The organism is Streptococcus sp. oral taxon 431, from assembly GCF_023110115.1.
Lineage (GTDB): Bacteria > Bacillota > Bacilli > Lactobacillales > Streptococcaceae > Streptococcus.
This window is the reverse complement of sequence record NZ_JALDVP010000005.1, coordinates 1-57,671: the sequence shown is the minus strand read 5'-3', so window position 1 is coordinate 57,671 and position 57,671 is coordinate 1. Positions and strand designations below refer to the sequence as shown.

48 protein-coding genes and 1 pseudogene (1 of these 49 running past the window's edge) are annotated in these 57,671 nt (G+C 40.2%); 28 read left to right on the top strand and 21 right to left on the bottom strand.

Annotated features, from left to right (window positions below; genetic code table 11):
- The 7 genes from M1F91_RS07050 to M1F91_RS07020 form a co-directional block, all read right to left on the bottom strand.
- On the bottom strand, nt 1-1,006 hold the 5' portion of the coding sequence (locus M1F91_RS07050) for a DNA cytosine methyltransferase (protein WP_247913186.1). It extends 227 nt beyond the left edge of the window; the window shows 1,006 of its 1,233 coding nt (coding positions 1-1,006); it begins with the start codon at nt 1,004-1,006; its stop codon lies off the left edge, out of view.
- Nucleotides 1,006-2,100: a hypothetical protein gene (locus tag M1F91_RS07045; protein WP_247913138.1), complete on the bottom strand. Its 1,095-nt coding sequence runs from the start codon at nt 2,098-2,100 to the stop codon at nt 1,006-1,008. Before M1F91_RS07045 ends, M1F91_RS07050 begins: the two co-directional genes overlap by 1 nt.
- Nucleotides 2,084-4,264, bottom strand: coding sequence for a sensor histidine kinase (locus M1F91_RS07040; RefSeq protein WP_247913137.1), 2,181 nt, complete (start codon nt 4,262-4,264; stop codon nt 2,084-2,086). The genes M1F91_RS07045 and M1F91_RS07040 overlap by 17 nt, the downstream gene beginning before the upstream one ends.
- A gap of 167 nt (nt 4,265-4,431) precedes the next feature.
- The gene (locus M1F91_RS07035; protein WP_247913136.1) at nt 4,432-7,083 is read right to left on the bottom strand and encodes a valine--tRNA ligase; all 2,652 of its coding nucleotides are present in this window, start codon (nt 7,081-7,083) and stop codon (nt 4,432-4,434) included.
- A gap of 41 nt (nt 7,084-7,124) precedes the next feature.
- Nucleotides 7,125-8,015 (bottom strand): hypothetical protein, encoded by an 891-nt coding sequence (locus M1F91_RS07030; protein ID WP_247913135.1) that lies wholly within the window; start codon nt 8,013-8,015, stop codon nt 7,125-7,127.
- Nucleotides 8,012-8,572 carry a GNAT family protein gene (locus M1F91_RS07025; protein WP_247913134.1) on the bottom strand — a complete coding sequence of 187 codons (561 nt, stop codon included), beginning with the start codon at nt 8,570-8,572 and terminating at the stop codon, nt 8,012-8,014. The genes M1F91_RS07030 and M1F91_RS07025 overlap by 4 nt, the downstream gene beginning before the upstream one ends.
- Nucleotides 8,573-8,931: 359 nt before the next feature.
- Nucleotides 8,932-9,327 (bottom strand): helix-hairpin-helix domain-containing protein, encoded by a 396-nt coding sequence (locus M1F91_RS07020; RefSeq protein ID WP_004250587.1) that lies wholly within the window; start codon nt 9,325-9,327, stop codon nt 8,932-8,934.
- Between the two features lie 213 nt (nt 9,328-9,540).
- Here M1F91_RS07020 and M1F91_RS07015 point away from each other — a divergent pair, with 213 nt between their 5' ends.
- The 5 genes from M1F91_RS07015 (at nt 9,541) to M1F91_RS06995 (ending at nt 15,743) form a co-directional block, all read left to right on the top strand.
- Complete coding sequence (locus M1F91_RS07015; protein ID WP_247913133.1) at nt 9,541-10,293, top strand: isoprenyl transferase; 753 nt, start codon at nt 9,541-9,543, stop codon at nt 10,291-10,293.
- 8 nt (nt 10,294-10,301) lie between these two features.
- A complete protein-coding gene (locus tag M1F91_RS07010; protein WP_247913132.1) occupies nt 10,302-11,105 on the top strand; it encodes a phosphatidate cytidylyltransferase in 804 nt (267 codons plus the stop codon).
- 21 nt (nt 11,106-11,126) lie between these two features.
- Nucleotides 11,127-12,383 carry an RIP metalloprotease RseP gene (rseP, locus tag M1F91_RS07005; protein WP_247913131.1) on the top strand — a complete coding sequence of 419 codons (1,257 nt, stop codon included), beginning with the start codon at nt 11,127-11,129 and terminating at the stop codon, nt 12,381-12,383.
- Nucleotides 12,384-12,399: 16 nt separating this feature from the next.
- Nucleotides 12,400-14,253: a proline--tRNA ligase gene (locus M1F91_RS07000; RefSeq protein ID WP_247913130.1), complete on the top strand. Its 1,854-nt coding sequence runs from the start codon at nt 12,400-12,402 to the stop codon at nt 14,251-14,253.
- 110 nt (nt 14,254-14,363) lie between these two features.
- Nucleotides 14,364-15,743 carry a glycoside hydrolase family 1 protein gene (locus tag M1F91_RS06995; RefSeq protein WP_247913129.1) on the top strand — a complete coding sequence of 460 codons (1,380 nt, stop codon included), beginning with the start codon at nt 14,364-14,366 and terminating at the stop codon, nt 15,741-15,743.
- 76 nt (nt 15,744-15,819) lie between these two features.
- On the opposite strand, the gene M1F91_RS06990 is transcribed toward M1F91_RS06995, so the two are convergent.
- From M1F91_RS06990 to M1F91_RS06955, 8 genes are all read right to left on the bottom strand, one after another.
- Nucleotides 15,820-16,494 carry a rhomboid family intramembrane serine protease gene (locus M1F91_RS06990; RefSeq protein WP_247913128.1) on the bottom strand — a complete coding sequence of 225 codons (675 nt, stop codon included), beginning with the start codon at nt 16,492-16,494 and terminating at the stop codon, nt 15,820-15,822.
- Nucleotides 16,478-17,017 (bottom strand): 5-formyltetrahydrofolate cyclo-ligase, encoded by a 540-nt coding sequence (locus M1F91_RS06985; RefSeq protein WP_247913127.1) that lies wholly within the window; start codon nt 17,015-17,017, stop codon nt 16,478-16,480. The genes M1F91_RS06990 and M1F91_RS06985 overlap by 17 nt, the downstream gene beginning before the upstream one ends.
- 3 nt (nt 17,018-17,020) lie before the next feature.
- A complete protein-coding gene (locus M1F91_RS06980) occupies nt 17,021-18,151 on the bottom strand; it encodes an N-acetyldiaminopimelate deacetylase (RefSeq protein WP_247913126.1) in 1,131 nt (376 codons plus the stop codon).
- A 61-nt stretch (nt 18,152-18,212) separates the two neighbouring features.
- Nucleotides 18,213-18,911 (bottom strand): 2,3,4,5-tetrahydropyridine-2,6-dicarboxylate N-acetyltransferase, encoded by a 699-nt coding sequence (gene dapD / locus M1F91_RS06975; protein WP_247913125.1) that lies wholly within the window; start codon nt 18,909-18,911, stop codon nt 18,213-18,215.
- Between the two features lie 63 nt (nt 18,912-18,974).
- Nucleotides 18,975-19,907: an EamA family transporter gene (locus M1F91_RS06970; RefSeq protein ID WP_247913124.1), complete on the bottom strand. Its 933-nt coding sequence runs from the start codon at nt 19,905-19,907 to the stop codon at nt 18,975-18,977.
- A gap of 8 nt (nt 19,908-19,915) precedes the next feature.
- Nucleotides 19,916-22,474, bottom strand: coding sequence for a penicillin-binding protein PBP1B (pbp1b, locus tag M1F91_RS06965; protein WP_247913123.1), 2,559 nt, complete (start codon nt 22,472-22,474; stop codon nt 19,916-19,918).
- Between the two features lie 126 nt (nt 22,475-22,600).
- Nucleotides 22,601-23,497: a UTP--glucose-1-phosphate uridylyltransferase GalU gene (gene galU / locus M1F91_RS06960; RefSeq protein WP_036758076.1), complete on the bottom strand. Its 897-nt coding sequence runs from the start codon at nt 23,495-23,497 to the stop codon at nt 22,601-22,603.
- A 21-nt stretch (nt 23,498-23,518) separates the two neighbouring features.
- Nucleotides 23,519-24,535: an NAD(P)H-dependent glycerol-3-phosphate dehydrogenase gene (locus M1F91_RS06955; RefSeq protein WP_247913122.1), complete on the bottom strand. Its 1,017-nt coding sequence runs from the start codon at nt 24,533-24,535 to the stop codon at nt 23,519-23,521.
- A 239-nt stretch (nt 24,536-24,774) separates the two neighbouring features.
- Here M1F91_RS06955 and leuS point away from each other — a divergent pair, with 239 nt between their 5' ends.
- The 9 genes from leuS to pepC all read left to right on the top strand — a co-directional run bounded on the left by leuS (nt 24,775) and on the right by pepC (nt 34,553).
- Nucleotides 24,775-27,276, top strand: coding sequence for a leucine--tRNA ligase (leuS, locus tag M1F91_RS06950; protein ID WP_247913121.1), 2,502 nt, complete (start codon nt 24,775-24,777; stop codon nt 27,274-27,276).
- A 110-nt stretch (nt 27,277-27,386) separates the two neighbouring features.
- Nucleotides 27,387-28,079 (top strand): GNAT family protein, encoded by a 693-nt coding sequence (locus M1F91_RS06945; protein WP_247913120.1) that lies wholly within the window; start codon nt 27,387-27,389, stop codon nt 28,077-28,079.
- 11 nt (nt 28,080-28,090) lie between these two features.
- Nucleotides 28,091-28,513, top strand: coding sequence for a GNAT family N-acetyltransferase (locus tag M1F91_RS06940; protein WP_247913119.1), 423 nt, complete (start codon nt 28,091-28,093; stop codon nt 28,511-28,513).
- A 275-nt stretch (nt 28,514-28,788) separates the two neighbouring features.
- Nucleotides 28,789-29,652, top strand: a complete 864-nt coding sequence (locus tag M1F91_RS06935; protein ID WP_006149271.1) for an ABC transporter ATP-binding protein — start codon at nt 28,789-28,791, stop codon at nt 29,650-29,652.
- Nucleotides 29,652-30,506 (top strand): ABC transporter permease, encoded by an 855-nt coding sequence (locus M1F91_RS06930; protein ID WP_247913118.1) that lies wholly within the window; start codon nt 29,652-29,654, stop codon nt 30,504-30,506. The genes M1F91_RS06935 and M1F91_RS06930 overlap by 1 nt, the downstream gene beginning before the upstream one ends.
- Before the next feature lie 165 nt (nt 30,507-30,671).
- Complete coding sequence (ruvB, locus tag M1F91_RS06925) at nt 30,672-31,670, top strand: Holliday junction branch migration DNA helicase RuvB (protein ID WP_006151318.1); 999 nt, start codon at nt 30,672-30,674, stop codon at nt 31,668-31,670.
- Nucleotides 31,651-32,223, top strand: a complete 573-nt coding sequence (locus M1F91_RS06920; protein WP_247913117.1) for a nucleotidyltransferase family protein — start codon at nt 31,651-31,653, stop codon at nt 32,221-32,223. Before ruvB ends, M1F91_RS06920 begins: the two co-directional genes overlap by 20 nt.
- Before the next feature lie 165 nt (nt 32,224-32,388).
- Entirely contained in the window at nt 32,389-33,111 is a 723-nt protein-coding gene (locus M1F91_RS06915) for a pseudouridine synthase (RefSeq protein WP_247913116.1), read from the top strand.
- A gap of 107 nt (nt 33,112-33,218) precedes the next feature.
- Nucleotides 33,219-34,553: an aminopeptidase C gene (gene pepC / locus M1F91_RS06910; RefSeq protein WP_247913115.1), complete on the top strand. Its 1,335-nt coding sequence runs from the start codon at nt 33,219-33,221 to the stop codon at nt 34,551-34,553.
- Between the two features lie 65 nt (nt 34,554-34,618).
- Here pepC and M1F91_RS06905 read toward each other — a convergent pair whose 3' ends face one another.
- The 3 genes from M1F91_RS06905 to M1F91_RS06895 are packed head-to-tail and all read right to left on the bottom strand — an operon-like array spanning nt 34,619 to nt 37,376.
- Nucleotides 34,619-35,530 (bottom strand): PTS system mannose/fructose/sorbose family transporter subunit IID, encoded by a 912-nt coding sequence (locus tag M1F91_RS06905; protein WP_006151300.1) that lies wholly within the window; start codon nt 35,528-35,530, stop codon nt 34,619-34,621.
- Between the two features lie 14 nt (nt 35,531-35,544).
- Nucleotides 35,545-36,357, bottom strand: a complete 813-nt coding sequence (locus M1F91_RS06900) for a PTS mannose/fructose/sorbose transporter subunit IIC (RefSeq protein WP_006151319.1) — start codon at nt 36,355-36,357, stop codon at nt 35,545-35,547.
- 29 nt (nt 36,358-36,386) lie between these two features.
- Nucleotides 36,387-37,376 carry a PTS sugar transporter subunit IIB gene (locus M1F91_RS06895; protein WP_247913114.1) on the bottom strand — a complete coding sequence of 330 codons (990 nt, stop codon included), beginning with the start codon at nt 37,374-37,376 and terminating at the stop codon, nt 36,387-36,389.
- A gap of 319 nt (nt 37,377-37,695) precedes the next feature.
- On the opposite strand from M1F91_RS06895, the gene M1F91_RS06890 reads away from it, so the two are divergent.
- The 5 genes from M1F91_RS06890 to M1F91_RS06870 all read left to right on the top strand — a co-directional run bounded on the left by M1F91_RS06890 (nt 37,696) and on the right by M1F91_RS06870 (nt 43,803).
- Nucleotides 37,696-38,973 (top strand): gamma-glutamylcysteine synthetase, encoded by a 1,278-nt coding sequence (locus M1F91_RS06890; RefSeq protein ID WP_247913113.1) that lies wholly within the window; start codon nt 37,696-37,698, stop codon nt 38,971-38,973.
- Between the two features lie 74 nt (nt 38,974-39,047).
- The gene (thrC, locus tag M1F91_RS06885; RefSeq protein ID WP_247913112.1) at nt 39,048-40,532 is read left to right on the top strand and encodes a threonine synthase; all 1,485 of its coding nucleotides are present in this window, start codon (nt 39,048-39,050) and stop codon (nt 40,530-40,532) included.
- A gap of 60 nt (nt 40,533-40,592) precedes the next feature.
- Nucleotides 40,593-41,873 carry an MATE family efflux transporter gene (locus tag M1F91_RS06880; RefSeq protein WP_247913111.1) on the top strand — a complete coding sequence of 427 codons (1,281 nt, stop codon included), beginning with the start codon at nt 40,593-40,595 and terminating at the stop codon, nt 41,871-41,873.
- Nucleotides 41,874-41,876: 3 nt separating this feature from the next.
- Nucleotides 41,877-42,491 (top strand): HAD family hydrolase, encoded by a 615-nt coding sequence (locus tag M1F91_RS06875; RefSeq protein WP_247913110.1) that lies wholly within the window; start codon nt 41,877-41,879, stop codon nt 42,489-42,491.
- Between the two features lie 166 nt (nt 42,492-42,657).
- Complete coding sequence (locus M1F91_RS06870) at nt 42,658-43,803, top strand: LysM domain-containing protein (protein ID WP_247913109.1); 1,146 nt, start codon at nt 42,658-42,660, stop codon at nt 43,801-43,803.
- Between the two features lie 209 nt (nt 43,804-44,012).
- On the opposite strand, the gene M1F91_RS06865 is transcribed toward M1F91_RS06870, so the two are convergent.
- On the bottom strand, nt 44,013-44,870 hold the full coding sequence (locus M1F91_RS06865; protein WP_247913108.1) for a DUF975 family protein: 858 nt from the start codon (nt 44,868-44,870) through the stop codon (nt 44,013-44,015).
- 115 nt (nt 44,871-44,985) lie between these two features.
- On the opposite strand from M1F91_RS06865, the gene tgt reads away from it, so the two are divergent.
- The 6 genes from tgt (at nt 44,986) to M1F91_RS06835 (ending at nt 54,905) form a co-directional block, all read left to right on the top strand.
- Nucleotides 44,986-46,128, top strand: coding sequence for a tRNA guanosine(34) transglycosylase Tgt (gene tgt, locus M1F91_RS06860; RefSeq protein WP_247913107.1), 1,143 nt, complete (start codon nt 44,986-44,988; stop codon nt 46,126-46,128).
- Nucleotides 46,129-46,262: 134 nt separating this feature from the next.
- Complete coding sequence (locus M1F91_RS06855) at nt 46,263-48,080, top strand: acyltransferase family protein (RefSeq protein WP_247913106.1); 1,818 nt, start codon at nt 46,263-46,265, stop codon at nt 48,078-48,080.
- A 118-nt stretch (nt 48,081-48,198) separates the two neighbouring features.
- Nucleotides 48,199-48,540: a metal-sulfur cluster assembly factor gene (locus tag M1F91_RS06850; protein WP_006155627.1), complete on the top strand. Its 342-nt coding sequence runs from the start codon at nt 48,199-48,201 to the stop codon at nt 48,538-48,540.
- Between the two features lie 179 nt (nt 48,541-48,719).
- On the top strand, nt 48,720-49,670 hold the full coding sequence (locus M1F91_RS06845) for a glycosyltransferase family 2 protein (RefSeq protein WP_006149289.1): 951 nt from the start codon (nt 48,720-48,722) through the stop codon (nt 49,668-49,670).
- Complete coding sequence (locus tag M1F91_RS06840) at nt 49,660-52,287, top strand: YfhO family protein (RefSeq protein WP_247913105.1); 2,628 nt, start codon at nt 49,660-49,662, stop codon at nt 52,285-52,287. The genes M1F91_RS06845 and M1F91_RS06840 overlap by 11 nt, the downstream gene beginning before the upstream one ends.
- Before the next feature lie 20 nt (nt 52,288-52,307).
- Nucleotides 52,308-54,905 carry a YfhO family protein gene (locus tag M1F91_RS06835; RefSeq protein WP_223333990.1) on the top strand — a complete coding sequence of 866 codons (2,598 nt, stop codon included), beginning with the start codon at nt 52,308-52,310 and terminating at the stop codon, nt 54,903-54,905.
- Nucleotides 54,906-55,014: 109 nt separating this feature from the next.
- On the opposite strand, the gene ilvD is transcribed toward M1F91_RS06835, so the two are convergent.
- Nucleotides 55,015-56,718 (bottom strand): dihydroxy-acid dehydratase, encoded by a 1,704-nt coding sequence (ilvD, locus tag M1F91_RS06830; RefSeq protein ID WP_247913104.1) that lies wholly within the window; start codon nt 56,716-56,718, stop codon nt 55,015-55,017.
- 217 nt (nt 56,719-56,935) lie between these two features.
- On the opposite strand from ilvD, the gene rpmF reads away from it, so the two are divergent.
- Nucleotides 56,936-57,118 (top strand): 50S ribosomal protein L32, encoded by a 183-nt coding sequence (gene rpmF / locus M1F91_RS06825; protein ID WP_000290417.1) that lies wholly within the window; start codon nt 56,936-56,938, stop codon nt 57,116-57,118.
- 15 nt (nt 57,119-57,133) lie between these two features.
- Nucleotides 57,134-57,283: a 50S ribosomal protein L33 gene (gene rpmG / locus M1F91_RS06820; RefSeq protein ID WP_001265622.1), complete on the top strand. Its 150-nt coding sequence runs from the start codon at nt 57,134-57,136 to the stop codon at nt 57,281-57,283.
- A gap of 77 nt (nt 57,284-57,360) precedes the next feature.
- On the opposite strand, the pseudogene M1F91_RS06815 reads toward rpmG, so the two are convergent.
- Nucleotides 57,361-57,534 (bottom strand): annotated as a pseudogene (locus M1F91_RS06815) (FanG protein).
- Between the two features lie 28 nt (nt 57,535-57,562).
- Here M1F91_RS06815 and M1F91_RS06810 point away from each other — a divergent pair.
- Nucleotides 57,563-57,671 (top strand): cadmium resistance transporter (locus M1F91_RS06810; protein WP_342664501.1); only part of this gene is annotated, 109 nt, incomplete at its 3' end.

Sequence of the window (57,671 nt, the reverse complement as noted above, 5' to 3'; positions counted from 1 at the left end):
AGCCGGTTCCATCTAAAGCTTTGAATCGATCTAAAAATGAATCTTTATTTGAATGATTTTGAAGAACGGAGGGTAATTCGGAATATTTGATATTTCGACCACTCTGTTTTGCTTCTTGAACAATCTTATAGATTTTTAGATCATTACTTGTTTGTGGTCTTGCCATGTGTAAAGTAAGTGGAATTTTCTCATCTAAATTTCTATAGTATTTTTTCTTTTCATATGACAAACGAATCGCTCGATAATTATATCCTTCCTCGCCCGCATTTATTGAAGGTAAATCATTAAATAAATTTTTCAAGTTCAATGGTTTCTCTTTTAATTTTTCCAACTCGTCAAAAAAATTTTTATCTAGTTTCACATCATTTCTTAATCCAAATATAAATAATCTTTCTCTATTTTGGGAAACACCGTATTCACTACTATTGATAACTTTATCACTAATAATATATCCAGCATTTCTAAATTCAGACTTTATTTTTGGTAACAAAAGTGATCCATCTACATCTTTAAATGATAGGAGACCTTTAACATTTTCAAAAATAAAAAATTTAGGAGAAAATTTGTTAAGAAAACTTAAATAATATTTATATAAGTAGATTCGATCATCTGAATTCTTTTTTTTCTCATTAATTGCTCTACCAATTGTAGAATATGCTTGACAGGGCGGGCCACCAATAATACCATCTACTCTATCAGTTTTTGCATCTATATGATACAATATTTCATCTATACTTTTCTCATTGATTTCAACATTTAAAACCGAATTAATTTGTTCTTTTGGAATTTTATTTAATAGTTCTTTTTTAGAAATTTTACCATTTAAATAGTTTTTATATAGACAAAGTTTATCAACTTTCTTCAAATAGTAATATGCTTCTCTAACCTTTAAAGTTTCACAAGCATCCTTATTTTTTTCAATATGACAGATAATATTAAAATTATCGTTTCTAAAGCCTTCTGTCAGACCTCCTGCCCCTGAAAATAAATCTATAATATTCATCATCATTTACTTTTCACAATCTTTTCAGCTATATTTAATGCAACTTTAGGAAAATCAAAATCAGGTTGCCCTTGCCTATTATAATACATAGAAAATTTTGATAATAATGATTTTACAAAATTATCCTGTAACTTTATTATTTTTCTATATTTTGCGTCATTTGATAGTACATCAAAGGATTCCGTCTTAATCTTGCGAAAGTTTACAAATCCTCCATCAAATATATCAAAATAGTTACTCAACCAGTATAGGTTCTCTAAATCATTATTTTTAACTAACTTCTCAATCTTTCCCCTAAGTGAATTTGAAATACTTGTAGATTCTGTTGAAATATATTCATTATAATTTTCAATTTCTACCAATATTATAAATTCATTTTTGGGTTTATTATCTTTTCTTAAAGCTAAATCACATGGAGGCGACAAGACTATATAGAACGTTCCACTTTCTAAATCAAGTAAAATAGTTCCCGTCTTTACTCCATCTAAAGCAATATTAGGGTCGATAAACATTTCAATTGCTTCATACTGTTCCGATTCAGATCCTAACAATTCATATAAATGTGAGATTGTATATCTTAGGACTAATTGTTTCATCTCTTCTTCATTTAGACTATTTCTTATATCTATCCAATGGTCTATGTTTTTATAATAATTCTCCCAAAATAATTTCTTTAAGCTAGACTCAATAATACCATGTTCCCCAATGACTGTAAACAATCCTGAATTAACCATAGAGGCCATGTCATTTAAGATTTCTTCATTTTCATAATTAGATTTTATATAAGTCTTTATAAAATTAGTGTCGCTAATAATGGGAGTCCCCGAAAGAATCGCACAAGGAATTTTATAATCCTCTTTTATTTTATCAATAATAATATCACCAGAATCTCCACCCTTTAATTTGATATCAATGAGAACAAAATCAAAAATGTTTTTATCTAGATATTTCAGAGCATCATCAGAGTTTTTGGCAACAGTCATTTCAAATGTGTTTTCTTGGTCTGAAGTTCGGTTCATCAATTTAACGGAAGATTCCATGGTATCAATCATGTAATCTTCATCTTCTATATACAAAAAGTTATATATTTTCGTCATCTTCTAAATTTTCCTTGTTATATGATAATCTAAAGTGAGCTCCCCCACTATGTTCTAAGGCAATTAATGATAATTTATTTCTTTCTGCCGCCTCTCCAGAAATAGCCAATCCTAAGCCAGAACCTTCATTCTTAGTTGTAAATTCAGGGTCAAAAATGGACTCTTCTTCTATTAATTCTTTTTTAATTCCTTTACCAGTGTCAAAATAATCTATTATTAACTCAGATTTGTTTTCTTGAACATCTATACTTATTATTTTTGGTGTAGTACAATCTTTCATCCAGTAGATACTATTGTCAATTAAGTTAGCGAATATAGTTGCAATATCTTGAGGCCACCCATAGAAATCAATTCCCGTACTTGGAAAAATTCTAATTTCTATTTTCTCTTTTTCCAAGACTGTCTCAAAGATTTTTATTGTATTTTTAATTGCATTTATTAAGGAGAAAACTTTAGGTTTATCCCTTTTTCTAGTCGCCAATGGATCTAACCTGTTAAATAAATCAACTAATACAGATGAATTTATGTTTACTCCTTTTGAAATTTCTATCATTTCATTCAATGATTCATCATCGCCATCAGCTAAATAGAGTTTAAGCCATTTCTCAAAATTTGGTATTTGAGTTCTAAAATAATGCAATGGTCTTCTTCCTTCGTGCATTACAACATTAATTATTTTTCCAAGAGTAGCTTGCCCTTGGTAAACAGCTATAGCTTTACTCAATTCATCTACAATTTTTTGTTTTTTCTTTTCTTCTTTTAAAACTAGATGATTTACTTTTTCAATAGATGATTTTTCTAGACCAAAATCTTGTAGAATATTTCTCAAATCATTTGAAAGTGAAGTGTAATCTGATACCGAACTCAATTGATTATTAACTGATTTACTTTTTATTTTAGAGTCTGTCTTTCTTCTATAGATAAAACGTCTTTGTTCCAATAATGATAAAACTTCTTGAGTTATAGATATTAAACCATAGTAACTATCAGTTTTTTTTAATCCATCACGAGCACTTTGTTCATGTAAATCTGAATTTTCTTCAGATTCTATTTGAACATATCCTATTGTTTGGTTACTACCAATTCTAAGGCTTGGAGTTTGTACTCTTCTCTTATTTAGTTCAAGCCAATCGTTTTCAGGATCTCCCAATGGTCTTATTCGAAAACCATTTCTGTAGACGCCAATACCATTAAAATCATTAAGTAATTGTCTAGTTTGAAGATTGGTTAAGTATTTACCAGTTTGTTCATCTTTTAAGCCACGACTTATTAAACTATCAATTGCTGTTTTATCTCGATCATAAACCCTGATATCTAATTTAATTTTCCCACATTTTGTAGGAGACAAAGATTCTATGATTGTTTCGGTTTCTGAACTTTTTCTTTGATTTTCGTAATATAAAATTGCTTTACCAGTTTCCTTAACTTCTCCATAGATTCTATAATCATAAATTTCCAAAAATGGAATAGGAGAGATTGAAACTTCAATATCTTCTTCAAAATTTTGTGTTTTAACTATAATATTAAATTGATCATCTTCATTCATATTTTGAAAAGGAGGAATTATTTTTTTTAACTCAAAAATTAGTTTATTAATTTCCTCGCGAGACCAATTTTTTTCATCCTTTTTATCGTTATCCTCTTGTTTATCTTTTTGAACTAATTGATGAGTTGTAGAAAGAATCGTTCCACTCTTTTTACTACAATTAGAAGTCTCAATTTCAATATTAATTTCATCTAAAAATTCATACTTAGCAAAATCGGACCAATCCACATACACCTCGGTCAACTCCCCTTTTCGGGTTACTGTAGAAAGAAACAAATCATCCCCCAATATATTAGCTGCGTATCTTCCTATTCCCTTTCTTCCCTGCAATACTCTACCATTTTGGCTTACTCGTTTTTTTACCTTACTAGTAGTTGACGGTACTAACCACTTAGTTTGAATATCTTCGACAGACATCCCTGTACCATCATCCTCAACAGTAATGGTAAGGCTCTTATCACTATCACGTCTAAATGTAACTGAAACTTTCGAAGCATCAGCGTCATAAGAATTTTTCACTAACTCCATTATTGCAGCAAACTTATCTTGAATCAAATCTTCTCCTATAGTAAAAAGATGTCGACTAGATGGACGAATTTTACCTGAAACCGTGCTCATTTTTTTACCTCCTATTAATAGTAGTGTGAAAAACAATATGTCAATTAAAAAACTTACAAGTCTAAAAATAAAATAAAGCTAAAGACTTAATTATTCTTAAATTTTCCTTTATTTCTTACATATCACCATTATACCAAAAAACACGGCATTCCGCCGTGTTTCTGTGTTTATTTCACCAATTTCTTCATCTCATCAATACGTGCTACGGTCGCGTCGTATTTCGCTTGGTAGTCGGCTTGTTTGTCGCGTTCTTTTTGAACGACTTCTGGTTTGGCATTGGCTACGAAGCGTTCGTTAGAGAGCTTCTTACCGACCATATCCAGTTCTTTTTGCCATTTAGCCAGTTCCTTGTCGAGACGAGCCAATTCTTCTTCGACATTGAGGAGGTCTGCTAGTGGCAAGTAGATTTCTGCTCCTGTGATGACGCTTGACATAGCGAGTTCAGGTGCAGGGATGTTTGATGCGATTTCCAGGTGTTCTGGATTTGTGAAGCGTTTGATGTAGTTGACATTGCTGTTAAAGAAGGCTTCCAAGTCGCTATCGCTTGTCTTAACAAGAATGGTGATTGGCTTGCTTGGTGCTACGTTTACTTCCGCACGCGCATTACGAACAGCACGGATCAAGTCTTTGAGGCTTTCGACACCTGTGTGAGCCGCAAGGTCTTCAAAGGCTGGGTTGACAGTTGGGTATTCTGCTGTAACGATAGAACCTTCTGAGATTTGTCCAAAGATTTCCTCTGTCACGAATGGCATGATTGGGTGGAGGAGACGAAGGATCTTGTCCAAGGTGTAAAGGAGAACAGAACGTGTGATGACTTTCTCTTCTTCGTTGTCGCTATAAAGGACTTCCTTGGTCAACTCAACGTACCAGTCCGCAAACTCGTCCCAGATGAAGTTGTAGAGGATGTGTCCAGCAACACCAAACTCAAATTTATCAAAGTTTTCAGTGACTTTTCCGATGGTTTCATTGAGGTTGTGGAGAATCCAGCGGTCAGTGACATTTCCAGCTTCCTTGTTAACAACTTTTTCCACATTGGCTGTTGCTTGGTCAAGGGTCAAGCCTTCATTGTTCATGAGAATGTAGCGAGAGATGTTCCAGATCTTGTTAATGAAGTTCCATGAAGCATCCATTTTCTCGTAAGAGAAGCGGACGTCTTGCCCTGGTGCAGAACCGTTTGAAAGGAACCAACGAAGGGCATCGGCACCGTATTTCTCGATAACATCCATTGGGTCAATCCCGTTACCAAGAGATTTCGACATCTTACGTCCTTGCTCGTCACGAATGAGACCGTGAATCAGGACGTTTTGGAATGGCTGACGGCCAGTGAATTCCAATGATTGGAAGATCATACGAGACACCCAGAAGAAGATGATGTCGTAACCTGTTACCAAGGTTGAAGTTGGGAAGTAACGTTTGAAGTCTTCTGAGTCGACATCAGGCCAGCCCATGGTTGAGAATGGCCAAAGGGCCGAACTGAACCAAGTATCCAAGACGTCTTCGTCCTGAGTCCAACCGTCACCTTCTGGAGCTTCTTCACCGACGTACATTTCACCATCGGCATTGTACCAAGCAGGGATTTGATGACCCCACCAGAGCTGACGAGAGATTACCCAGTCATGGACATTTTCCATCCATTGGAGGAAGGTATCGTTGAAACGAGGTGGGTAGAATTCTACCTTGTCGTCTGTGTCTTGGTTGGCGATGGCATTTTTCGCCAATTGGTCCATCTTGACGAACCATTGCGTAGACAAGCGTGGTTCAACCACTACACCTGTACGCTCTGAGTGACCAACACTGTGGACACGTTTTTCGATTTTAACGAGGGCACCGATTTCTTCCAACTTGGCAACGACTGCCTTACGAGCTTCAAAACGATCCATGCCTGCGAATTCGAAGGCCAAGTCATTCATAGTTCCGTCGTCGTTCATCACGTTGACTTGTGGCAAGTTATGACGTTGACCAACCAAGAAGTCGTTTGGATCGTGGGCAGGTGTGATTTTCACAACACCCGTACCAAACTCAGGATCTGCGTGCTCATCTCCAACGATTGGAATGAGTTTATTAGCGATTGGAAGGATGACGTTTTTACCAATCAAGTCCTTGTAGCGTGGGTCTTCTGGATTAACCGCAACCGCAACGTCTCCAAACATGGTCTCAGGACGAGTGGTCGCAACTTCAAGGGCGCGTGAGCCATCTTCTAGCATGTAGTTCATGTGGTAGAAGGCACCTTCAACATCCTTGTGGATCACCTCGATATCAGAAAGGGCTGTGCGAGCTGCGGGGTCCCAGTTGATGATAAACTCACCACGATAGATCCAGCCTTTCTTATAAAGGTCCACAAAGACCTTGCGAACGGCTTTTGACAAACCTTCATCAAGGGTGAAACGCTCACGAGAGTAGTCTACAGAGAGCCCCATCTTGCCCCATTGTTCCTTGATGGTAGTGGCATATTCGTCTTTCCATTCCCAGACTTTGTCCAGGAACTTCTCACGGCCGAGGTCATAACGACTAATCCCCTCACCACGCAAGCGCTCCTCAACCTTAGCCTGAGTGGCAATACCAGCGTGGTCCATCCCTGGAAGCCAAAGCGTATCAAAACCTTGCATACGTTTTTGACGGATGATGATATCTTGAAGAGTTGTATCCCAAGCGTGACCAAGGTGGAGTTTCCCAGTTACGTTTGGTGGTGGAATTACGATCGAATAAGGCTTAGCCTTTTGATCTCCTGAAGGCTTGAAAACATCCGCATCAAGCCATTTTTGGTAACGACCAGCCTCAACCTCGGCTGGATTGTATTTAGGTGAAAGTTCTTTAGACATGTGTGTGTCCTTTCTAGTTAATAAAAAATTTATAAAATCTATTATGTTTGCTTATCTTTTATCCCTTGTTGGGATAGAATTTTATTAATAAGTTCTTGAGCTTCTGATTTTTTTATTCCAACATTCAAAACAATTTCTTTATCGTTGCTAAATTTAATCTTTTCTTTCTCTTTCCAGGAGACATTATCTGAAAATGATACTCTACCTGAAACACCGGATAACTTGTCTGGATCAAATTTATCATTATTTTCTAGTAGATTAAATACTCTTTTATAATACTTAGAAACACTATCTTTTGAATTTATTATATAGTTAGAACTTATATCTTTATCTTTTTGATAAGTTATCTTTTTAATTTTTATATAATCTTTGGTTTGATGAGATATATAATTAGTATCCTCTTTAATAGAATAATCAGATAAGAGGCGAGGAAGTATATCTATTAATGTTTTTAATTCTATATAATAATCTGTATCAGAAGTACTATCTATAAAAGATTGAATAATCTCAATAGTATTTATCATTGGAGAGGATATACTCCCGTCTAAAAGTTTTGAAAAATAAGGTTCTAAACCATTAGATTCATAGATATCTTGTTCCCACATATTCTGTTTATAGAAATTAGCAAGAACAATACTTTTTAGTCTGAATGATTTATTTTTGGATATAATTTTCCTTTTCTCTTTTTCGTCTTCTATAATCTCCGAAGAAGGATTTAAATCAATTATTTCCAAATAATCATTTACACTCTCTAAATATGCAATCACATTTGCAATACATTTTTGTTTTCTTTTTAATTCTATCTCTTTTTTTTGACGGCTTCTGTCAAAAAAACCTCTGATTAACTCAACAATACCTGGACTTATTAATGCCACTAAAGCAATCCAGAATGTTACACTATCTTTATCAATATTTTTTAAGAATTCTGTCATTTCCACTCCCACTCACTCTTCAGCAAGCCATATCTCAAATCATCACAGCGGTTACCTTGAGCATCTTTGCGGTCTCGGATGCGAGCTTCGAGGGTGAAACCAAGCTTCTCAGCGACTCGTTGACTTTGGAAATTGTATCCAAAGCAAGACAATTCAATCTTGTGAAGCTCCAGTTCTGTAAAAGCCAGGTCAATCAAGGCACTCGCTGCTTCTGGTACATATCCTCGTCCCCAATAGTCTGGATGCAAGGTATAGCCAATCTCCAGTACATCGTCTTCGTGGCGATGGTTGAAATCAACTGAGCCAATAACCTTATCGGTTCCTTTGACCACAATTCCATAGCCAGCTGGGAGATTTTCCTTTTCATTACGATCGGGAAGGATATGTTCTAGGTAATAAATCTCATCTTCCAAGGTCTTGACGGGTGGAAAGCCTGCTGGGTAAGAAACCTCTGGCAGACTAGCGTAGGCATGAATATCCTCAGCATCCGCCACTGTTCGGACTCGTAAGATGAGACGCTCAGTTTCGATTCGTTCTGGCAGTTCAGCTCTTGTCATCCTTCTACCTCGCTTTCTACAAAAAAATCGCCCCTGTCATCAATCTGACAGGGACGAATGTGTTTATCCGCGGTACCACCCAATTTCGGGCAGAGCCCGCAACTTTAATCTTCTTGTTTCACTTTTATGACGTCGTTAGCTCGTCTTGGCGTACTTGAGTACAGCCTGCAAATCGCTGCCTAGTCCTAAAAGGAAACAAAAAGATAATTCTAATATTTCATTTTCATCCATTAGCAACCAGTTTTGACACATTTGTGGACTTCTCAGCTCCGCCACTTTCTGTAAAATGTGGTACTCAAAACACCTCTAATGGCTTTATTTTAACAAGTTTTTCACGGAAATGCAAGGAACAAGAAAGATTACTTGAACTTGATGCCGTTTTCTTTTAATTTCTTAATAGTAGCTGGACCGATTCCTTTTAAGGCAAGGAGTTCTTTTTCTGTCCAGTTTTTGAAGTCAGCAGCAGACTTGATCCCTTCATCGTAGAAAGTTTTAGCACGGTCAAGTGGAAGTCCGCCTAGGTCAGCTGCGAAATCTTCAACAGAAGTTGTAAGCTTGTGGGCTTGCTCTTTAGTTGCTTCTACAGCTTTTTCTACTTGCTTAGAGACAGCTTTTCCTGCCTCACTTGCTGCTTTTTCAGCATGCTTCACAACTTTTTTTGTTTCTTCGACAACCTTGTTTACAGCATTTGAAAGTGCACCTGAACGACGAAGGCTGTTTCTTAATTGTTTTTTACGTTGTAGTTTTTTTGACATGATAAGATCCTTTCAATAAAAAACCCCTGTGATTGAACAAGGATAAATCTTTATGTTTTATTGTATCAACTTTCTTTGGGAAATGCAAGGCTTGTTAGTTTAGAAAGATAGGAGTCCTATAGGGAATTCCGCCTTAGAATAAGAGAATATGATAGAAGAAAAGCGAAAAATATGGTATAATGAAACGATAGATTTTTGAATAGGAATACAATCATGTTTGGATTTTTAAAAAAAGATAAAGTAACAGAAACACCAGCAGTGGTGCCAGCACATATCGGAGTTATCATGGATGGCAATGGTCGTTGGGCTAAAAAACGGATGCAGCCACGTGTCTTTGGTCATAAGGCTGGGATGGATGCTCTGAGAACGGTAGCTATTGCTGCTAGTGATATGGGTGTCAAGGCTATGACTGTTTATGCCTTCTCGACTGAAAATTGGACACGTCCAGACCAGGAAGTCAAGTTTATCATGAACTTGCCTGTTGAATTTTATGATAAGTATGTCCCCGAATTGCACCAAAAGAACATGAAGATCCAAATGATTGGGGAAACTGATCGCTTGCCAAAACAAACTTTTGAATCTTTGAAAAAAGCGGAAGAGTTGACCAAGTTGAACACAGGTTTGATTCTTAACTTTGCCCTCAATTACGGTGGACGAGCTGAGATTACACAAGCGGTCAAGTTGATTGCACAGGATGTTTTGGATGCTAAGGTGAATCCAGGCGATATTACAGAAGAGTTGATTGGGGAATACCTCTTTACAGGGCATTTGCCTAAGGTCTTGCGTGATCCGGACTTAATCATTCGAACGAGTGGGGAGCTTCGCTTGAGCAATTTCTTGCCTTGGCAAGCAGCTTATAGTGAACTTTATTTCACAGATGTTTTGTGGCCTGACTTTGATGAGGAAGCTTTGAAAGAGGCTATTGCAGAGTATAATCGCCGCAATCGTCGATTTGGAGGAGTTTAGGAAAAGTTATGAAAAAGGATTTATTAAAGAGAACCATATTTGCCGCTCTGGCATTAGCAATCTTTATCCCGCTCTTGGTGATTGGTGGGCTTTGGTTACAGATTGCTATGGGACTTCTAGCCATGCTAGGGGTTCATGAGTTGCTTCAGATGAAAGGGTTAAACACCATGACCCCTGAGGGCTTGCTGACCTTATTAGCGACTTTTGCACTGACAATCCCCCTAGAAAACTACTTGACATTTTTACCTGTAGATGGGAATGTTGTCGCATATGGTGTTGTGATTTTTATCATGTTAGGTTGCACTGTTTTTAGCAAGAATTACACCATTGAAGATGCTGTATACCCGATTGCCATGAGTTTCTATGTTGGTTTTGGATTCAATGCTTTAGTGGATGCTCGAATCGCAGGTTTGGATAAAGCCCTCTTGGCCCTCTGTATCGTATGGGCAACTGATAGTGGTGCTTACTTGGTAGGAATGAATTTCGGTAAGAGAAGATTGGCTCCGAGAGTCTCTCCGAACAAATCAATCGAGGGAGCCTTTGGTGGAATTTTAGCTGCCATGCTTGTCACTCTTATCTTTATGTTAGTTGATAGTACGGTTGCCCTCCCTTATGGCATTTACAAAATGATGCTCTTTGCTATTTTCTTTAGTATTGCAGGGCAATTGGGTGACTTGATTGAGAGTGCCATGAAACGCCATTTTGGTATCAAGGATTCGGGGAAATTTATCCCAGGACATGGTGGGGTGCTGGATCGCTTTGACTCTATGTTGGCTGTTTTCCCTATTATGCACCTCTTTGGCTTATTTTAAGGAAAGGTGAACAGATATTAAATGTTAGGATTATTAACCTTTATCCTTGTTTTTGGAATTATCGTGGTGGTTCATGAGTTCGGCCATTTCTGCTTTGCTAAGAAGTCTGGAATTCTGGTTCGTGAATTTGCTATTGGTATGGGTCCGAAGATTTTTGCTCATATCGGGAAAGACGGGACTGCTTACACGATTCGTCTCCTACCGCTTGGTGGTTATGTCCGCATGGCAGGTTGGGGTGAGGATACCACAGAGATTAAGACAGGAACTCCTGTTAGTTTGACTTTAGCCGAAGATGGTAAGGTGAAGCGCATCAATCTTTCTGGTAAGAAGGTCGACCAAACGGCTCTTCCGATGCAGGTCACTCAGTTTGACTTTGAGGATAAACTCTTTATCACAGGTCTGGTTTTGGAAGAGGAAAAAACTTTCTCTGTAGACCATGATGCAACGATTGTAGAAGCTGATGGGACGGAAGTTCGTATCGCTCCGCTAGATGTTCAATATCAGAATGCGACTGTCTGGGGCAAGTTGATTACCAACTTTGCAGGTCCTATGAATAACTTTATTCTAGGAGTTATCGTCTTTTGGATTTTGATTTTCATGCAAGGTGGCGTTCGTGATACGCAAAGCAATAACTTTAGTATCATCCCTGATAGCGCGATTGCTAAGGCCGGTGTTGACAATACGGCTCAAATCACTAAAGTCGGTTCACACGAAATTAGTAACTGGCAAGATTTGATTCAGGCAGTTGAAGTAGAGACCAAAGATAAAACAGCGCCTGTATTGGATGTAACAGTCTCTGAAAATGGAACTGAAAAACAAGTCAGTGTGACCCCTGAGGAAAACCAAGGTCGCTATATTCTAGGTGTTCAACCGAGACTCAAATCAGATATCTGGTCTATGTTTGTAGGTGGATTTACTAGTGCGGCTGAGTCAGCCTTGCGCATTCTCAATGCCTTGAAGAGCTTGATTTTCCAGCCTGACTTGAATAAATTGGGTGGACCTGTTGCTATCTTTAAGGCAAGTAGTGATGCTGCTAAAAATGGTCTTGAGAATGTTTTGTTCTTCTTGGCTATGATTTCCATCAATATTGGGATTTTTAACTTGATTCCTATCCCGGCACTAGACGGCGGTAAAATCGTGCTCAACATCATCGAAGCTATTCGCCGCAAACCGCTGAAACAAGAAATTGAAACCTATGTTACTCTAGTTGGAGTTGTGATTATGGTGGTCTTGATGATTGCCGTGACTTGGAACGACATCATGCGTACCTTCTTTTAAGAATTAGAGGAAAAATATGAAACAAAGTAAAATGCTTATTCCAACGCTTCGCGAAATGCCAAGCGATGCTCAAGTTATCAGCCACGCCCTTATGTTGCGTGCTGGTTATGTTCGTCAAGTATCAGCAGGTGTCTATTCTTACCTGCCACTTGCTAACCGTGTAATCGAAAAAGCCAAGAACATCATGCGTCAAGAGTTTGACAAGATGGGTGCTGTTGAAATGTTGGCTCCAGCCCTTCTCAGTGCAGACCTTTGGCGTGAATCTGGCCGTTATGAAACCTACGGTGAGGACTTGTACAAATTGAAAAATCGTGAGAAGTCAGACTTTATCTTGGGTCCAACTCACGAAGAAACGTTCACAGCGATTGTCCGTGATTCTGTCAAGTCTTACAAGCAATTGCCTTTGAACTTGTACCAAATTCAGCCTAAGTATCGTGATGAAAAACGTCCACGTAATGGACTTCTTCGGACCCGTGAGTTCATCATGAAAGATGGCTATAGCTTCCACGCTAACTACGATAGCTTGGATGTAACCTATGATGAGTACAAGGCAGCTTACGAGCGTATCTTTACTCGTAGTGGCTTGGACTTCAAAGCTATCATCGGTGACGGTGGAGCCATGGGTGGTAAGGATAGCCAAGAATTTATGGCCATCACACCTGCTCGTACAGACCTTGACCGTTGGGTTGTTTTAGACAAGTCTGTCGCATCATTTGATGAGATTCCTGTAGATGTACAGAAAAAAATCAAGGCAGAATTGCTCAAATGGATGGTTTCTGGTGAAGATACCATTGCCTACTCAAGTGAGTCAAGCTATGCAGCTAACTTGGAAATGGCAACTAACGCCTACAAACCAAGCAACCGTGTTGTGACTGAAGATCAAGTAGCTCGTGTGGAAACACCAGGTGTCAAATCGATTGATGAAGTAGCTGCTTTCTTGAATGTATCAGAAGAGCAAACAATCAAGACCTTGGTTTATATCGCAGACGAGGAGCCAGTTGTTGCCCTACTCGTTGGCAATGACCAACTTAATGAAGTCAAATTGAAAAACTACCTTGGTGCAGACTTCTTAGAACCTGCAACCGAGGCGGAAGTGAAAGAATTATTGGGAGCGGACTTTGGTTCACTTGGGCCAGTCAATCTTCCAGAAAATGTTAAAATCATCGCTGACCGCAAGGTCCAAGATAGTCGCAATGCTGTTGTAGGTGCTAACGAAGATGGTTACCACTTAACTGGTGTCAACCCAGGTCGTGATTTCACTGCTGAGTATGTCGATATCCGTGAAGTTCGTGAGGGTGAAATCTCTCCAGATGGACAAGGTGTTCTCAATTTTGCGCGTGGTATCGAAATCGGTCACATCTTTAAACTAGGAACTCGCTACTCAGCAAGTATGGGAGCAGATGTCTTGGACGAAAACGGTCGTGCAGTTCCAATCATCATGGGCTGCTACGGTATCGGTGTCAGCCGTCTCCTTTCAGCAGTCATGGAACAACACGCTCGCCTCTTTGTAAATAAGACACCAAAAGGTGAATATCGTTACGCTTGGGGAATCAACTTCCCTAAAGAATTGGCGCCATTTGATGTGCACTTGATTCCAGTTAATGTCAAGGACGAAGACTCTCTTGCATTGACAAATCGTATCGAAGAAGCCTTGGTAAATAAAGGCTACGAAGTCTTGACGGATGACCGTAATGAACGTGTCGGTGTTAAATTTAGCGATAGCGACTTGATTGGTCTTCCAATCCGTATCACTGTTGGTAAGAAAGCAGCCGATGGCATCGTAGAAGTTAAGATCAAGGCGACGGGTGATACGATTGAAGTTCACGCTGATAACTTGCTTGAAACCCTTGAAATCCTAACAAATAAATAAAATCTATAATCAGAAGAAAAACAAGACAAAAATGTAACTAGTTTTTGCCTTGTTTTTTCTTTATAATGGGATAAAATAAACATAAAAAGAGTAAATAAAGAGGTAGAGCTATGCTAAAATTTCCAAAGGATTTTGTCTGGGGTTCCTCAACTTCTGGGCCACAGACAGAAGGGCGAGTGCCTAGTGACGGAAAGGGAGATAATCTCTGGGATTATTGGTTTCAAGTGGAACCAAATCGCTACTATAATGGCATTGGACCTGATAAGACATCGACCTTCTATGAGAACTGGGAAAAGGATATTGAACTTTTGCTAGAAACAGGGCATACAGCCTTTCGAACTTCTATCCAGTGGTCACGTATTTTCCCACAGGGCCGTGGAGAAGTCAATCCTCAAGGTGTGGCGTTCTACCGTCAGGTATTTGAAACCATCAAGGCTAAGGGCATTCGTTTGTTAGTCAATCTTTATCACTTTGACCTGCCTTTTGCCCTTCAAGAAGATGGGGATGGTTGGGAAAATAAGGCAACTATCCAGGCTTATGAAGACTATGCGCGTTTCTGTTTTGAAACTTATGGAGACTTGGTGGACCAATGGATTACCTTCAATGAGCCTATCGTTCCTGTAGAGTTTGGCTATTTCTATGATGCCCATTATCCTCATAAGGTAGATGCCAAAGCGGCGGTTCAGGTTGCCTATCATACCCAACTAGCCAGCACTCTTGCCGTTAAGGCCTGTCATGAAGTCTTACCAGGATCTAAGATTGGGATTGTCCTCAACTTGACACCAGCCTATCCACGTAGCCAACATCCTGCGGATGTCAAAGCTGCACGCATTGCTGATCTATTCCAGGCCCAATCTTTCCTAGATCCATCTGTCTTGGGAACTTATCCAGAAGAATTGGTGGAAATTTTAGCTGAGCATGACTTGTTACCAGAGTACACGTCCGAAGAGTTGGAAGTCATTCGTGAGAACACAGTTGACTTCCTAGGAGTGAACTACTATCAACCCTTGCGTGTCATGGCGCCACGTTTTGCTAAGCATCCTGATAGTCCGCTCTTGCCGGAGCATTTCTATGAGCCTTACGTCATGCCTGGTCGTAAGATCAATCCGCACCGTGGCTGGGAAATCTATGAACAAGGGATTTACCATATCGCTCAAAACATCAAGGAAAACTATGGCAATATCGAGTGGATGTTGACAGAGAATGGGATGGGCGTTGAAGGTGAAGATAAATTCCGCGAAAATGGAATGATTCAGGATGATTATCGTATTGACTTTGTCAAAGGTCACCTTCGTGAACTTCATCGTGCCATTGAAGACGGTGCCAACTGTAAAGGATACTTGATCTGGACATTTATCGATTGCTGGTCATGGCTCAACAGCTATAAAAATCGCTATGGTTTGGTCGAGCTTGACTTAGAAACACAAGAACGCCGCTTGAAAAAATCAGGCCACTGGTTCAAAGAACTCAGTGACAATAATGGATTTTAAGCTACTTTTCAAATAGATTCAAAAAACCATTGGAAATAAAGCTCTCTGAGAGAGTTTCCAATGGTTTTTCTTGTTCTTAGAATAGTACGATAAAAAGTAGTAGAGCTGATAAAGCAATAAAAGCTAGGGTTGCTAGACCACGTTGGCCTGGGCTGTAAATTTTTCGTTCTCCTCGGACTGGGAAGACGATAGCCAGTAATGCACCCCCGACAGCACCCCCGACATGCCCAGCAAGGCTGATACCAGGCATTAAAATACTACCCACTAGGTTGATGACTAAGAGGGAGAGGTAGGATTGACCAAGTTGTTGGAGATAGGGATTGCGTGAAGCATATCGGAGAACAACAATTGAGGCAAACATACCGTAGAGGGCAGTTGAAGCACCTGCAGTAATAGCATTGGGACTAAAAACTAGGACAAAGAGATTTCCCATCATACCTGATAGAAGGTAGATAAAGAAAAACTGTTTGGAGCCAAAGATTTGCTCCATCTGACGTCCCAAAAAGTAGAGGGATAGCATATTGACTAAAAAGTGCTGCAAGCCAATGTGAACAAAGGTTGCTGAGAATAAACGCCAGATTTGTTCAGGCATGGCCTTGATAGCAGGGGGATACACAGCTCCGAATTTATACAAGGTGGCTGCGCTGGTATAGTTGAAACCACTGGTTAGAAACATGAGTACAAAAACCAGGGTTGTCACGAGTAGAAAGAAGCTCGTGACAGGATACCGACGATCAAAAATTTCTTTCATAGATGAGTACCTCCTTAACCGGAATATCGTAGTGCTCAGGTTGAAAATTCTGAATCTGACATGGATAAATCGTACTAATAGTATGACCTGGGAAATGCTCCAAGTAGCGGTCGTAGTAGCCACCACCGTAACCAACCCTATATCTTGAAGGATTGAAAGCCAAACCAGGAACATGAATCAGGTCAATCTGAGAGGGTTCAAGGATTGTGAAGTCTCCTTGAGGTTCAAGAAGTCCAAAAGAATTTCTTTCGAGTTTCTCTGGTTCATATAGAACAAAGTCCATTTTCCCATGTGGATAGGTTTTGGGAATGAGGAGTGTCTTCCCATCTTTTTGAGCTTGTTCAATGAGTCTAGCTGTCTGAAATTCATGAGGAAAAGACAGATAAGTGGCGATGGTTTTTGCTTCCTTATAGAAAGGATGTTGAAGGAGTTGATCTGTGAGCCAATCGTCTATATTCTGCTTTTCTTCTTTAGATAGAGATTTGAGTTCATGCAAGACCTGCTTGCGTAGGGCTTTTTTCATTGTTTACTCCGCAGCTTTCTTTGCTAAAAAGCTTGATACAGCCTCGACACCGACAGCTAGAGCTTCTTCATTAGGACTCATCTGTGGATGATGAAGGGCATAGGGACTATCAATACCTAGCCAGAACATGACACCAGGAACCTTGGAGAGAAGATAACCAAAGTCTTCTCCTGTCATGGCAGGTTCGATATCGATGAGTTCAATTCCCTCTTTTTCATTAAAGAAGGTCATCAATTCTCGAGCTAATTCAGGGTTGTTTTCGACAGATAGGTAACCTCCCTGCTTGAGTTCAACTTCCACATCCATATCAAAAGCAGCTGCGACACCTTCAGCGATGGCTTTGACACGTTTTTGAACTAAGAGGCTCATACTATGTGTGAGAGCTCGAATGGTTCCATGCAAGAAAGCTGTATCAGCGATGACATTATTGGTTGTTCCAGCATGAAAGACACCGAAAGTTACGACAGCTCCCTCGATAGGATCGACATTACGGCTGACAACCGACTGAACTTGAGTGACAAAATAGCTAGCGGCAACCAGAGCGTCGTTTGCTTGATGTGGAAAGGCAGCGTGACCACCTTTACCCTTGAAATGAATCTTGACTTCGCAAGTTCCTGCAAAGAGTGTATGGGTATTGGTCGCAATCTGTCCAACTTTTAGGTCTGGACGAACATGAAGCCCATAAAATTGATCAGGCAACCAGTCGCCAAAGGCCCCATCTTCATACATGAGCATACCACCTGCTTCATTTTCCTCGGCAGGCTGGAAGAGAAAGAGGAGATTGTTTTTAGGTTGGTTTTCTAGAGCACGTTCGAGACTTCCTAGGGCAATGGTCATGTGAAAATCATGTCCACAAGCATGCATACGGTCTGGGTGCTGAGAGGCAAAGGCAAGACCTGTTTGTTCAACGATTGGGAGTCCGTCGATATCTGTCCGCCAACCGATGGTACGTTCTGGCTGACTTCCCTGTAAATACACTAAAATACCTGTTCGCCAAGTGCGAATTTGAACAAAATCCTTACCAGCTGTTAATTTCTCAATGACATTGAGCAAATAAGCTTGAGTCTTGAATTCTTCTAAACCAATCTCAGGAATTTGGTGAAGATCGCGTCGAGTGTGAATCAAATCTAACATATCTAATTTCCTTCTATTGATACGATAAAGAGGCTGGAAACATTTCCGCCTCTGTTACTAACTACAAGGTACGAAGCGCATCTTCTAGCGCTGTTTTTTGTTGGGTTTGGCTATCGATTTCTTTGATAACACGAGCTGGAACACCTGCCACCACAACATTTTCTGGGACATCTTGAGTGACGATGGCACCTGCTGCAACAACAGAACCGCTACCGATTTGAACACCTTCGATAACCACAGCGTTAGCACCGATGAGAACATTATCACCGACACGGACAGGCTCTGCACTAGCTGGTTCGATAACACCTGCAAGAACAGCTCCCGCACCCACGTGACTATTTTTACCGACAATAGCACGTCCACCTAGAATAGCACCCATGTCAATCATAGTACCATCACCGATTTCAGCACCAATATTGATCACAGCTCCCATCATGATAACAGCGTTGTCGCCAATCTCAACCTGGTCACGGATGATAGCCCCTGGTTCGATACGAGCGTTGATAGCACGTTTATCTAGCAAAGGAACTGCAGAATTACGAGCATCTTGCTCAACAACATAATCTTTATTTTCTGTTAGTCCTTCAAGAAGAGGTGCGATATCCTTCCAGTCTCCAAAAAGAACATTTCCAAGTTTGGTAACAGAAGCAGGGATAGCTCCGGCAAGTTGTCCTTCAAAGGTCACTTTTACACTTGTTTTTTTCTCAGCATTGGCGATAAATTGGATAATTTCTTGTGCATTCATTTTTGTAGCAGTCATAGATGTCTCCTCACTCTTTGTAATGCTTACTATTCTACCAAAAAAGGCTTCAAAATTGAAGCCTTAAGTGTTAAAAGAAGATTCTTTCAGTTTATCCTTTGATTCTTCGATGGATAAGAAGATCATGGGAATAATAATCAAAATCATAGCTAATAGCAGGTAGCCGTCCAAGACCAGACCTAGAAATAGAACGCTTAGAATAGCAGAGGATAGCGGTTCACTTGCACTAACCACTGACACCACCAATGGGGATACGAGCGAGACAGCCTTCATAGATAGGAAAAAGGCAAAAGCTGTTCCCAGAAAGGCAATGGTCAAACAAATCAAGATGCTCACCCAATCTAGCTGAAAGCTAATTCTATATACAGGATAGAGAAAATTACTAAAGAGTCCAGCCAGCATCATTCCCCAACCAACAGTAGGAACAAAACCATATTTTCGAGCAAATGGCTGGGGTAAGATGACATTAAACATGACGCCCAGCGCACTGAGCAGTCCGGTTAATAAAGCGATAGGAGTGATGGAAAGCTTAGAAAGATCGCCTTTGGTAGCCATCAAAAAGACCCCAAGCATAGCAGTTAAAACATAGAAGATTGCTTTTTTAGAAGCTTTTTTCTTGTAGATGATACGGTTGTATATGAGAATGAAGACAGGACTGATAAATTGTAGGATGGTTGCAGTTGTCGCATTAGAGTATTCTACACAGAGATAGAAGAAATACTGAACAGAGAAGATTCCTAAGATGACATAAGCCAGAAAAGGCAGGTAGTTTTTGCGGTTTCTCCAGATATCGAATAGCTGTGAGCGGAACTTAAAGCTAGACAAGATGAGCACGAAACCACCTGCAAGGCTTAGTCGCATGGAAGTAATCCAGCCGGATGATACTTGATAATGCGTAAAGAAGAATTCTCCTAAAATGCCACAAATACCCCATATTAATCCAGATAGGAGGGAGTAAATGGTTCCCTTAAAAATATTCTTTTGGTAGTGATTCATATAAAAGGTTAGCGTTGTAGTCTATTTGACGAAGAGTTGTTACTTCCGTTGGTAATATTATTGTTATTATTACCGTTATTGCTGCTACTGTTACTGTTGTTGTTGCTATTATTATTGTTATTACTTCGATTATTGTTGTTATTGCTATTGTTGTTTGAGTTATTATTGTTGGAATTAGAAGATTTTGGTAAGCTTCCCAAAATAGTATTCCAAGCATTTTGGTAGTCAGCATCGCTTCCACCAATGGCAAATCTGTAGGTAGTAGTTGGAGCACCAGTTTGATTAGCCCAATAGCTTGTTACCATTTCTCCAGTTACTTCAATTTCTCTACCGTTAATAGTAACCTTACCTGGTTTCTGACCAGTCGATCTAAGAACTTGAGAAGAAGTGACGCTGGAGTCAAGACTAAAGCGTTCAGAACCCCAAACAGAAGGAGAAGCTTGCTGAATAGCATTTACCAGATAAGCCATATATTTAGCATTGCGGTAGTGACCAGCTCCCTTTCCAAGAGGTCGGTTGTCATCGTGACCAAGCCAACCGCCAAGTGTCAATCTTGGAGTTGAAAGCATAAGCCACATATCACCATCTTCATTGGTTGTACCCGTTTTACCAATCCAGTCAGCACCTGCTAAACTTGGATTGATTGCAGCAAGATCGCTCTGGAAGCTTGAAGTGACTCGTGACGAAATAACATCTCTCAATAAGCTCTGCATAATGGTTGCAGTCGCTTTAGAGTATACCTGAACAGGTTCGTCTTTGTGCTCATAGATAACCTCACCACTAGTTTTTTCGATTTTCGAAATCATGAATTTTTTATGATAAACACCGTTGTTGGCTAAGGTTTGGTATCCGTTTGTATGTTGAGCTACAGTAACATCGATTCCTCCACCCATAGGCAAACTTTCAATGTCGTATTCCGGGATTTCATAGCCCATTTTTTCCATGTAAGAGCGAACATCAACACCCTTTTCACGGAGTGTGCGGTAAGTCCAGTAGGCTGGGATGTTCCATGAATAATTGAGGGCTTCTTTCAAGCTCATCATGCCTGTACCAGGACTATTGACATACATGATTGGATTTCCGTTTGAGAAGTTGGTTGGATAGTTAGATAGGACACTTGCACTTCCCATCAAACCTTGGTCAATGGCAATACTGTAAGCTAGGATTGGTTTAGTAGTTGAAGCAGGAGAACGTTTGGTATTAAAAGCGTGGTTATTTTGGTTACTTTGGTAATCGCGGCCACCGACAAAACCTAAGATAGCTCCCGTTTGATTATCCATCAAAACATTTCCGACTTCAGGTTGGCCGGTATTATCGTCGACTAGATAGCCATAGTTGGCCACTGCATCTTGCATGGCAGTATGGATAGCTTTGTCGATTGTAGTTGTGATACGGTAACCACCATTTTGAATTTCTTTTTCGGCTAATTCACGATAGGATTTTTGGATAGATTCGTTCTTGAGTTCTTGGGCAGAGACGTTGTCTTTTTGTACCAAGTAATCATACATGAGATTAGTTGCTTCATCAAGTGCAGTAAAGTAGAGATAGCCCCTAGAAGCTACGTTTACACTTTCTGCTGGCAAGAAATCTTGTTTGATGTCGTATGCTTTATAGGTTTCGTAGTCTTCCTGACTGAGGACTCCTGTTCTGTACATATTGTAAAGGACATCTTTTGAGCGTTTGATACCAAGTGCCATATCCTCTTCGCTCTTCATCTCCCCAGTAGATTCATAAGGTGAGTAAGAGATGGGACTTTGTGGCAAGCCTGCTATGAAGGCTGCTTGAGGTATCGTTAGCTGATTGGCGTCAACACCGAAAATACCCTTGGCAGCTTGTTGAGCTCCTGCGATATTTTGCCCTTTATTGTTACGACCAAATGGAGCAACGTTGAGATAGGTTGTTAAGATTTCGTCCTTACTCATTGCTCTCTCCAAGGCCAAGGCATCCACGATTTCAGTAGCTTTACGGGTTAGTGTAGGAGCATCCCCAACCACTTGCTGCTTGATAAGTTGCTGGGTTAGTGTAGAACCTCCACTAGAAGAACCAAGTCCGATAAAGTTTCCGAGGCTGGCACGAATAACCGCTTTAGGAACGACTCCATTATGTTCGGCGAAATGTTCATCCTCGGTCGCAACGATAGCTTGTTTGAGATTTTCTGAAATAGCATCCGATGCGACAGAAGTCCGAAGGAGGTCGCTTTCAATAGCACCAATCATGGAACCATCAGCATAGCGAATCTCTGAAATGGATGAAATATCGTTCACTTGTTTGACTAAATCTTCTGTTTGAGGGACGGTCACTTTGTCAAACAGAGATACAGCATAACCGAAAACAACCCCAGTACCTAAAAGTCCACCAAGAAAGGCGATGATGAATAGGGTATTAAAGGTTGCCTTGATTCCCAGTAAGATATTAGCAAAGATAGTCCAAATATTCGTTTTGGTTTGCTTTTTCTTTTTAGAATTTTTAGGACCTTTTTTTCCTAGATGTATATTTTTTAGTTTTGTTTTAAGGGACTCCAGTAAGGCTAGTCCTTTTTCTTTCATAGATAATAATTTATTCTTCATTTCTTTCCTCACTCCTTATTATTATACCATAAAAGCAATGATTGCAAGAAATTAGGCTTGGACTAGCTTTGGAGGTATTTAGGCAACAAAAAAACCAGGTAAATTCAACCTGGTTTTAAGGGTTTGTTATTCACCTGAAAGTTCTTTTCCAAGATCAATCAAGTAGTCTTTCAAGTGGTCTTTAACTTGAGGATGTTTGAGGGCGTATTCGATGGAAGTCTTCATGAATCCAAACTTATCTCCAACGTCATAACGTGAACCTTTAAATTCACGAGCAAATACTCGTTGGGTTTTGTTGAGGGTATCAATAGCGTCTGTTAGCTGGATTTCATTTCCGGCACCAGGTGTTTGGTTTTCAAGAATACCAAAAATCTCAGGTGTGAGAAGGTAACGACCGATAATGGCTAAATCACTTGGTGCATCTTCAGGAGCTGGTTTTTCAACGAAGGTTTCAACGCTATAAAGTCCGTCTTTTCCTTCACCTTGAGGTGCGATAACACCATAGGCAGAGACTTCTTCATGTGGTACAGGCATCACAGCGATAGTAGAAGCGTGAGTCTCTTCATAATCATTCATGAGTTGCTTGGTCAACGGAACAGCATTGTCATCAGTGATATCCATGAGATCATCTCCGAGCATCACCACAAAAGGCTCATTCCCAACGAATGCTTTGGCTTGTAAAACGGCATCTCCAAGCCCGCGTGGGTGTGTTTGACGGATGAAGTGAAGGCGCATGCCTGTTGTTTCATCAACTAATTTTAAGAGATCTGTTTTTCCTTTTTCCTTAAGGTTATATTCTAGTTCAAAGTTTGAGTCAAAGTGGTCTTCAATAGAACGTTTTGACTTCCCTGTTACAACAAGAATATCCTCAATTCCAGACTTGAGAGCTTCTTCAACGATGAATTGAATGGTTGGCTTATCCACGATTGGCAACATTTCTTTGGCCAAGGCTTTGGTTGCCGGGAGGAAACGAGTTCCAAGCCCCGCGGCAGGGATAACAGCTTTTCTAACTTTTTGCTTCATGAGCATCCTTTCTAACGATGATTATGACCACTCGTTTTCTGCCTTGAACTCGTTACTCATGAGTTCAGAAACAGCATCCTTAATATTAACATTTTCATAAATAACTTGGTAAATAGCCTGGGTAATAGGCATATAGACTCCAAGCTCTTGCGCCAATTCGTAAGCAGCTTTGGTTGTTGAAATTCCTTCAATGACCATTCCCATATTTGCTTCGATATCTGCCAAGGCTTCGCCACGCCCAAGAGCATCTCCGGCACGCCAGTTACGTGAGTGGATAGAAGTTCCGGTAACGATTAGATCCCCAACACCTGAAAGTCCGCTATAAGTCAGTGGATTTGCTCCAAGCTTGACTCCTAGACGAGTGATTTCCGCAAGCCCGCGCGTGATAATAGCTGCTTTGGCATTATCTCCAAATCCAAGTCCATGAAGTGCTCCTGCACCAACCGCGATAATATTTTTAAGAGCACCAGCTGTTTCCACTCCGATCACATCTGTATTGGTATAAAGACGGAAGTAGTGGTTGCTAAAGAGTGCTTGAACATACTGAGCTGTTTGTAAATCTTTAGAAGCAGCAGTAATCAAGGTGATGTCGCGGACAATTGTTTCTTCTGCGTGACTAGGACCAGATACAACCACAATTTCACTGCGGAACTCTTCAGGGATTTCTTCTTCAAGAATGGTTGAAAGACGTTTGTGACTATTTGGCTCGAGACCTTTTGAAGCATGCATAATAACCACTTTATGATCCAAAACAGCAGCTACCTGTTGAGCTACCAATCTTGTCACCTTAGTTGGAACTACGAACAAGACAGCGTCAACGCCCTTCAAGACTTCTGCCAAATCATGATAGGCAACAATCTTTTCGTCTAATACAGTATCCTTAAAATAGCGTTTGTTGGTATGTTGTGTATTGATTTCGTCAATTTGGTCAGGAATATTTCCCCAGATACGTACTTCATGTCCATTGTCATTTAAAACTTGTGACAGAGCAGTACCCCAAGAACCAGGCCCTAAAACAGCGATGGTTTGTTTGTTCATTTTTCCCTCCTTCTGAGAAAGCACTTTCCTATATTCTACCATAAAAAGCACTAACTTGCATTAATATTATTTATTAAGAATTGTTTGAATAGGAAATTATATAAATTGGAGAAATTTGAGAAACTATCAGTATAAATATCTAGTATTTAAAGGTCAAAACGATAAAAATGACGAAAAGAGAAACAATATTTTCCTTAAAAATGGTATAATAGGAGCATCACGAAAATTGGAGAGACAGCATGAGTTTTTACAATCACAAAGAAATCGAGCCTAAGTGGCAGAAACACTGGGCTGATCATCACACTTTTAAGACAGGAACAGACGCTTCAAAACCTAAGTTTTATGCATTGGACATGTTCCCTTATCCATCTGGAGCAGGTCTTCACGTAGGACACCCAGAAGGCTATACAGCGACAGATATTCTCAGTCGTTTCAAACGTGCCCAAGGCTATAACGTCCTTCACCCAATGGGGTGGGATGCTTTTGGTTTGCCTGCAGAGCAATACGCTATGGATACAGGGAATGACCCGGCGGAATTCACAGCAGAAAACATTGCCAACTTCAAACGCCAAATCAATGCGCTTGGATTCTCTTACGACTGGGATCGTGAAGTCAACACTACAGATCCGAACTACTACAAATGGACACAATGGATCTTCACCAAGCTTTACGAAAAAGGCTTGGCTTATGAAGCTGAAGTGCCAGTAAACTGGGTTGAAGAATTGGGAACAGCCATTGCCAACGAAGAAGTCCTTCCTGACGGAACTTCTGAGCGTGGTGGCTATCCAGTTGTCCGCAAACCAATGCGCCAATGGATGCTTAAAATCACTGCCTATGCGGAGCGCTTACTCAATGACTTGGATGACCTGGACTGGCCAGAGTCTATCAAGGACATGCAACGCAACTGGATTGGGAAATCAACTGGTGCCAATGTCACTTTCAAAGTGAAAGGAACAGACAAGGAATTCACCGTCTTTACGACACGTCCAGATACCCTTTTCGGGGCAACCTTCACTGTCTTGGCTCCTGAGCATGACTTGGTAGATGCTATCACAAGTCCAGAACAAGCAGAGGCTGTTGCTGAATACAAACACCAAGCTAGCTTGAAATCAGACTTGGCTCGTACAGACCTTGCCAAGGAAAAGACAGGGGTTTGGACTGGCGCTTATGCCGTAAACCCTGTTAATGGTAAAGAAATCCCAATCTGGATTGCCGACTATGTTCTTTCTAGCTATGGAACAGGTGCAGTCATGGCAGTACCTGCCCACGACCAACGTGACTGGGAATTTGCTAACCAGTTTGGTCTTCCAATCGTAGAAGTGCTAGAAGGTGGAAACGTAGCAGAAGCTGCCTACACAGAAGATGGCCTTCACGTCAATTCAGACTTCCTAGATGGACTCAACAAAGAAGATGCTATTGCCAAGATTGTGGCTTGGTTGGAAGAAAAAGGTTGTGGTCAAGAGAAGGTGACTTACCGCCTCCGCGACTGGCTCTTTAGCCGTCAACGTTACTGGGGTGAACCAATCCCAATCATTCATTGGGAAGATGGGACTTCAACAGCCGTTCCAGAAAGTGACTTGCCACTTGTCTTGCCGGTAACCAAGGACATCCGCCCTTCAGGTACTGGGGAAAGCCCATTGGCCAACCTGACAGACTGGCTTGAAGTGACTCGTGAAGATGGCGTCAAAGGTCGTCGCGAGACCAATACCATGCCGCAATGGGCTGGTTCAAGCTGGTACTACCTCCGTTATATCGATCCACATAACACTGAGAAATTGGCCGATGAGGACCTCCTCAAACAATGGTTGCCAGTCGATATCTACGTGGGTGGTGCAGAACACGCTGTTCTTCACTTGCTTTACGCTCGTTTCTGGCATAAATTCCTCTATGATATCGGTGTTGTTCCAACCAAAGAACCATTCCAAAAACTCTTTAACCAGGGAATGATCTTGGGAACTAGCTACCGTGACCACCGTGGTGCTCTTGTGGCGACTGACAAGGTTGAAAAACGTGACGGTTCCTTCTTCCACATGGAAACAGGGGAAGAATTGGAGCAAGCACCAGCTAAGATGTCGAAATCCCTCAAGAACGTGGTCAACCCAGACGATGTGGTGGAACAATACGGTGCTGATACCCTTCGTGTCTATGAAATGTTCATGGGACCACTCGATGCTTCCATCGCTTGGTCAGAAGAAGGTCTGGAAGGAAGCCGTAAATTCCTTGACCGTGTGTACCGTTTGATCACAACGAAAGAAATCGTTGCGGAAAACAATGGCGCTCTAGACAAGGTTTATAACGAAACCGTTAAAGCTGTCACAGAGCAAATCGAGTCCATGAAATTCAACACAGCCATTGCCCAACTCATGGTCTTTGTCAACGCAGCGAACAAGGAAGACAAGCTCTATGTGGATTACGCTAAAGGCTTTATCCAATTGATCGCTCCATTTGCCCCTCACTTGGCTGAAGAACTCTGGCAAACAGTGGCAGCGACAGGCGAGTCTATCTCTTATGTAGCTTGGCCAACATGGGACGAAAGCAAATTGATTGAAGACGAAATCGAAATTGTCGTCCAAATCAAAGGAAAAGTTCGTGCCAAACTCATGGTCGCTAAAGACCTTTCTCGCGAAGAATTGCAAGAAATTGCTCTGGCTGACGAAAAAGTCAAAGCAGAGATCGATGGTAAGGAAATCGTGAAAGTGATTAGTGTACCTAACAAGCTTGTAAATATCGTAACGAAATAAATTTAAAAGTCCTTCAGAGTAGAATCTGGAGGATTTTTGGTAGATTACCTGTGAGATGTGATATACTATTCACATCTTTAAACTTATAAGTGTGAGACAAGGAGAAAGCTATGCCAGTAAATGAATACGGTCAGATGATTGGTGAACCTGTAGATGATACACCTGGAGTTTTGCCTTCACTTGTACGGATAGAAGGGCGATATACGATTATAGAAGCTCTATCGGTGGAAAAGCATGCAGAGGATTTATTAGCTGTCTATGGTCCAGATAGTCCTCGTGACATGTGGACCTATCTCTTTCAACAACCTGTGGCTAATCTAGAAGAGTTAATGGTAGCTTTAAAGCAGATGATTGAGCGCAAGGATCGCTTTTACTACGCGATTATCGATAAAGCGACTGGTAAAGCACTGGGTACTTTTTCGCTCATGCGTATTGACCAAGCCAATCGCACCATTGAAGTTGGCGCGGTGACTTTTTCTCCGGCTCTCAAACAGACCAGGATGGGAACAGAAGCTCACTATTTGCTAGCCCGTTATGTCTTTGAAGAACTCAACTATCGACGCTATGAGTGGAAGTGCGACGCCCTCAATCTTCCATCTAGAAAAGCAGCAGAACGTTTGGGCTTTGTCTATGAAGGAACCTTCCGCCAAGCTGTTATCTATAAAGGTCGCACCAGAGATACGGATTGGTTGTCTATGATCGATAAGGACTGGCCAAAGGTTAAAGCACGTTTTAAAGCGTGGTTAAAATCTGAGAATTTTGATGAAGAAGGCCATCAGTTGAAATCTCTACGAGAATGTTAGAAAGGTTTGTTATGATTAAGATTACAAAAGAAAGATCTGTTTTAATTAATGACGTTTTACATCTCTATCAGGCAGTTGGTTGGACAAACTATACCAAACAGCCAAAGATGTTGGAGCAGGCCTTGTCTCATTCGCTAGCAATTTACCTGGCACTTGATGGTGAGGCAATAGTTGGTTTGGTCCGTTTGGTTGGAGACGGTTTTTCATCCGTTTTTGTCCAGGATTTGATTGTTTTGCCTAGCTATCAGCGCCAAGGAATTGGTAGTAACTTGATGAAAGAAGCCTTGGCTGACTATAAGGATGCCTATCAAATACAACTAGCGACTGAACAGACAGAAAAAACCTTGGGTTTTTACCGTTCTCTGGGGTTTGAAACCTTATCTACTTATGATTGTACAGGAATGATTTGGGTGGATCGAAAAAAATTTAAATAATTCTTTTATCTTAAGTTAACTTTAAGTTTACTCATGTATCATATAATTATTAAGTAAAGGCCTCCTAACTTTATTTAATAGAAATCCTAAACTTTTCTTTTTCATAATAATCTCCCTAAAGAAGCCACCAAATCAGGTGGCTTTTTTATGTTCAAATGCAGAAGTTTTAAGGTAGAATTGACCACATAATCATCCATTTCGACCACATAGCACCAAACTATATTTTTTCTTTTTCCTTTTTGTTAAACTGAAGGTGTAAAAAGGAGGAAGGAAATATGATTTTACAAGCAAAAGGCCTCACTAAGAACTATGGAGACCATACAGCAGTAAAAGATATAAATTTAGAGTTTAAAAAAGGAAGTTTTAACGCAATCTTAGGACCTAATGGGGCTGGCAAATCGACCACGATTTCAATGTTAATCGGACTTAAACGAGCAACTAATGGTCAAATCATCTATGCGCCCAATACTCGGATTGGAGTTGTTTTTCAAGCAAGTGTATTGGATGAAAAGTTGACGGTCAAAGAAAACCTAGCCATTCGTGCCCAGCAGTATAAGGAGATTAAAGGTGGTCGTGTGGAAGATTTAATCAATCAACTAGGGTTGACTGCTTTTCAGAAACAACTTTATGGAACTTTATCAGGAGGACAGAAACGTCGAGTTGACATTGCTCGGGCTCTCCTATCCAATCCCGATATTTTGTTTCTAGATGAGCCTACGACTGGACTAGATATTCAGACTCGCAAATCCATTTGGGATTTATTGTATCGTCTACAAAGAGATGAAGGGATGACTATTATCTTAACGACTCATTATCTGGATGAAGCAGATGAGGCAGATCAACTTTATATTATAGATCATGGAAAGGTTATTGCCCAAGGTTCTGCTGCTGAAATTAAAAGTGAGTACGCTTCCAATCTTTTAAAAATTTGTTTTAAAGACAAGCAGGTGGAGAAATTCTTACCTAAAAATATGCCTGTGGAAAAGGAAAATGAGTTTGAGTATAGTCTTTATCCTAAGAGCCAATTGGAAGCTATTGATTATTTGACCCAAGTTCGTGAGAAGATTGCTAGCTTTGAATTTCGTCCAGGAACTATGGATGATGCCTTCATAGCCCTTACAGGAAGAGAGGTGCGCTAATGTTAGCCTTATTAAAACGTGATTTTTTGTTGTATTTTCGTAATCGTTCAGGAGTCTTTTTCTCATTACTGGGAGCTTTGATTTCCTTTCTACTCTATATCATTTTTTTGCAGAAAAATTTGATGGATGCCTGGTCCCAACTTCCTGATAATAAGAGCCTTTTAAATAACTGGCTGATGGGTGGAACCTTGGCTGTGACTGGGATTACAACCAGTTTTACAGCTTTGTCCCAGATGGTACAAGACCGTGAAAATCAAGTGGATCAGGATCTCTTTTTGACAGACTTAGGGAGCTGGGGCTTGCAACTGTCTTATCTTATTAGTAGCCTTATCATTTCCTTTGTTATGCAAGCCTTTATGCTTATTGTTATGAGCCTTTATTTTCAAGAAATTCCAGCTATGAGTAAGCTATTTGAAATAAGTTTAATCATGCTGCTAAGTAGTCTCCTTTCAACATTGGTAAATGCACTCTTGATTTACCATTTCCAGTCAGTAGATAGTCTGGGTAAATTGGCTACCATTGTAGGTACAGCTTCAGGGTTTTTAGTAGGAACTTATGTACCAATGGGAATTCTTCCTAACTTCGCTCAAGTTCTCATGAAGTGCACACCGGCTACCTATCTTGCTTCTCTCTATAGACAGGTCTTAATGAAGGAGCAATTAGAAACTACATTTATGGGGAATAGTAGCTTATTAGAAGAGTTTCAAGAAAAATTAGGAATCCGGCTTAATTGGCAGAACCTTTTAACAAAGGAAGAAACATACTTAATAGTGGTGAGTATCTGCTTCCTAACTCTTCTGCTTTGGCTGGTAGTAGTTAAAATCTCTAGCAAAAAAATAAAAATTATAGGTTAAGTTAACTTTAAGTCTTATCTTGTACCATATAATTATTAAGTAAAGACCTCCTAACTTTATTTAATAGAAATCCTAACTTTTCTTTTTCATAATAATCTCCCTAAAGAAGCCACCAAATCAGGTGGCTTTTTTGTTTGTAGGCTGGATTTTTGCTATAATAGGAACATGAGTAGAATTTTAGATAATGAAATCATGGGTGATGAGGAGTTGGTAGAACGTACCCTCCGTCCCCAATATTTACGTGAATATATCGGACAAGACAAGGTCAAGGATCAGCTTCAAATCTTTATCGAGGCAGCAAAAATGCGTGATGAGGCGCTGGATCATGTTCTTTTATTTGGCCCTCCAGGTCTCGGGAAAACAACCATGGCTTTTGTCATTGCCAATGAATTGGGAGTCAATCTCAAGCAGACGTCTGGTCCCGTTATCGAAAAAGCCGGTGATTTGGTAGCGATTTTGAATGACTTGGAGCCAGGAGATGTTCTTTTTATTGATGAGATTCATCGCTTGCCCATGTCGGTAGAAGAGGTGCTATACAGTGCCATGGAAGACTTCTACATTGACATCATGATTGGTGCAGGAGAAGCTAGCCGTAGTGTCCATCTAGATTTGCCACCTTTTACCTTGATTGGTGCGACGACACGAGCAGGGATGCTCTCAAATCCTCTTCGTGCCCGTTTTGGAATCACTGGTCACATGGAATACTATACCCATGACGACTTGACAGAGATTGTCGAGCGGACGGCAGATATCTTTGAGATGGAAATCACTCATGAAGCAGCTTCGGAGTTAGCTCTCCGTAGCCGTGGGACTCCTCGTATCGCCAATCGTCTTCTCAAGCGCGTGCGTGACTTTGCGCAGATTATGGGCGATGGCTTGATTGATGATGTGATTACGGATAAGGCTTTGACCATGCTGGATGTAGACCATGAAGGTTTGGACTATGTGGACCAGAAAATTCTCCGTACCATGATTGAAATGTACGGTGGCGGTCCTGTCGGTCTAGGTACCCTTTCGGTTAATATCGCTGAAGAGCGTGAGACGGTAGAGGATATGTACGAACCTTACCTGATCCAGAAAGGCTTTATCATGCGAACTCGTTCAGGACGGGTCGCGACAGCCAAGGCCTATGAGCATTTAGGGTATGAATACATTGAAAAATGAGACTGAAATCTTAGACTCTTTCAGAGAAAATCCTGATATGATGCCTATTCTGACCATCATCCGTGACTTGGAGTTGAAAGATTCCTGGTTGGCGGCTGGATCGGTCCGAAATTTTATCTGGAATCTCTTGTCAGATAAGCCAGCCTTTGACCGTGAAACGGATGTGGATGTGATTTTCTTTGACCCAGATGTGAGTTACGAAGAAACGCTGGCTATAGAAAACAAGCTGAGAGAGGACTTTCCCCAGTATCAGTGGGAGCTGAAAAATCAAGTCTATATGCATCAGCATAGTCCCCATACGGCTCCGTATAGAAATTCCTGCGATGCCATGAGTAAATATCCTGAACGTTGTACGGCGGTAGGACTTAGCATGCAAGCTGACGCAACTTTAGAGCTCTTTGCGCCTTATGGTTTAGAGGATATTTTGAACTTTCAAGTTCGTCCAACTCCTCATTTTTTAGAAAATGACGACCGGATGAAGCTTTATCACCAGCGTTTATCTAAGAAAAACTGGCGAGAAAAATGGAAAAATCTCACATTTAAAAATACTTAAGGAAACTTTAAGATAGGAGCTGTATACTTATCTCATAAGTTAAGAAGAACTTAACTTATACTCCTAAAACTTTTTCATAATAATCTCCCTATAAAAAAATTAAGTCGCCCAATCAGGCGGCTTTTTTTGTTCTAAGTCTATGCTTTTTCATGATATAATAGCCCTATGAGATTAGATAAATATTTAGTTGCCTGTGCAGTAGGAAGCCGGACGGAAGTCAAAAACTTTCTAAAGGCTGGGCGCGTGATGGTCAATGGTAAAAAGGAAAAATCTGCCAAACTGCAAATCAATGAAGACACGGACGAGATTTGTTTTGACGGGCAAAAGTTAGAGTACGAGGAGTTTGTTTACTATATGATGAACAAGCCCCAGGGTGTTATTTCAGCAACTGAAGATCCTAAACACAAGACAGTCTTGGATTTGTTGGATGACTATGCACGTGCCAAGGAAGTTTTCCCGGTAGGGCGCTTGGATATCGATACGCATGGACTCTTGCTCTTGACCAATGATGGCAAGCTGGCTCATGCTCTCCTTTCACCTAAACGCCATGTGGATAAAACCTATCTTGCGCAAGTCAATGGAATCATGACGGATGAAGATATTGAGACATTTGCCAAGGGCATTCCACTCAAGGACTTTACCTGTCAGCCTGCCAAGCTGGAGCTTGTGTCTATTGATACGGGAAAGGATCAAAGCCTGGTCCGAGTGACTATTGCAGAAGGGAAATTCCACCAGGTCAAACGGATGGTGGCCTACTGTGGTAAGGAAGTTGTGGACTTGCAACGTTTAACCATGGGAACTTTGACCTTGGATGAGGATTTGAAACGTGGAGAATGGCGTCGTTTAACCAAGGAAGAGCTAGAAGCTTTGCTTGAGAGTGTTCAATAAACTGGATAATCGAAAAAGGTAGGGGAAATATCCCTACCTTTTTCAGTTTTTGGTTGCTTCCTTTGTGAAAAGAGTTATAATAGACAGTAAGAAAAAAGGAGGATTTTATGAACGCGATTCAAGAATCATTTACAGATAAATTAATTGCCAACTATGAAGCAAATGTAAAATACCAAGCTATCGAAAATGCAGCTAGCCACAATGGAATTTTTGCAGCCCTTGAGCGTCGTCAAAGCCATGTAGACAACACACCTGTTTTCTCGCTTGATTTGACAAAGGACAAGGTCACTAACCAGAAAGCATCTGGTCGTTGCTGGATGTTTGCGGCACTTAATACTTTCCGCCACAAACTCATCTCTCAATACAAACTTGAAAAATTTGAATTGTCACAAGCCCACACCTTCTTCTGGGACAAGTATGAAAAATCTAACTGGTTCTTGGAGCAAGTGATTGCGACTGCTGACCAAGAATTGACAAGCCGCAAGGTTAGCTTCCTACTCCAAACTCCACAACAAGATGGTGGTCAGTGGGATATGGTAGTTTCTCTCTTTGAGAAATACGGTGTCGTACCTAAGTCTGTTTATCCAGAGTCTGTCTCATCTAGCAGCAGCCGTGAGCTCAATGCAATCCTTAACAAATTGCTTCGTCAAGATGCTCAAATCTTGCGTGACCTCTTGGCTTCTGGCGCAGACCAAGCGACGGTTCAAGCTAAGAAAGAAGACCTCTTGCAAGAAATCTTTAATTTCCTTGCCATGTCACTAGGTCTACCACCACGTAAATTTGACTTTGCTTATCGCGATAAGGATAACAACTACCAAAGCGAAAAAGGCATCACTCCACAAGAGTTTTACAAGAAATATGTCGACCTTCCACTAGAAGACTACGTTTCTGTGATCAATGCTCCAACTGCTGATAAACCATACGGTAAATCATATACAGTTGAGATGTTAGGCAATGTCGTCGGTAGCCGTGCGGTTCGCTACATCAACGTACCGATGGAACGCTTGAAAGAATTGGCCATTGCTCAAATGCAGACAGGAGAAACTGTCTGGTTTGGTTCAGATGTCGGCCAGCTCAGCAACCGTAAAGCAGGAATCCTTGCGACAGATGTCTATGATTTTGAATCAAGCATGGACATCCAACTCACTCAAGACAAGGCTGGACGCTTGGACTACAGCGAAAGCTTGATGACCCACGCTATGGTCTTGACGGGTGTTGATTTGGATGAAAATGGTAAATCAACTAAGTGGAAAGTTGAAAACTCATGGGGAGACAAGGTCGGTACAGATGGTTACTTTGTTGCCTCAGATGCTTGGATGGACGAATACACTTACCAAATCGTTGTTCGTAAGGAATTGCTAACAGAAGAAGAACGAGCTGCTTATGAAGCAGAACCAATCGTTCTTGCACCATGGGATCCAATGGGTGCCTTGGCAGAATAATTGAAAGTAAAAAAGAATCAGATAATAAATCTGATTCTTTTTTTGTTTATACATTCTCGTCGAGATTACATGATACCGAAGTAACGAGCTGCGATACCAACTGCAAAGAGTGCAAGGATGATTGTGATTGGAGATACTTTTTTCTTAAGCAACCACATGCAAAGGAAAGTAAGGAGAAGTCCCATCAATCCTGGGATCAATGAGTTCAACTGACCTTGAAGCGTTTGTGGTTGAACGCTATCCAAACTCAAACCGCTAAGTGCTTGGCCGAGGATTCCCTTCAATTCTCCACCTGTAACAGGACCTTCTGGGAAGACGATGTAAGCACCTTCTGACAATTGTTTACCTGGAAGGTTGATAGTGAAGTTGATTGATACCCAACGTTGTACAAGAACGGCAAGGATGAACATACCAAGGATAGAAGCTCCTTTAGTGATGTCTTTCAAGATACCACCTGACATGTCTTTGGTGATTTCAGATCCAGCCTTGTAACCAAACTCTTGTGTATACCAAAGGAAAGACATACGGATTGCATTCCATCCAAAGAAGAAGAGAAGTGGTCCAACGATATTACCAGTTGCTGCAAGTGATGCACCAAGGGCACCAAGGATAGGACGTACTGTAAACCAGAAGACTGGGTCACCGATACCAGCAAGAGGTCCCATCATACCAATCTTAACACCTTGGATAGCAGCATCATCGATGTCAGTACCGTTTGCGCGTTCTTCTTCAAGTGCAAGAGTAACCCCCATGATTGGAGCAGCTACGTATGGGTGAGTGTTGAAGAACTCAAGGTGGCGCTCAAGAGCAGCGGCTTGGTCTTCTTTTTTAGTGTAAAGTTTCTTGATAGCTGGGATCAAAGAGTAAGCCCAACCCAAGTTTTGCATACGTTCGTAGTTCCATGAACCTTGAAGGAATTGTGAACGCCACCAAACTTTTTGGCGATCTGATTTTGATAATTGAATTTTTTCAGCCATGATTGTTCCCCTTTCTAGTAGTCTTCTAGGATATCACCGATTGGATCGTTAGAAGTTGCAGCTCCTCCGCCACCGTTTCCACCTTGTTTAGAAAGGTTGAGGTAGATGAAGGCAAGGGCAACACCGATGACACCAAGGGCAATCAAAGTCAATTGAGAGATTGCTGCAAGAGCAAAACCGATAGCAAAGAATGGCCATACTTCACGAGTAGCCATCATGTTGATAACCAAAGCGTAACCAACGGCAACGACCATGGCACCACCGACAGCCATACCACCTTTAAGCCATTCTGGCATAAGTTCCAATACTCCTTGAACTGCTTCAGTTGGCATTGCAAGCAAGAGTGCAGCTGGGATAGCAATACGTAGACCTTGAAGAGCAAGGGCAAAGTAGTGAGCGCGTTCAACAGCTGCAATATTTCCTTCTTTAGCAGCAGCGTCTGCAGTGTGAACCAAACCAACTGAGATTGTACGAACGATCATAGTCAAGAAAAGTCCAGCTACGGCAAGAGGGATTGCAGTTGCAGTTGCGACTGCGATACCTTCAGTAGTAAAGTTACCACCCTTAATCATGATGATTGCAGCTGCAACAGAGGCAAGAGCAGCGTCAGGAGCTACGGCAGCTCCGATGTTAGCCCAACCAAGGGCAATCATTTGAAGTGATCCACCAAGCATAACCCCAGCTTCGAGGTTACCAGTTACAAGCCCGATGAGGGTACATGCAACGATTGGTTGATGGAATTGGAATTGGTCGAGGATACCTTCAAGACCTGCGAAGAAGGCAACAACTACAACCAAGATAGCAGAAATGATTGAAATATCTGACATGGTTTTATTCCTTTTCTATTTAATGTAAATTATTGAACGTTAGCTTTGCTAATCAAGTCAAACAAATCTTTTTTCGTGTCGTTTGGTACTTTACGTACGTCAAATTCAACACCAAGGTCACGCATTTTTTCAAATGTAGCAACGTCTTCTTTGTCCATTGACAATACGTTGTTGACCATTGTTTTACCAGTTGAGTGAGCCATAGATCCTACGTTAAGAGTCTTGATTGGTACACCGCCTTCGATAGCACGGAGGGCATCTTGAGGTGTTTCAAACAAGATAAGGGCGTGTGTGTTACCAAAACGAGGGTCTTTTGCAACCTCAATCAATTTTTTGATTGGAACAACGTTAGCCTTCACTCCGTTTGGAGCTGCTTGTTTGATCAATTCTTTACGAAGATCGTCGTTTGCAACGTTATCTGAAGCAACGATGATACGGTCTGCTTTTGAATCTGGTGTCCAAGCAGTTGCGACTTGCCCGTGAAGGAGACGTGTGTCAAGACGTGCAAGATTGATTTTCAATTTACCGTCTCCGATAACTGTTCCTTCTGGAATAGCAGCTTGGGCTACAGGAGCAGTTGCAGCAGTAGCAACTTCCTCAGCTGGGTTTAGCTCTTCTGGAAGAGCCTTGATGCCATCTTTGGCTTCTTTGATGATGTTCGCAGCAACTTTAGCCACTCCGGCATTAGCGTCCATCAGGCGTTCGGTGTAGGCTTGGATTAACATCGGCAAGTTAAGTCCTGTGATGATGGCAAATTTACGCTCAGGATTTTCTCCCATTACGCGGCTAGCTTGGTTAAATGGAGAACCACTCCAAAGGTCAGCCAAGACTAGAACCTCATCTTCTGCGTCAAATGCAGCCACAGCATTGTTGAATTTTGCGTATAAATCATCTGGACCTTCGTTTGGCATAAAGGTTACAACTTGAACCTTTTCTTGTTCACCAAAGATCATAGATCCTGACTGATGAATACCCGCGGCAAATTCACCGTGACTCGCAATAATGATTCCGATACTCATTATTGTCATTCCTCCTTATAAAATGTTTGACTTGTAGTTTAAGAAAACTTTAAGACTAACTAAGTATAAACCGTTTTCATAAAAAAATCAACAAATTAAATTAAATTATACAAAAATTATAGGAGTAATGATTTTTGAAGATATTGATATATCAACATTTTTAGAAGAGGTTTTAAAAGCAAACATGTAAAATTTAATATAAATTCCAAAACTGCCCTTATTTTGTAAAAAGTTTGTTTTCGACAAGATTATCTCCGATTTTTGGTATAATAGAGAGTAATTTATTTTCTAGTATGAGAAGTTAGAGTGAGAGGTATATATGTCCCCTTCAATTCAGTTATTAAAAGACCGCTATTTAAAAAATATCAAAGAAAATCCAGATCTCTACATCGGTATTGAGTTGGAGTTTCCGATCGTTCATACGAAAGGCCAACCTACAGATATTGAAGTCAGCAAGGATTTGTTGCGCTTTTTGGTGGATGCTCTCAGTCTGAAAGTTGAAAAGGTAGACCAGGAGGGCAATCCGATTCAACTTGTAGAACCGTTGAGTCAAGATCGAATTCTGTTTGAGGTTTCCTACACGACCTTGGAATTTGCCTTTGGTAGGGCTCAGAATATCCAAGAGGTTGAAGGACGTTTTCAGGCCTATATGAAGGTAATTCAAGAAAAGCTAGGCGAAAAGAATCATGCTATCCAGGGTTGGGGGATTCACCCAAATTGGAATCAAAATGACAACCGACCTGTGGCTTATCCACGCTATCAGATGCTGATGGATTATCTGAGTATGGGGAGTCACCAAGAAAGTGCGCATTTACATGACTTTCCACAATACGGAGCCTTCATCTGCGGGAGTCAAGTCCAGTTGGATGTTTCGACCGATAACTACCTACGTGTCATCAATGCTTTCACACAGATAGAGGCAGCCAAAGCTTACCTGTTTGCCAATTCTGAGTTTTCTGGAGCGGACTGGGACACCCAGATTTCACGAGATATTTTTTGGGAAGACTCTATGCATGGGATTTATCCAGAGAATGTTGGTGTCAATTCAAAACTATTTCAAAATGAGGATGATTTCTTTGATTATTTAGACCATTCTGCGATTTTCACAGCAGAACGAGATGGAGAAACCTATTATTTTTCTCCGATTCAAGCTAGAGATTACCTAGCTACTGATGAGATTCCTGCTTATACTCTAAATGGGAAAGAAACTCTTCTTGTTCCTCTAGAAAAGGATTTCCAAACGCACCGTAGCTACCAGTTTCAAGACTTGACAACAAGAGGCACAGTTGAATTTCGGAGTGTTTGTACCCAACCACTAGACCGCACCTTTGCTTCAGCAGCCTTTCACTTGGGACTTTTGGTGAATCTAGACAAGCTTGAAACTTATCTAGAAACTGCACCTTTCTTTGAGAGATTTGGTCGTGACTACAAGTTTTTGAGAAGACAATTTTCTAAGAAACACCTCACAGATGAAGAAACAGCAGGGATTGTCCAGTTCTCCAAAGACTTGCTAGCTATAGCAGAGCAAGGACTTGAGATGAGAGGTCAGAGTGAAACGACTTATTTAGAACCTTTGAAAGAAGAATTGGACGTATAATTTTCTTATAACGGAAGAATTTTCTGAAAAATCATGTTATAATGAATGAGACTATAGATAAAGGATAGAGATTTATGACATTAGTTTATCAATCAACGCGTGATGCGAACAATACAGTAACAGCCAGCCAAGCGATTTTGCAGGGCTTGGCAACAGATGGAGGCTTGTTTACTCCAGTTAGCTATCCAAAGGTTGATTTGGATTTTGAAACATTAAAGGACGCTTCTTACCAAGAGGTAGCTAAGCTTGTCTTGTCAGCTTTCTTGGATGACTTTACAGCAGAAGAGTTGGACTACTGTATCACCAACGCCTATGACAGCAAGTTTGATACACCAGCTATTGCCCCTCTTGTCAAACTCGATGGCCAATACAACTTGGAACTTTTCCACGGTTCAACCATTGCCTTCAAGGATATGGCCTTGTCCATCTTGCCATACTTTATGACAACGGCAGCTAAGAAACACGGTTTGGAAAACAAAATTGTCATCTTGACAGCGACATCTGGAGATACTGGGAAAGCTGCTATGGCAGGTTTTGCAGATGTTCAAGGTACTGAAATTATCGTCTTTTATCCAAAAGACGGTGTCAGCAAGGTACAAGAGTTGCAAATGACCACTCAAACAGGCGAAAATACCCATGTTATCGCTATTGATGGAAACTTTGACGATGCTCAGACTAATGTGAAACATATGTTCAATGATGTGGCTCTTCGTGAGAAATTGGCAGCCAACAAGCTCCAGTTCTCATCAGCTAACTCTATGAATATCGGTCGTTTGGTCCCACAGATTGTCTATTATGTGTATGCCTACGCTCAGCTTGTTAAAACTGGCGAGATTAAGGCTGGTGACAAGGTTAACTTCACCGTACCGACAGGAAACTTTGGAAATATCTTGGCAGCCTTTTACGCCAAACAAATCGGCCTACCAGTCGGTAAATTGATCTGTGCTTCAAATGACAACAATGTTTTGACAGATTTCTTTAAAACTCGTGTTTATGACAAGAAGCGTGAGTTTAAGGTAACCACTAGCCCATCTATGGATATCTTAGTGTCTTCAAACCTAGAGCGCTTGATTTTCCATCTTTTGGGAAATGATGCGGTTAAGACAGCTGAACTCATGAATGCTTTGAATAACCAAGGTCAGTATGAGTTGACTGATTTTGATGCAGAGATTCTTGACCTTTTTGTAGCAGAGTATGCGACGGAAGCAGAAACAGCAGCAGAAATTAAGCGTGTTTATGAGTCAGATGCTTATATTGAGGACCCTCATACAGCAGTTGCCTCAGCCGTATATAAAAAATACCAAGCAGCTACAGGCGATGCGGCTAAGACCGTAATTGCTTCAACAGCTAGCCCATATAAATTCCCAGTAGTTGCAGTAGAAGCTGTAACAGGGAAATCAGGATTGAGCGACTTTGAGGCCTTGGCTCAGTTGCACGAAATTTCAGGAGTGGCAGTGCCACCAGCAGTTGATGGCCTCGAAACAGCTCCAGTTCGTCACAAGACAACTGTTGCAGCGGCAGATATGCAGGCAGCAGTAGAATCTTATTTAGGACTTTAAAAGAGAGGAAGTAAACTCGGTTGGGAAACTAACTGAGTTTCTTTTCATCAGGAGGAAGGATTGTTTAAGAAAAATAAAGACATTCTCAACATAGCCCTGCCAGCCATGGGTGAAAATTTCTTGCAGATGCTTATGGGGATGGTGGATAGCTATCTGGTGGCACATCTGGGCTTAATCGCCATTTCGGGTGTGTCTGTAGCGGGCAATATTATAACCATTTACCAAGCGATTTTTATTGCTTTGGGAGCGGCTATTTCCAGTGTCATTTCCAAAAGTTTGGGACAGAAAGATCAATCTAGACTAGCCTACCATGTGACAGAAGCACTTAAGATTACCCTACTACTGAGTTTAGTTTTAGGGGTCTTGTCCATCTTTGCAGGACGAGAGATGATTGGCCTTTTAGGAACAGAAGCGTCTGTAGCTGAGAGTGGTGGCTTATACCTATCTTTAGTTGGTGGGACAATCGTTCTCCTGGGCTTGATGACTAGTCTAGGAGCCTTGATTCGCGCTACCCACAATCCTCGACTGCCGCTTTATGTTAGTTTTTTATCCAATGCTTTAAATATCCTTTTTTCAAGTGTCGCCATTTTTATCCTTGATATGGGGATAGCTGGTGTAGCTTGGGGGACTATTTTGTCTCGTTTGATCGGGGTTGTAATTTTGTGGTCACAATTAAAACTTCCATATATGAGACCGACGTTTGGACTGGATAAAGACCTGCTGACCTTGGCTTTACCTGCAGCGGGAGAACGTCTCATGATGAGGGCTGGTGATGTAGTCATAATTGCCTTGGTTGTTTCCTTTGGGACGGAGGCAGTCGCGGGAAATGCTATCGGTGAAGTTTTGACTCAGTTCAACTATATGCCTGCCTTCGGTGTCGCTACAGCAACAGTCATGCAGGTAGCTCGAGCAGTTGGGGAGAATGATTGGGCAAGGGTGGACAGACTAAGTAAGCAAACTTTTTGCTTGTCTTTCTTTCTCATGTTGCCTTTAACACTTAGTATCTATGCTCTCGGGACACCACTAAGCTATCTCTACACCAGCGATTCTGTGGCTATCAAAGCCAGTGTTTTAGTGACTCTTTTTTCACTTTTAGGGACTCCTATGACAACAGGAACTGTCATTTATACAGCTGTCTGGCAAGGTTTGGGAAATGCCCGACTTCCCTTTTATGCGACAAGTATTGGAATGTGGTGCATCCGTATTGGGACTGGTTACCTGATGGGAATTGTTCTAGGCTGGGGTTTGCCTGGTATCTGGGCAGGAACGCTTTTGGATAATGGTTTCCGTTGGATTTTCCTACGCTATCGTTACAAATCTTATATGACATTGAAAGGATAAGAAATGCAAGAAACGGCTTTTATTTGGGATTTAGACGGGACCTTATTGGACTCCTATGAAGCTATTTTGTCAGGGATTGAGGAAACCTATCATCAGTTTTCCATTCCTTTTGACAAGGAAAAAGTTCGAGCTTTTATCTTGAAATACTCTGTCCAGGATTTACTAGTGCAAGTGGCAGAAGAAAGAGGCTTGGATGTTGATAAGCTCAATCAAGTTCGTGCTCAGAGTTTGGCTGAAAAGAATGCCCAGGTCATCTTGATGCCGGGGGCCCGCGAGGTTTTAGCCTGGGCAAATCAGCAGGGAATTCAACAATTTGTCTACACCCACAAAGGCGATAATGCCTTGACTATTTTACGAGATTTGGGATTGGATGTTTATTTCACAGAAATTTTGACAAGCCAGAGTGGTTTTGCTCGTAAACCAAATCCAGAAGCAGCGACCTACCTTATCAGTAAGTACTGTTTAAAACCAGAGCGCACCTTTTATATAGGGGACCGGACCTTAGATATTGATTTTGCTCAAAACAGTGGCATCCAGAGTATCAATTTCCTTGGAACTCCGGTGGATTGCAATCATCAGATTTCTTGTTTAGCGGATATTCCTTCTCTCTCTTTATGAAAGAGAATATGTCAGCTTTGTGACAAAATTCATACAAACTATTTCAAATAATCTGGTTTGTTACAGAGACTAGACAGTTTTATTAAATAGCCCCCAAAGGGCTTTTTTTCTTTTTTCTTTATGTTATGATAGAAAGGTACTACATTTGAAAAGGAGTTTGAATAGTATGAAGAAACGAATTATTTTAGCATCAACAGTAGCTCTATCACTTGCCCCTACCTTGGCGACTCAAGCAGAAGAAATTGTATGGTCACCACGTACAGTTGAGCAAATTCAAAACGATGTTGCTAAAAGCGAAAATAAAACAAGTTACACTATTAAGTACGGAGATACCCTAAGCACGATTGCAGAGGCTTTGGGAGTAGACTTAAATGTCCTTGCAAACTTGAACAAAATAACGAATATTGACTTGATTTTCCCAGAAACTGTACTGACTACAATTGTTAACGAAAATGAAGAAGTAACTGAGGTTGAGGTTTATACACCTCAAGAAGTTGGTTCTGATGTAGCAAGTGCAACAGCAGATTTAACAACGAATCAAGTAACAGTAGATGAACAAACTGTTCAAGTCGAAGATTTGACACAACCAGTTGAAGAAACTGAAGCTGTAGCAGAAACTACAGTATCATCAGAAGCAACAACAGCAGAAGCAACTACCGAAGCTGTGGCACCTGTCGTTGAAGAAACAACTACGGTCGCTGAACCAACAACTACAGTTGAGGAAATAACTACGGTCGCTGAACCAACTACGGTCGCTGAACCAACTACAACAGTTGAGGAAACAACTACGGTCGTTGAAACAACTACAACAGTTGAAGAAACAACGACTACAGAAGCAACAACTGAGGCTGTAACAGAAGCTCAATCAGCTCCAGCAACTTACCAAGCTGAACCAAGTCAAGGTGCATCAGCAACTTATACAGCGCCAGCGGCTCCTGATTATGCAACTATTGCAGCAACAAAATCTGAAAATGCAGGTCTTCAACCACAAACAGCTGCATTTAAAGAAGAAGTAGCTAACTTGTTTGGTATCACATCATTTAGTGGTTACCGTCCAGGAGATCCAGGTGACCACGGAAAAGGTCTTGCTATTGACTTCATGGTTCCAGTAAGTTCAGCTCTCGGTGATCAAATTGCAGATTATGCTATCCAAAATATGGCTAGCCGTGGAATCAACTACATCATCTGGAAACAACGTTTCTACGCACCATACGATAGCAAATACGGACCAGCCTACACTTGGAATCCAATGCCAGATCGTGGTAGCGTCACAGAAAACCACTATGACCACGTTCACGTATCAATGAACTAATAATGAATGAGAAGTTGGGAACTGATTCAGTTTCCGCTTCTTTTTTCTATTTCGAATTCTTAGGTAGTGAAAAAATTCAGGCATAAATATAGATAAAAAGCCTTATAGAAACATGACGAGGAGACTGTTTTATATTTTTGGAGAGTAGTTCTGGTTAAAATAAAAAAAGCAGCACTTTCTATGAAGGTGCTGGTTTTTAATAACTGCTGTTAAACTTTTCTCCGCTTGATTTCAAGCAGTCTTTGATAGAAGAAGATTTGGCTACTATAGATATAAGGGAAGATAGAGATGCTTGCGATTCCAAAGCTAATCCAGATAAGGATATACCAAGGAAGTAGCTGTAAATCAAGGACAAAGCGTTGGAACTTATAGCCTTTCATGAGAAAGCGGCTGGTATGAAGCACGCGGCTCGGTTTGGCAATTCCGATTGCAAGGGTGTCACATAAAAGTAGTTCAACTTGGGAATAGGCATAATATTGTGGCAGATAGATAATGGTCCCCAAAATCATTACTAGGACGCTACCAAAGAAATAGAGAGCAAAAGTCAGTAGGAAGTGTTCGATATCTGGATTTGTCACGTCGACAGATGGAAATTCAGGATGAAGTTCCACAAATTTACGAGCCATGGCACTGCTATAAAAGAGCAAGTAGACTCCAAAAAGATTAGGGATGCTCCATAAAAAGAGATAGAAACGCTTGAGTAAGAGCGTTAGAAAAGTTTGGGTAAAGAAGCGGTTGTCAAGCAAGGACAGACTATCTTTAAAGGAAAGTTCTATCTCAGAAATTCTGTAAAGATTAATCGTGGTAAAGAGAGCACCAGCTAGGATGATGGCACTTGTAAATCCAACGGCTATCGGAAAGAGAGCGGACTGGATTGTAATCCCTAGAAAACTCAAGAAGGACTGTTCAAGAATGCCTTCATCAAGTAGGGATAAAGGTCTGATAAAGCTCGATAGAATAAAGAGAATACTTGGTAATAAAAAGACAAGCAGCAAGCGAGGGTGCTCGGCTTGAAATTGTCTAGCCTGCTCGCGAACTTCTTTTAAATTAATTTTTGGGTACTTCATTCTTTCATTATACCATAGTTCGTGACAGTTCCTGTTTTTTTTGATAGAATCATACAGTATGCCCTTGGGCACAAAGTAAGAACTGGGACTGTCTTTCCCAGCTTCGGAGGTAAAAATGTCAGATTCGCCAATTAAATATCGATTGATTAAAAAAGAAAAACACACAGGAGCTCGTTTGGGTGAGATTATCACACCCCATGGCACCTTTCCAACGCCTATGTTTATGCCGGTAGGCACTCAGGCAACGGTCAAGACTCAGTCGCCAGAAGAATTGAAAGAGATGGGTTCAGGGATTATCCTATCCAACACCTATCACTTGTGGCTTCGCCCTGGGGACGAACTCATTGCCCGTGCTGGAGGTCTTCACAAGTTCATGAATTGGGACCAACCAATCTTAACGGATAGCGGTGGATTCCAAGTGTATTCCCTAGCAGACAGCCGTAATATTACAGAAGAAGGGGTAACCTTCAAGAACCACCTCAACGGTTCTAAGATGTTTCTTTCACCTGAAAAGGCCATTTCTATTCAAAACAATCTGGGCTCAGACATCATGATGTCCTTTGACGAATGTCCCCAATTTTATCAACCCTATGATTATGTGAAAAAATCGATTGAACGTACTAGCCGTTGGGCAGAGCGTGGTTTAAAGGCTCACCGTCGTCCACATGATCAAGGTCTATTTGGGATTGTACAGGGGGCAGGATTTGAAGATCTGCGTCGTCAATCAGCTCATGATCTTGTAAGTATGGACTTCCCAGGCTACTCTATCGGAGGACTAGCCGTTGGAGAAACCCACGAAGAGATGAATGCAGTTTTGGACTTTACGACCCAACTGCTTCCTGAGAACAAACCTCGTTACTTGATGGGAGTAGGAGCGCCAGATAGCTTGATTGATGGTGTTATCCGTGGTGTCGATATGTTTGACTGTGTCTTGCCGACTCGTATCGCTCGTAACGGGACTTGTATGACCAGTCAAGGTCGCTTGGTAGTCAAGAATGCTCAGTTTGCGGAGGACTTTACACCACTTGATCCAGAGTGTGATTGCTACACATGTAAGAATTATACCCGTGCTTATCTACGCCATTTACTTAAGGCAGATGAAACATTTGGTATCCGCTTGACAAGTTACCATAATCTCTACTTCTTGGTAAACCTCATGAAGCAGGTTCGCCAGGCTATCATGGATGACAATCTCTTGGAATTCCGTGAGCATTTTGTTGAAAAATATGGTTATAACAAGTCAGGGCGAAATTTCTAAATTTGGCTTGAAATCCACTAAAAATCCTAAGTTTTATCTTAGGATTTTTCTGTTTTTTTTGATAAAATAAAGGTACTATGAATGAAAGTTAGATGGCTTTTTTTGCCAATCTAATGAATGGAGAATAGACTCGTATGCGTATTAAATGGTTTTCCTTGATTAGGATTACAGGTTTGCTTTTGGTACTCTTGTATCATTTCTTTCAAACGACTTTCCCAGGAGGTTTCTTTGGGGTTGACGTCTTCTTTACCTTCTCAGGTTTTCTGATCACATCACTTTTATTAGAAGAATTTGGACAAAAAGGGAAGATTGATATCTTAGGATTTTTTAGAAGACGTTTCTATCGGATTTTTCCACCGGTTGTTTTAATGATTCTTGTCATCATGCCATTCACCTTCTTGGTTCGCCAAGATTATGTGGCAGGAATTGGTGGTCAGATTGCTGGTGTCCTAGGATTTATGACTAACTTCTATGAAATGCTGACAGGAGGAAGTTATGAATCTCAGTTTATCCCTCATCTCTTTGTTCACAACTGGAGCTTAGCTGTTGAAGTTCATTATTATATCTTGTGGGGCTTGGCAGTCTGGTTCCTATCTAAGCGAGCGAAATCAAGCGGACAACTACGAGGAACTATCTTTCTACTTTCATCAGCTGCCTTTATCGTCAGTTTCCTTTCGATGTTTATCGGTAGTTTTATTGTAAGTTCTTATTCAACAGTATACTTTTCAAGTTTGACTCATGTGTATCCATTCTTCTTAGGTAGTGTGCTTGCTACCGTAATAGGGGTTCGTCATGCAACGCCACTTCTTAAACGTTTGAATAGAAGCTTGGATTTGAAGCAGACTTTGCTAGTTTTTGGAGCTGGGCTTGGAGTCTTGCTCTTACTGACCTTCTTTGTGAAATTTACATATCTCTTTGCCTATTTACTCGGCTTCTTGTTTGCAAGTTTAGCAGCGCTTTTGATGATTGTTGCGGCACGCGTCTTGCATGAGAAAACACTGACGATCAAAGAGCCAAAGATTATTAGCTTTTTAGCGGATACCAGCTATGCTGTCTATCTTTTCCACTGGCCGTTTTATATTATTTTCTCACAGTTAATGGGAAATATTCCGGCAGTGATTTTAACCACCATCTTCTCTTATATCTTCGCAACCCTTTCTTTCTATGTTATCGAACCTTTAGTAGCAGGAAAATCTACTGATCTCTTGCAAAAGGCAAAAGAAATTCCGCATATTAAACCGGTCTTTGCTGGTAGTGCTGGAGTACTTGGTCTGATTACCGTTGTCGTGATATTGATAGCTCCTCAAGTAGGTGCATTTGAAACGGATTTGATGGTTAATGGTCTCAATCAGGCGCAAACCAATATGAACCGAACAAAAACCATGGCAGATCAAGCAGAAGCCAGTCGCTATAATATAGCTGAGGGTGTATCCATCATTGGAGATTCGGTCACCTTGCGTGCTTCAGAGGGACTAAAAGAAGTCTTGCCAGACGCACAGATTGATGGTCAGGTCAGTCGAAATACCAAACAGGCAAATGCATTGATGCTGAATTACAGTCAGAATAAAGCCTTGCCTAAAATTGTAGTCATTGCGACTGGCGTTAATAATCCTGAAAATTATAAAGCTGATTTGGATCTGCTGATAACAAATCTTCCAAAAGGACATCAACTTGTCTTAGTAACTCCATATGAGGGGGATACAACGCAGGAAACGCAACCTTATGTTGAGCAGTATGCAAGCTATGCGCGTGAACTGGCACAAAAATATCCTTATATAGCACTAGCAGATTGGAACCAAGTCGCCAAAGATCATCCAGATATTTGGAAGGGAACAGACCAGGTTCACTTCGGTAGTGATACGACTAAGCAGGATGAAGGAGCAAAACTTTACGCAGAAACCATTAATGCTGCCGTTAAAGCTCTCGCAGACAAACCTGTCAAATCAAAATAATCACTAAAAAGTAGAGATTGCATCTCTACTTTTTTTGCTTTAAACAGGATTGGGAAAAACTTGCCAAATTGTCAGAATTATGAGAAAATAGGAGCAATCAAAAAATGGAGGGAATGCAATGAGAGAAGACATCAAGATTAATGACCGTGCTCTAGCATTGGAAGATCAAATCATTGAAGTACTCGAAAAAGTTTATGATACAGATGTAGAGTTAGATGTATACAATCTTGGATTGATTTATGAGATTCATTTAGATGAGGCTGGCCTTTGTACAGTTGTTATGACCTTCACTGATACTGCCTGTGATTGTGCAGAAAGTCTGCCAATCGAGATTGTGGCAGGTTTAAAACAAATTACTGGGATTGAGGATGTCAAGGTTGAGGTTACCTGGTCTCCAGCATGGAAGATTACACGCATTAGTCGTTATGGGCGTATAGCACTAGGACTTCCACCACGATAAAAAAATAGAGAGATAAGATGAATTATGAATTGGGATTAAAGACCTGATTTATATTTTTCTTTTTTTGTTTATTTATTTCATACAATAAACAAAAATTTTTGTTAAGAGTAACCACTTCACTCAAAAAAATGTTATTATAGTAGAAGTGATTATAATAAAAAGAATAAGGTAGGATAGATATGAAATTATCTGTAGTAATTCCGTTTTATAACGAAGAAAATATGATTCAGAAAATGTATGATGAATTGGTTAAAGAAATCAATCAAATTACAAAAGCCGAATTTGAAATTATTTTTATTAATGACGGTAGTAAGGATCGTACTTTTGAACGTATGTTAGCCATCGCAGCTGGCGATTCACGTGTTAAATACATCAGCTTCAGTCGAAATTTCGGGAAAGAAGCTGGAACTATTGCAGGACTTGAATATGCAACAGGAGAAGCAGTTATTCTAATGGATGGAGATTTGCAGCATCCACCAGCAATGCTTCCAAAAATGATTGAAGCTTATGAGCAAGGATACGATGTTGTAAGTGCTCGTCGTACACGTACAGGAGAAAAACGTCACCGTACTTTTTTAGCTAAACATTTTTATAAACTTGCCAATAAAATGATGGATATCGAGCTAATGGACGGAGTCTCTGAATTCCGATTGTTTAGCCGTAAAGTTGTAAACGCCATTATATCTATGCAAGAATACAATCGTTTTTCTAAAGGAATTTTTGCTTGGATCGGCTTTAACGAAAAAGTTATCGAATATGAAAACCAAGTTCGTACTGTAGGTGAAACAAAATACTCGTTGAAGTTCTCATTGAACTATGCGATTCAAGGGATTTTATCATTCAACGATAAACCTCTACGTATGTGTATTAATTTTGGTTTATTCTGCTTATTAATTTCATTGGTTTATGTTCTTTGGACCTTTATCCAATATCTCGTAGTACCGGATTCACTCGTGAGTGGATACTTTACTACAATCTTCTCAGTCGTTCTCTTTGGTGGAATTCAATTGATTTCTATTGGGGTACTCGGAGAATACATCGGTAAGATTTATTACGAAGTGAAGAAACGTCCACATTATCTTGTTGACCAAACGAACATTACTGTAAAAGGAGAGCAAAATGACGACTAAGAAAAAAGTCTATCTAGCAAGTTTTATTGCGCCTATGCTCATCATGTTTGTGGCTTGGGCTATTGATGGCTTCTTTCCTTTCGGGACAAAGTCACTCATGGCGGTTGACTTTAACGCACAGTATATTGGCTTATATGCTTATTTCAAACATTTATTTTTAAATGGCGATTGGAGTAGTTTCTTCTACTCTTTCTCTAAATCCATTGGAGGTGGGATGTTAGGGATTTGGGGCTTCAACTTGTTGAGTCCATTTAACTTTCTCTTTCTATTAACCTCAGAAGAAAATTTCCAATGGGTGGTTCCAATTGTTATTGCCTTACGTTATGGAGCGATGGGATTAACCATGGCACATTTCTTGGTTAAACGTTATGATGGATTAAAGAATAAGGCCTACTTGGTTCCAATCGTCGCTACCATCTACGCATTAAATGGGTTTAATGTTAGTTATCAAATGAACCCAATTTTCTATGATGGAATGATCATGCTTCCATTAGTTTTAATTGGGGTTGAACAAGTACTAGATAATAAGTCTCCAAGAGGCTATATTGGCATGCTTGCCTTATCTCTCTTTGTACAATTTTACATGGGTTATATGACCTGCATTTTTGTGATCATTTATGCTTTGTTCTACATTATTCGTTCAGAGAACTTAAGAAATAAAAAGGTTATTCTAACAAGAATGGGGAAATTAGCTGCTGCATCTATACTAGCTGTTGGAATAGTATCAGCTGTATTGCTCCCAATTCTGATTAGTTTGGTATCAACAAAAGGGGGCTTGCAAAGCACTCTGAGATTTGATTGGAAGTTACAAATCAATCCGTTTGAGATTTTAGCAAAACTCTTTTTAGGAGCTTTTGATAATACTTCTTGGCCAGCTGGACCTAACTTGCCAAATATATATGTGGCTAGCTTTGGTTTACTAGGAACACTTTATTACTTTATTTCAAGTAAGATTTCAAAATGGAGTAAAATTGCAGCAAGTTTTGTTCTCGTAGTGTTTTTGATTTCTTGTGCCCATGAATTTACAAGTAAGTTGTGGCATATGGGACAAAATCCTGCTGGATTTTTCTATCGCTTCTCATGGATTATTGCTTTCTTTTTAGTTTATTTAGCTTATCTAAGTCTACGAGAAGTAGAAAGATTTACTAAGAGAGAAGCTAGCTTCCTACTGATTAGCGGTGCAGTTATCTTTTCTATTGTACAGTTACAACAACACTCTTTCTTAACAGTTTGGCAACGTCTTGCAACGATTTTGATTTTTGTGGTTTTGCTTGCAGCTTTATTCTATCCTAAAGTGAAACACTCTTGGATGATTATAGCCGCTTTAACTGTGGTTGAGTTGACAGCTAATGCAGCACTTGTTCAATCACGCGTTGGCTATACAGACGCTTATAAGTATCACGATGCAGTTTTACAATTAAAGGAAGCGATTAATCCAATTAGACCTGACCACAGTGATTTTTACAGAATTAACAAATCATTTAATTTAAGTAAGAATGATCCATTTATGGTGGATTATCCGGGACTATCGGTTTTCAGTTCCAACCTGGAAAATAGTACACGTGATTTATTTGACCGTTTAGGAAACAACGGAATTAATGCAACGACCTACTATCAAGGAACTCCGTTCCAAGATGCGCTCTTCTCAGTAAAATATCTAGTTGCTCCAAAACCAGTGCTTAAAGAGGACTATCCTGATACATCCAAACTGTATGTATTCGGAAACATGGTAACGCGTAAAGATATTACGACAAAAGCACCTGTTTATGAAGCTGCTAGAACAAAGACATTCGAGACAGGTTTGATTTTGCCAATTGCTTATGGTGTTAATGATGCAACGGTGAATGTAAAATTAGAGAACCATCAACCGATTCAAAATCAAAATAAGATTGTACAAGCTATGGGGGCAACGAGCGAAAATTATTTAGCTGCACTCGGAGCAAATGAGATGAAATTGGATAATATGGAAGTTGTAGATCCGTCTAAACCAGAAACCTATAAGCGTATTGATTCTTCAAAACCAGGAACGATTACCTATCATTTAGTACCTCAATCTGCTGAGGATTATTGGGTAGCAATTCCGCAAATATTATCTCATACAGACAAAAATAAAATTCGTGTCATGTTAAATGGCAAAAATTATGAATTCCAAGATAAATTCCAACAAATGCAATTTATTCAAATTGCACATAATTCAGTTGGTCAACCTACAGATTTAACGATTGAAATTGATTCGGATAATGAATATAATTTATCTGGACTGCGCTTGGCTCGTTCTAATGCTGCTCTAGCAAATCGTATCATTCAAGAACGTCAGCTGCAAGGAATAAAATTAACTCATTGGGATAATCGTAGTTTTAAAGGAACAGTTAATATAACTGATGACAGTACTTGGATGATGACCAGTATCCCATATGAAAAAGGTTGGACTGTTAAAGTAGATGGAAAAGTAGTTGAAACTGCTAAAGTTTGGGATAGTTTGTTAGCCTACAAGATTACACCAGGTGAACATACAATTGAAATCAGCTACTTGCCAGCTGGATTTGTTGCAGGTTTTCTAATTTCAATCTTATCAACCTCTCTTTATGGATTTGCAATTTATAAAAAATGGATTTAATTTAGTAGGAGTAGACTATAATGAAAATTTCAAAAATGAAATTAAAATTTAGTTCGCTATTCTTTGTTCCATTTATGGGTATGTTAGGAGTCTTCCTTTGTTTAGGGTTGACTCCCTTTTCACAAAATTCGGTGCATAGTGGAGATTTTCTTTCACAATATTTTCCGCTTTATATCGGATTACATAAACTATTTTGGAGCGGCGATTTTAGCGGTCTGTTTTGGTCCTTCTCTAAATCCCTGGGAGGAGCAATGCCAAGTGTATGGGGCTTTAATAGTTTAAGTCCTTTCACGTTTTTATACGTAATTTTTCCAATTTCGACATTTCATATTTTGAGTTATGTGATTCCACTCATTCGCTTTGGAGTAATGGGAGTGGCGTTTGGATATTTTCTTGAAAAGAAATATCAAGGTATTAGCAAAAATTACTGGCTTTCATTAGGTTTATCTACATCTTATGCGCTTAGTGGATTTATTGTATCTCAGCATTTCAATCCCAACTTTTTAGATAATCTAATTTACGTTCCTATCATTCTTCTTGGTATTGAAGAAATCGTAGAAGGAAAACGATCACTTAAATTACCGATTTTCCTTGCAGTCAGCTTGATTACGAATTTCTATACAGGGTATATGATGTGCCTTTTTGTGGCTCTATATGCATTCTATGCTGTTTTTTCAAAGAAAGCTTCCTTGAAAGACTACCTATTGAAAATAGGTAGGGTTGCATTGTTTGCAATGATTGGAGTAGGACTTGCAATGTTCTGGCTGCTACCAGTCTTTGGTGCCTTGGTAGAAAGTAAGGCAAGTGCAGGAAGTACATTTGAATGGTCTTCTAAAATCGTAAATGATCTTATAACTTTTCCTCAAAAATTTATTTTAGGCTCTTTTAGTGAAAAAGAGTGGGGGGACCCAAAAGCCTTACCGCACCTTTTCATTGGAAGTTTAGGTCTTTTTGGACTGTTTGTTTTCTATGTAAAAAAAGAAATTTTCCTTCGTAGCAAATTATCTGCAACATTCGTATTGTTGATTTTATTACTTTCCTTCAATATTCAAGGCTTTGATCAGATTTGGCATATGGGGCAACGTCCGGTCGGTTTCTACTTTAGAAATTCTTGGATTGCAAATGCCTTTATGTTGGTCTTAGCTTCCGAAAGTTTGATGAAGTGGAAAAATAGATTCCAATTTAATGAATTTTTGGTAGCTCTTATAGGTTTTGGGTCGATTTTATTGTTCTCAATGCTTGCTACACTTTCTTATGTAGAAACATTACAGAAAATACTTGCATTTATTATTTATAGTATCGTTTTATGTGCATTCTTTCTAACAAAGGTCGATTTATCTCGAAGACTACAAATAGTAACCGGAGTTGTTATTGTAGAGTTAATATTGGGTGCGTTTATTGGACTGAAAAGAGTACCATTTTTCGTTAGTAATTCTAGTTTGAAGACTCAAATGGAGTATGCGATTGCTTTTGATGAAGAAGGTTATAGTAAATTAAATCAATTTACACGTCTGGAGATGAATAAGGGATTGTCGCATGCCAATTTCCCGATTGCTTATAATTATAATGGTGCCTCTCACTTTACATCGAGTTTAGAGCATACATTAATTGAAGAATTTAGTCACTTAGGACTTCCTGCCTCACAATCAGTTGTAAACTATACAGGGCGAAATATTATTTTAGATTCTATGTTTGGTTTTTCGCGGTTTATGATGGGTGGCGATGAAAATAAAGTCTTTGCGGATATTCGTGGTTTATATCAGAAAGAAGGAACCTTAAAGAACTTTGCTGTTTATCAAAATCCATATGCCCTCTCCTTGGGATATTTAACAAATAAGGATCTTGCAACAAATGTAAACTTTGAAAAGCACAAACCTGTTAACAATTTAAATCAATTGTTACAAGTTGTGGGAATTTCGGAGAAAGAAGGTCTTAAAGAAGTAAGTGTATCAGAAGCTCATGTTGAAAATTTAACGAAAAATGGTGACAAATATACAATTACTAAAGAAGGTACTCCGGTAAAAATTGAATGGCAATTATCTCTTGAACCAAACAAGTTGTACTTTGTCGAAATTCCAGAAAGACAAGCCGGTTCAGTCATTAAATCAAAAGTGTTGGTAGACGGATCAAGTTATCCTTATGAAAATCGATTCCGAGAAAATCAATTATGGGTGGTTGGAAATGGAAACTTAAACAAAACGCTCACATTTACAATTGATGAAGGAAAAGCCAAAGAATGGGATATTCGTGATTTTAAATTCTATTCAATCGATATACCAACTCTAACCAAAGCTTTGGAACAGTTTAAAAAAGCAAATGACATCACCATTGATTCCTATTCAAATTCAACAGTGAAAGCACACGTTAATGTTACAAATAGTGAACAATCCTTTGCGACTTTCACTATTCCATACCATTCAGGTTGGAGTGTAACAGTAGATGGTCAAGCTCAAGAAGTTCAAAAATCGCTTGGTTTCTTTATGGGTGTATCACTGACGGAAGGAGAACATGAGATTGTATGGACATATAATCCTCCAGGGTTAAACTTCGGAGTAATGCTTTCACTAGCTTCTCTTATTCTACTCGTTTTCTTGTGGAAAAAACAAAAAATAGAATAGCTGACATACTCTGCGGCTATGATACTAGAAAAGGATGAAGTTCCTAAGAACTTCATCCTTTTTGTATGTTTTTTAGAATGGTTAGTAATAAATCAATCCGTAATAGTGCTTATTTTTTACCAGATTGTTCCATATTCCAGAAATCTGTAACGGCACCACGTGATGCAGAAGATACGGTATGGGCATACTTACCAAGGACACCACGGCTATATAGTGGTGGCAAGGTTGTTTCTGCCTTGCGTTTTTCAAATTCTTCATCGGAAACGTCCATGGAAATTTCTTTTGTATCTTGGTCGACAGTGACGATATCTCCTGTTCGAAGGTAAGCAATTGGTCCACCATCCTGAGCTTCAGGAGCGATATGTCCGACAACGAGACCATAAGTACCACCAGAGAAACGGCCGTCTGTCAAGAGGGCAACCTTGTCTCCTTGGCCTTTACCAACAATCATTGATGAAAGTGATAGCATTTCAGGCATACCAGGACCACCCTTAGGACCAACGAAACGAACAACGACAACATCGCCATCAACAATTTCATCTGACAAGACAGCTTGGATAGCATCTTCTTCAGAGTCAAAGACCTTAGCTGGACCAACGTGACGACGAACCTTAACACCTGACACCTTGGCAACTGCACCGTCAGGAGCAAGATTACCGTTCAAGATGATAAGCGGACCATCCGCACGTTTAGGATTTTCAAGTGGCATGATGACTTTTTGACCTGGAGTAAGATCTGCAAAGTCAGCTAAGTTTTCAGCGACAGTCTTACCAGTACATGTGATGCGGTCTCCATGAAGGAATCCATTTGCCAGCAAGTACTTCATAACCGCAGGCACACCACCAACTTCGTAAAGGTCTTGGAAGACATACTGACCAGAAGGTTTTAAATCGGCCAAGTGAGGCACACGTTCTTGGATGGTATTAAAGTCCTCAAGTGACAAGTCAACATTAGCTGCGTGGGCAATAGCAAGCAAGTGAAGAGTGGCGTTAGTAGAACCACCTAGAGCCATTGTCACTGTAATGGCATCTTCAAAGGCTTCACGAGTCAAGATATCTGAAGGTTTTATCCCAAGTTCAAGCATTTTGACAACTGCACGACCGGCTGCTTCGATGTCTTCTTTCTTATCAGCAGATTCAGCTGGGTGAGAAGAAGAACCTGGTAAACTCAACCCCAAAACTTCGATAGCAGTAGCCATAGTATTGGCAGTATACATACCACCACAACCACCAGGGCCAGGGCAGGCATTACATTCCAGACGTTTCACATCCTCAGCAGTCATATCGCCGTGATTCCACTTACCGATTCCTTCAAATACAGAAACCAAGTCGATGTCTTTGCCATCCAATTTTCCAGGGGCGATAGTACCACCGTAAGCGAAAATAGCTGGGATATCCATATTGGCAATTGCAATCATGGAACCAGGCATGTTCTTGTCACAACCACCGATAGCTACGAAGGCATCGACGTTATGGCCACCCATAGCTGCTTCGATAGAGTCTGCGATGATATCACGAGACGTTAGGGAGAAGCGCATACCCGGTGTACCCATGGCAATACCGTCGGCTACGGTAATGGTTCCAAACTGCACAGGCCAAGCACCAGCAGATTTAACACCTTCTTTAGCTAATTTCCCAAAGTCATGCAAGTGAATATTACACGGTGTGTTTTCTGCCCAAGTCGAAATGACCCCAACAATCGGTGTTTCAAAGTCCTTATCTGTCATACCAGTCGCACGAAGCATGGCACGGTTAGGTGATTTTACCATGCTGTCATAGATGCTGCTGCGGTGACGTTTATCTAATTCTGTCATTTGTTCCCTCCCATTTCAGTTTTTACCATTATAGCACAATTTTCATATGAATAACAGAAGAAAATTTTTAAATTTTCAGACAATTCAGCAGTGTATGATAAAAAAATACAACTTTTTTTGTCAAGTAACTTTACTTTACAAAAAAGTTTTGATATACTATTAAAGTTGATGAAAATCAAACCTAATTGAATTTATATCTTAAAAGGAGAAAAACGAAATGGCAGTACCTGCACGTCGCACATCAAAAGCGAAGAAAAACAAACGTCGTACACACTACAAAGTAACAGCTCCATCTGTAAACTTTGACGAAACTACTGGAGATTACTCACGTTCACACCGTGTATCACTTAAAGGATACTACAAAGGACGTAAGATCGCTAAAGCTGCATCAGCTGAATAATAGAAGGGAGATACCATGCGCGTAAATATTACACTTGAACACAAAGAATCTGGTGAACGCTTGTACCTTACTTCTAAAAACAAACGTAACACTCCAGACCGTCTTCAATTGAAGAAATACTCACCAAAACTTCGCAAACACGTTGTGTTTACAGAAGTGAAGTAAGCATTCAATACGAATCAATACATAAGAAAAACGCTGATTTTAAGCGTTTTTTCTTTTTTCAATTTCAATACATTTCACTATATTTCAGTCCAAACTCTACCTTTTTTAGATAAATATATCATCTGGATATTGAAGTTAAGCCCTGCTATCATTTCGATGGTAGGATTTTTTAATGTTTGCTACACTACCTTCTTATCTATATTTTGATGGAGCTGAAGTTGACATCTACAAAGTTTAATGTTAAAATACATTCAAAAATATATTTGAATGAGGTGTTTTATGATTCAAAATATTGTTACTTCAATAATCCTGTATTCTGGGACAGCCGTAGATTTACTTATTATCCTAATGTTATTTTTTGCCAAAAGAAAAAGCAGAAAAGACATCA

What these genes read in the sequence shown, in the direction of transcription:
- M1F91_RS07045 (WP_247913138.1), bottom strand. Translation starts at nt 2,100, where the DNA reads ATGACGAAAATATATAACTTTTTGTATATAGAAGATGAAGATTACATG.
- M1F91_RS07040 (WP_247913137.1), bottom strand. Translation starts at nt 4,264, where the DNA reads ATGAGCACGGTTTCAGGTAAAATTCGTCCATCTAGTCGACATCTTTTT.
- M1F91_RS07035 (WP_247913136.1), bottom strand. Translation starts at nt 7,083, where the DNA reads ATGTCTAAAGAACTTTCACCTAAATACAATCCAGCCGAGGTTGAGGCT.
- M1F91_RS07030 (WP_247913135.1), bottom strand. Translation starts at nt 8,015, where the DNA reads ATGACAGAATTCTTAAAAAATATTGATAAAGATAGTGTAACATTCTGG.
- M1F91_RS07025 (WP_247913134.1), bottom strand. Translation starts at nt 8,572, where the DNA reads ATGACAAGAGCTGAACTGCCAGAACGAATCGAAACTGAGCGTCTCATC.
- M1F91_RS07020 (WP_004250587.1), bottom strand. Translation starts at nt 9,327, where the DNA reads ATGTCAAAAAAACTACAACGTAAAAAACAATTAAGAAACAGCCTTCGT.
- M1F91_RS07015 (WP_247913133.1), top strand. Translation starts at nt 9,541, where the DNA reads ATGTTTGGATTTTTAAAAAAAGATAAAGTAACAGAAACACCAGCAGTG.
- M1F91_RS07010 (WP_247913132.1), top strand. Translation starts at nt 10,302, where the DNA reads ATGAAAAAGGATTTATTAAAGAGAACCATATTTGCCGCTCTGGCATTA.
- rseP (WP_247913131.1), top strand. Translation starts at nt 11,127, where the DNA reads ATGTTAGGATTATTAACCTTTATCCTTGTTTTTGGAATTATCGTGGTG.
- M1F91_RS07000 (WP_247913130.1), top strand. Translation starts at nt 12,400, where the DNA reads ATGAAACAAAGTAAAATGCTTATTCCAACGCTTCGCGAAATGCCAAGC.
- M1F91_RS06995 (WP_247913129.1), top strand. Translation starts at nt 14,364, where the DNA reads ATGCTAAAATTTCCAAAGGATTTTGTCTGGGGTTCCTCAACTTCTGGG.
- M1F91_RS06990 (WP_247913128.1), bottom strand. Translation starts at nt 16,494, where the DNA reads ATGAAAGAAATTTTTGATCGTCGGTATCCTGTCACGAGCTTCTTTCTA.
- M1F91_RS06985 (WP_247913127.1), bottom strand. Translation starts at nt 17,017, where the DNA reads ATGAAAAAAGCCCTACGCAAGCAGGTCTTGCATGAACTCAAATCTCTA.
- M1F91_RS06980 (WP_247913126.1), bottom strand. Translation starts at nt 18,151, where the DNA reads ATGTTAGATTTGATTCACACTCGACGCGATCTTCACCAAATTCCTGAG.
- dapD (WP_247913125.1), bottom strand. Translation starts at nt 18,911, where the DNA reads ATGACTGCTACAAAAATGAATGCACAAGAAATTATCCAATTTATCGCC.
- M1F91_RS06970 (WP_247913124.1), bottom strand. Translation starts at nt 19,907, where the DNA reads ATGAATCACTACCAAAAGAATATTTTTAAGGGAACCATTTACTCCCTC.
- pbp1b (WP_247913123.1), bottom strand. Translation starts at nt 22,474, where the DNA reads ATGAAGAATAAATTATTATCTATGAAAGAAAAAGGACTAGCCTTACTG.
- galU (WP_036758076.1), bottom strand. Translation starts at nt 23,497, where the DNA reads ATGAAGCAAAAAGTTAGAAAAGCTGTTATCCCTGCCGCGGGGCTTGGA.
- M1F91_RS06955 (WP_247913122.1), bottom strand. Translation starts at nt 24,535, where the DNA reads ATGAACAAACAAACCATCGCTGTTTTAGGGCCTGGTTCTTGGGGTACT.
- leuS (WP_247913121.1), top strand. Translation starts at nt 24,775, where the DNA reads ATGAGTTTTTACAATCACAAAGAAATCGAGCCTAAGTGGCAGAAACAC.
- M1F91_RS06945 (WP_247913120.1), top strand. Translation starts at nt 27,387, where the DNA reads ATGCCAGTAAATGAATACGGTCAGATGATTGGTGAACCTGTAGATGAT.
- M1F91_RS06940 (WP_247913119.1), top strand. Translation starts at nt 28,091, where the DNA reads ATGATTAAGATTACAAAAGAAAGATCTGTTTTAATTAATGACGTTTTA.
- M1F91_RS06935 (WP_006149271.1), top strand. Translation starts at nt 28,789, where the DNA reads ATGATTTTACAAGCAAAAGGCCTCACTAAGAACTATGGAGACCATACA.
- M1F91_RS06930 (WP_247913118.1), top strand. Translation starts at nt 29,652, where the DNA reads ATGTTAGCCTTATTAAAACGTGATTTTTTGTTGTATTTTCGTAATCGT.
- ruvB (WP_006151318.1), top strand. Translation starts at nt 30,672, where the DNA reads ATGAGTAGAATTTTAGATAATGAAATCATGGGTGATGAGGAGTTGGTA.
- M1F91_RS06920 (WP_247913117.1), top strand. Translation starts at nt 31,651, where the DNA reads ATGAATACATTGAAAAATGAGACTGAAATCTTAGACTCTTTCAGAGAA.
- M1F91_RS06915 (WP_247913116.1), top strand. Translation starts at nt 32,389, where the DNA reads ATGAGATTAGATAAATATTTAGTTGCCTGTGCAGTAGGAAGCCGGACG.
- pepC (WP_247913115.1), top strand. Translation starts at nt 33,219, where the DNA reads ATGAACGCGATTCAAGAATCATTTACAGATAAATTAATTGCCAACTAT.
- M1F91_RS06905 (WP_006151300.1), bottom strand. Translation starts at nt 35,530, where the DNA reads ATGGCTGAAAAAATTCAATTATCAAAATCAGATCGCCAAAAAGTTTGG.
- M1F91_RS06900 (WP_006151319.1), bottom strand. Translation starts at nt 36,357, where the DNA reads ATGTCAGATATTTCAATCATTTCTGCTATCTTGGTTGTAGTTGTTGCC.
- M1F91_RS06895 (WP_247913114.1), bottom strand. Translation starts at nt 37,376, where the DNA reads ATGAGTATCGGAATCATTATTGCGAGTCACGGTGAATTTGCCGCGGGT.
- M1F91_RS06890 (WP_247913113.1), top strand. Translation starts at nt 37,696, where the DNA reads ATGTCCCCTTCAATTCAGTTATTAAAAGACCGCTATTTAAAAAATATC.
- thrC (WP_247913112.1), top strand. Translation starts at nt 39,048, where the DNA reads ATGACATTAGTTTATCAATCAACGCGTGATGCGAACAATACAGTAACA.
- M1F91_RS06875 (WP_247913110.1), top strand. Translation starts at nt 41,877, where the DNA reads ATGCAAGAAACGGCTTTTATTTGGGATTTAGACGGGACCTTATTGGAC.
- M1F91_RS06870 (WP_247913109.1), top strand. Translation starts at nt 42,658, where the DNA reads ATGAAGAAACGAATTATTTTAGCATCAACAGTAGCTCTATCACTTGCC.
- M1F91_RS06865 (WP_247913108.1), bottom strand. Translation starts at nt 44,870, where the DNA reads ATGAAGTACCCAAAAATTAATTTAAAAGAAGTTCGCGAGCAGGCTAGA.
- tgt (WP_247913107.1), top strand. Translation starts at nt 44,986, where the DNA reads ATGTCAGATTCGCCAATTAAATATCGATTGATTAAAAAAGAAAAACAC.
- M1F91_RS06855 (WP_247913106.1), top strand. Translation starts at nt 46,263, where the DNA reads ATGCGTATTAAATGGTTTTCCTTGATTAGGATTACAGGTTTGCTTTTG.
- M1F91_RS06850 (WP_006155627.1), top strand. Translation starts at nt 48,199, where the DNA reads ATGAGAGAAGACATCAAGATTAATGACCGTGCTCTAGCATTGGAAGAT.
- M1F91_RS06845 (WP_006149289.1), top strand. Translation starts at nt 48,720, where the DNA reads ATGAAATTATCTGTAGTAATTCCGTTTTATAACGAAGAAAATATGATT.
- M1F91_RS06840 (WP_247913105.1), top strand. Translation starts at nt 49,660, where the DNA reads ATGACGACTAAGAAAAAAGTCTATCTAGCAAGTTTTATTGCGCCTATG.
- M1F91_RS06835 (WP_223333990.1), top strand. Translation starts at nt 52,308, where the DNA reads ATGAAAATTTCAAAAATGAAATTAAAATTTAGTTCGCTATTCTTTGTT.
- ilvD (WP_247913104.1), bottom strand. Translation starts at nt 56,718, where the DNA reads ATGACAGAATTAGATAAACGTCACCGCAGCAGCATCTATGACAGCATG.
- rpmF (WP_000290417.1), top strand. Translation starts at nt 56,936, where the DNA reads ATGGCAGTACCTGCACGTCGCACATCAAAAGCGAAGAAAAACAAACGT.
- rpmG (WP_001265622.1), top strand. Translation starts at nt 57,134, where the DNA reads ATGCGCGTAAATATTACACTTGAACACAAAGAATCTGGTGAACGCTTG.